Source organism: Ramlibacter sp. WS9, assembly GCF_003797765.1.
Taxonomy (GTDB): domain Bacteria; phylum Pseudomonadota; class Gammaproteobacteria; order Burkholderiales; family Burkholderiaceae_C; genus Ramlibacter.
In genome coordinates, this window is the sequence record NZ_RKMB01000001.1 from 565385 (window position 1) to 618941 (window position 53557).

General features: G+C 63.3%; 59 protein-coding genes and 3 pseudogenes (1 of these 62 only partly in view). 29 read left to right on the forward strand and 33 right to left on the reverse strand.

Annotated features, from left to right (window positions below; translation table 11 throughout):
* Positions 1 to 1074, forward strand: partial view of an acyl-CoA synthetase gene (locus EEB15_RS02590; RefSeq protein ID WP_141507949.1) — the 3' portion only. The gene continues 483 nt to the left of window position 1, outside the view; only the last 1074 of its 1557 coding nucleotides appear in the window; its start codon lies off the left edge, out of view; the stop codon is at positions 1072 to 1074.
* Positions 1075 to 1094: 20 nt separating this feature from the next.
* On the opposite strand, the gene EEB15_RS02595 is transcribed toward EEB15_RS02590, so the two are convergent.
* On the reverse strand, positions 1095 to 1841 hold the full coding sequence (locus EEB15_RS02595) for a DUF2182 domain-containing protein (protein ID WP_233259315.1): 747 nt from the start codon (positions 1839 to 1841) through the stop codon (positions 1095 to 1097).
* Positions 1842 to 1961: 120 nt separating this feature from the next.
* Here EEB15_RS02595 and EEB15_RS02600 point away from each other — a divergent pair, with 120 nt between their 5' ends.
* On the forward strand, positions 1962 to 2576 hold the full coding sequence (locus tag EEB15_RS02600) for a DUF1326 domain-containing protein (RefSeq protein WP_141507950.1): 615 nt from the start codon (positions 1962 to 1964) through the stop codon (positions 2574 to 2576).
* A 1-nt stretch (position 2577) separates the two neighbouring features.
* Here EEB15_RS02600 and EEB15_RS02605 read toward each other — a convergent pair whose 3' ends face one another.
* Positions 2578 to 2850 (reverse strand): hypothetical protein, encoded by a 273-nt coding sequence (locus EEB15_RS02605; RefSeq protein WP_141507951.1) that lies wholly within the window; start codon positions 2848 to 2850, stop codon positions 2578 to 2580.
* A gap of 101 nt (positions 2851 to 2951) precedes the next feature.
* Complete coding sequence (locus tag EEB15_RS02610; RefSeq protein WP_158289967.1) at positions 2952 to 3899, reverse strand: LysR family transcriptional regulator; 948 nt, start codon at positions 3897 to 3899, stop codon at positions 2952 to 2954.
* Between the two features lie 107 nt (positions 3900 to 4006).
* Here EEB15_RS02610 and EEB15_RS02615 point away from each other — a divergent pair, with 107 nt between their 5' ends.
* The 8 genes from EEB15_RS02615 (at position 4007) to EEB15_RS02650 (ending at position 11610) form a co-directional block, all read left to right on the forward strand.
* On the forward strand, positions 4007 to 5005 hold the full coding sequence (locus tag EEB15_RS02615) for a tripartite tricarboxylate transporter substrate binding protein (protein ID WP_158289968.1): 999 nt from the start codon (positions 4007 to 4009) through the stop codon (positions 5003 to 5005).
* 10 nt (positions 5006 to 5015) lie between these two features.
* Positions 5016 to 6059, forward strand: a complete 1044-nt coding sequence (locus EEB15_RS02620) for a 2Fe-2S iron-sulfur cluster-binding protein (RefSeq protein WP_141507954.1) — start codon at positions 5016 to 5018, stop codon at positions 6057 to 6059.
* Positions 6056 to 6574: a VOC family protein gene (locus EEB15_RS02625; RefSeq protein WP_141507955.1), complete on the forward strand. Its 519-nt coding sequence runs from the start codon at positions 6056 to 6058 to the stop codon at positions 6572 to 6574. Before EEB15_RS02620 ends, EEB15_RS02625 begins: the two co-directional genes overlap by 4 nt.
* Before the next feature lie 107 nt (positions 6575 to 6681).
* Positions 6682 to 7635, forward strand: coding sequence for a fumarylacetoacetate hydrolase family protein (locus EEB15_RS02630; RefSeq protein WP_141507956.1), 954 nt, complete (start codon positions 6682 to 6684; stop codon positions 7633 to 7635).
* 49 nt (positions 7636 to 7684) lie between these two features.
* Complete coding sequence (locus EEB15_RS02635) at positions 7685 to 8809, forward strand: porin (protein ID WP_233259316.1); 1125 nt, start codon at positions 7685 to 7687, stop codon at positions 8807 to 8809.
* 7 nt (positions 8810 to 8816) lie between these two features.
* A complete protein-coding gene (locus EEB15_RS02640; RefSeq protein WP_141507957.1) occupies positions 8817 to 9842 on the forward strand; it encodes an ABC transporter substrate-binding protein in 1026 nt (341 codons plus the stop codon).
* Positions 9839 to 10912, forward strand: a complete 1074-nt coding sequence (gene gtdA, locus EEB15_RS02645) for a gentisate 1,2-dioxygenase (protein WP_370283292.1) — start codon at positions 9839 to 9841, stop codon at positions 10910 to 10912. Before EEB15_RS02640 ends, gtdA begins: the two co-directional genes overlap by 4 nt.
* Positions 10909 to 11610, forward strand: coding sequence for a fumarylacetoacetate hydrolase family protein (locus tag EEB15_RS02650; protein ID WP_233259317.1), 702 nt, complete (start codon positions 10909 to 10911; stop codon positions 11608 to 11610). The genes gtdA and EEB15_RS02650 overlap by 4 nt, the downstream gene beginning before the upstream one ends.
* A gap of 79 nt (positions 11611 to 11689) precedes the next feature.
* Here the strand turns inward: EEB15_RS02650 and EEB15_RS02655 are convergent, their stop codons facing one another.
* Together EEB15_RS02655 and EEB15_RS33565 are read right to left on the reverse strand one after the other, a co-directional pair.
* Positions 11690 to 12070 (reverse strand): Rap1a/Tai family immunity protein, encoded by a 381-nt coding sequence (locus EEB15_RS02655; RefSeq protein ID WP_141507958.1) that lies wholly within the window; start codon positions 12068 to 12070, stop codon positions 11690 to 11692.
* 64 nt (positions 12071 to 12134) lie between these two features.
* The gene (locus EEB15_RS33565; protein WP_158289969.1) at positions 12135 to 12302 is read right to left on the reverse strand and encodes a hypothetical protein; all 168 of its coding nucleotides are present in this window, start codon (positions 12300 to 12302) and stop codon (positions 12135 to 12137) included.
* Between the two features lie 329 nt (positions 12303 to 12631).
* On the opposite strand from EEB15_RS33565, the gene EEB15_RS02660 reads away from it, so the two are divergent.
* The 4 genes from EEB15_RS02660 to EEB15_RS02675 all read left to right on the forward strand — a co-directional run bounded on the left by EEB15_RS02660 (position 12632) and on the right by EEB15_RS02675 (position 17190).
* Positions 12632 to 13558, forward strand: coding sequence for a LysR substrate-binding domain-containing protein (locus EEB15_RS02660; protein ID WP_141507959.1), 927 nt, complete (start codon positions 12632 to 12634; stop codon positions 13556 to 13558).
* A 75-nt stretch (positions 13559 to 13633) separates the two neighbouring features.
* A complete protein-coding gene (tcuA, locus tag EEB15_RS02665) occupies positions 13634 to 15046 on the forward strand; it encodes an FAD-dependent tricarballylate dehydrogenase TcuA (protein ID WP_141507960.1) in 1413 nt (470 codons plus the stop codon).
* The gene (gene tcuB / locus EEB15_RS02670) at positions 15033 to 16181 is read left to right on the forward strand and encodes a tricarballylate utilization 4Fe-4S protein TcuB (RefSeq protein WP_141507961.1); all 1149 of its coding nucleotides are present in this window, start codon (positions 15033 to 15035) and stop codon (positions 16179 to 16181) included. Before tcuA ends, tcuB begins: the two co-directional genes overlap by 14 nt.
* A gap of 31 nt (positions 16182 to 16212) precedes the next feature.
* Positions 16213 to 17190: a tripartite tricarboxylate transporter substrate binding protein gene (locus tag EEB15_RS02675; RefSeq protein ID WP_141507962.1), complete on the forward strand. Its 978-nt coding sequence runs from the start codon at positions 16213 to 16215 to the stop codon at positions 17188 to 17190.
* Positions 17191 to 17228: 38 nt separating this feature from the next.
* On the opposite strand, the gene EEB15_RS02680 is transcribed toward EEB15_RS02675, so the two are convergent.
* The gene (locus tag EEB15_RS02680; protein WP_233259318.1) at positions 17229 to 17873 is read right to left on the reverse strand and encodes a glutathione S-transferase N-terminal domain-containing protein; all 645 of its coding nucleotides are present in this window, start codon (positions 17871 to 17873) and stop codon (positions 17229 to 17231) included.
* Positions 17874 to 17961: 88 nt separating this feature from the next.
* On the opposite strand from EEB15_RS02680, the gene EEB15_RS02685 reads away from it, so the two are divergent.
* Positions 17962 to 18915 carry a LysR family transcriptional regulator gene (locus tag EEB15_RS02685; RefSeq protein ID WP_141507963.1) on the forward strand — a complete coding sequence of 318 codons (954 nt, stop codon included), beginning with the start codon at positions 17962 to 17964 and terminating at the stop codon, positions 18913 to 18915.
* A 16-nt stretch (positions 18916 to 18931) separates the two neighbouring features.
* Here the strand turns inward: EEB15_RS02685 and EEB15_RS02690 are convergent, their stop codons facing one another.
* On the reverse strand, positions 18932 to 19609 hold the full coding sequence (locus EEB15_RS02690; protein WP_141507964.1) for a nitroreductase: 678 nt from the start codon (positions 19607 to 19609) through the stop codon (positions 18932 to 18934).
* Positions 19610 to 19728: 119 nt separating this feature from the next.
* On the opposite strand from EEB15_RS02690, the gene EEB15_RS02695 reads away from it, so the two are divergent.
* The 4 genes from EEB15_RS02695 (at position 19729) to EEB15_RS34435 (ending at position 22610) form a co-directional block, all read left to right on the forward strand.
* A complete protein-coding gene (locus EEB15_RS02695) occupies positions 19729 to 20109 on the forward strand; it encodes a YbaN family protein (protein WP_141507965.1) in 381 nt (126 codons plus the stop codon).
* A 148-nt stretch (positions 20110 to 20257) separates the two neighbouring features.
* Complete coding sequence (locus EEB15_RS02700; protein WP_141507966.1) at positions 20258 to 21121, forward strand: fumarylacetoacetate hydrolase family protein; 864 nt, start codon at positions 20258 to 20260, stop codon at positions 21119 to 21121.
* A gap of 66 nt (positions 21122 to 21187) precedes the next feature.
* On the forward strand, positions 21188 to 22423 hold the full coding sequence (locus EEB15_RS02705; protein ID WP_233259319.1) for a Rieske 2Fe-2S domain-containing protein: 1236 nt from the start codon (positions 21188 to 21190) through the stop codon (positions 22421 to 22423).
* A gap of 64 nt (positions 22424 to 22487) precedes the next feature.
* Complete coding sequence (locus tag EEB15_RS34435) at positions 22488 to 22610, forward strand: hypothetical protein (protein WP_255466277.1); 123 nt, start codon at positions 22488 to 22490, stop codon at positions 22608 to 22610.
* Positions 22611 to 22664: 54 nt separating this feature from the next.
* Here EEB15_RS34435 and EEB15_RS02710 read toward each other — a convergent pair whose 3' ends face one another.
* The 7 genes from EEB15_RS02710 to EEB15_RS02740 all read right to left on the reverse strand — a co-directional run bounded on the left by EEB15_RS02710 (position 22665) and on the right by EEB15_RS02740 (position 29097).
* Positions 22665 to 23888 carry an NAD(P)/FAD-dependent oxidoreductase gene (locus EEB15_RS02710; protein WP_141507967.1) on the reverse strand — a complete coding sequence of 408 codons (1224 nt, stop codon included), beginning with the start codon at positions 23886 to 23888 and terminating at the stop codon, positions 22665 to 22667.
* Positions 23885 to 24208 (reverse strand): 2Fe-2S iron-sulfur cluster-binding protein, encoded by a 324-nt coding sequence (locus EEB15_RS02715; protein WP_141507968.1) that lies wholly within the window; start codon positions 24206 to 24208, stop codon positions 23885 to 23887. The genes EEB15_RS02710 and EEB15_RS02715 overlap by 4 nt, the downstream gene beginning before the upstream one ends.
* Positions 24209 to 24246: 38 nt before the next feature.
* Positions 24247 to 24471 carry a ferredoxin gene (locus EEB15_RS02720; RefSeq protein WP_141507969.1) on the reverse strand — a complete coding sequence of 75 codons (225 nt, stop codon included), beginning with the start codon at positions 24469 to 24471 and terminating at the stop codon, positions 24247 to 24249.
* A 19-nt stretch (positions 24472 to 24490) separates the two neighbouring features.
* Entirely contained in the window at positions 24491 to 25732 is a 1242-nt protein-coding gene (locus EEB15_RS02725) for a cytochrome P450 (protein WP_141507970.1), read from the reverse strand.
* Between the two features lie 44 nt (positions 25733 to 25776).
* On the reverse strand, positions 25777 to 27219 hold the full coding sequence (locus tag EEB15_RS02730; RefSeq protein WP_141507971.1) for an NAD-dependent succinate-semialdehyde dehydrogenase: 1443 nt from the start codon (positions 27217 to 27219) through the stop codon (positions 25777 to 25779).
* Between the two features lie 102 nt (positions 27220 to 27321).
* Positions 27322 to 28296: a tripartite tricarboxylate transporter substrate binding protein gene (locus EEB15_RS02735; protein ID WP_141507972.1), complete on the reverse strand. Its 975-nt coding sequence runs from the start codon at positions 28294 to 28296 to the stop codon at positions 27322 to 27324.
* Between the two features lie 42 nt (positions 28297 to 28338).
* Positions 28339 to 29097 carry an SDR family NAD(P)-dependent oxidoreductase gene (locus EEB15_RS02740; RefSeq protein ID WP_141507973.1) on the reverse strand — a complete coding sequence of 253 codons (759 nt, stop codon included), beginning with the start codon at positions 29095 to 29097 and terminating at the stop codon, positions 28339 to 28341.
* 143 nt (positions 29098 to 29240) lie between these two features.
* Between EEB15_RS02740 and EEB15_RS02745 the strand changes: the two genes are divergently transcribed.
* A complete protein-coding gene (locus tag EEB15_RS02745; RefSeq protein ID WP_141507974.1) occupies positions 29241 to 29924 on the forward strand; it encodes a Crp/Fnr family transcriptional regulator in 684 nt (227 codons plus the stop codon).
* A 15-nt stretch (positions 29925 to 29939) separates the two neighbouring features.
* Here EEB15_RS02745 and EEB15_RS02750 read toward each other — a convergent pair whose 3' ends face one another.
* Complete coding sequence (locus tag EEB15_RS02750) at positions 29940 to 30908, reverse strand: PDR/VanB family oxidoreductase (RefSeq protein ID WP_233259320.1); 969 nt, start codon at positions 30906 to 30908, stop codon at positions 29940 to 29942.
* 182 nt (positions 30909 to 31090) lie between these two features.
* On the opposite strand from EEB15_RS02750, the gene EEB15_RS02755 reads away from it, so the two are divergent.
* The 3 genes from EEB15_RS02755 to EEB15_RS02765 are packed head-to-tail and all read left to right on the forward strand — an operon-like array spanning position 31091 to position 33771.
* Complete coding sequence (locus EEB15_RS02755) at positions 31091 to 31543, forward strand: bacteriohemerythrin (protein ID WP_141507976.1); 453 nt, start codon at positions 31091 to 31093, stop codon at positions 31541 to 31543.
* Positions 31544 to 31546: 3 nt separating this feature from the next.
* Positions 31547 to 32563 (forward strand): YeiH family protein, encoded by a 1017-nt coding sequence (locus EEB15_RS02760; RefSeq protein ID WP_141507977.1) that lies wholly within the window; start codon positions 31547 to 31549, stop codon positions 32561 to 32563.
* A gap of 56 nt (positions 32564 to 32619) precedes the next feature.
* Positions 32620 to 33771: a porin gene (locus EEB15_RS02765; RefSeq protein ID WP_233259321.1), complete on the forward strand. Its 1152-nt coding sequence runs from the start codon at positions 32620 to 32622 to the stop codon at positions 33769 to 33771.
* 166 nt (positions 33772 to 33937) lie between these two features.
* Here the strand turns inward: EEB15_RS02765 and EEB15_RS33935 are convergent, their stop codons facing one another.
* The 5 genes from EEB15_RS33935 to EEB15_RS02785 all read right to left on the reverse strand — a co-directional run bounded on the left by EEB15_RS33935 (position 33938) and on the right by EEB15_RS02785 (position 36845).
* Positions 33938 to 34354 carry a hypothetical protein gene (locus EEB15_RS33935; protein WP_199236434.1) on the reverse strand — a complete coding sequence of 139 codons (417 nt, stop codon included), beginning with the start codon at positions 34352 to 34354 and terminating at the stop codon, positions 33938 to 33940.
* A 225-nt stretch (positions 34355 to 34579) separates the two neighbouring features.
* Positions 34580 to 34918, reverse strand: a complete 339-nt coding sequence (locus tag EEB15_RS02775) for a hypothetical protein (RefSeq protein WP_141507978.1) — start codon at positions 34916 to 34918, stop codon at positions 34580 to 34582.
* A gap of 97 nt (positions 34919 to 35015) precedes the next feature.
* Complete coding sequence (locus EEB15_RS02780) at positions 35016 to 35858, reverse strand: dienelactone hydrolase family protein (protein ID WP_141507979.1); 843 nt, start codon at positions 35856 to 35858, stop codon at positions 35016 to 35018.
* A gap of 44 nt (positions 35859 to 35902) precedes the next feature.
* Entirely contained in the window at positions 35903 to 36214 is a 312-nt protein-coding gene (locus EEB15_RS33570; protein WP_158289970.1) for a hypothetical protein, read from the reverse strand.
* Positions 36215 to 36251: 37 nt separating this feature from the next.
* Positions 36252 to 36845 (reverse strand): hypothetical protein, encoded by a 594-nt coding sequence (locus EEB15_RS02785; protein ID WP_233259322.1) that lies wholly within the window; start codon positions 36843 to 36845, stop codon positions 36252 to 36254.
* A gap of 142 nt (positions 36846 to 36987) precedes the next feature.
* Here EEB15_RS02785 and EEB15_RS34125 point away from each other — a divergent pair, with 142 nt between their 5' ends.
* The gene (locus EEB15_RS34125) at positions 36988 to 37914 is read left to right on the forward strand and encodes a peptidoglycan-binding protein (RefSeq protein ID WP_233259323.1); all 927 of its coding nucleotides are present in this window, start codon (positions 36988 to 36990) and stop codon (positions 37912 to 37914) included.
* A gap of 102 nt (positions 37915 to 38016) precedes the next feature.
* On the opposite strand, the pseudogene EEB15_RS34555 reads toward EEB15_RS34125, so the two are convergent.
* Positions 38017 to 38355: pseudogene (locus tag EEB15_RS34555) on the reverse strand (nitrilase-related carbon-nitrogen hydrolase); the annotation flags it as partial.
* On the opposite strand from EEB15_RS34555, the gene EEB15_RS33585 reads away from it, so the two are divergent.
* The 3 genes and pseudogenes from EEB15_RS33585 to EEB15_RS02800 form a co-directional block, all read left to right on the forward strand.
* Positions 38354 to 38815, forward strand: coding sequence for a hypothetical protein (locus EEB15_RS33585; RefSeq protein WP_158289973.1), 462 nt, complete (start codon positions 38354 to 38356; stop codon positions 38813 to 38815). The pseudogene EEB15_RS34555 and the gene EEB15_RS33585 overlap by 2 nt on opposite strands.
* A 6-nt stretch (positions 38816 to 38821) precedes the next feature.
* Positions 38822 to 38911, forward strand: a pseudogene (locus EEB15_RS34130) (transcription elongation factor GreAB); the annotation flags it as partial.
* Positions 38912 to 38950: 39 nt separating this feature from the next.
* A pseudogene (locus EEB15_RS02800) lies at positions 38951 to 39067 on the forward strand (dodecin family protein); the annotation flags it as partial.
* Positions 39068 to 39224: 157 nt separating this feature from the next.
* On the opposite strand, the gene EEB15_RS02805 reads toward EEB15_RS02800, so the two are convergent.
* Both EEB15_RS02805 and EEB15_RS02810 read right to left on the reverse strand, forming a co-directional pair.
* Entirely contained in the window at positions 39225 to 39713 is a 489-nt protein-coding gene (locus EEB15_RS02805; RefSeq protein WP_141507981.1) for a VOC family protein, read from the reverse strand.
* 27 nt (positions 39714 to 39740) lie between these two features.
* Positions 39741 to 40415 (reverse strand): glutathione S-transferase family protein, encoded by a 675-nt coding sequence (locus EEB15_RS02810; RefSeq protein ID WP_141507982.1) that lies wholly within the window; start codon positions 40413 to 40415, stop codon positions 39741 to 39743.
* A 101-nt stretch (positions 40416 to 40516) separates the two neighbouring features.
* Here EEB15_RS02810 and EEB15_RS02815 point away from each other — a divergent pair, with 101 nt between their 5' ends.
* Entirely contained in the window at positions 40517 to 41308 is a 792-nt protein-coding gene (locus EEB15_RS02815) for a hydroxyacylglutathione hydrolase (protein WP_141507983.1), read from the forward strand.
* A 132-nt stretch (positions 41309 to 41440) separates the two neighbouring features.
* Here EEB15_RS02815 and EEB15_RS02820 read toward each other — a convergent pair whose 3' ends face one another.
* Positions 41441 to 42376, reverse strand: coding sequence for a carbon-nitrogen hydrolase family protein (locus EEB15_RS02820; protein WP_141507984.1), 936 nt, complete (start codon positions 42374 to 42376; stop codon positions 41441 to 41443).
* 113 nt (positions 42377 to 42489) lie between these two features.
* Between EEB15_RS02820 and EEB15_RS02825 the strand changes: the two genes are divergently transcribed.
* Positions 42490 to 43725, forward strand: a complete 1236-nt coding sequence (locus tag EEB15_RS02825; protein ID WP_141507985.1) for a DnaJ domain-containing protein — start codon at positions 42490 to 42492, stop codon at positions 43723 to 43725.
* Between the two features lie 305 nt (positions 43726 to 44030).
* Here EEB15_RS02825 and EEB15_RS02830 read toward each other — a convergent pair whose 3' ends face one another.
* The 9 genes from EEB15_RS02830 to EEB15_RS02870 form a co-directional block, all read right to left on the reverse strand.
* Positions 44031 to 44594 carry a hypothetical protein gene (locus EEB15_RS02830; protein ID WP_141507986.1) on the reverse strand — a complete coding sequence of 188 codons (564 nt, stop codon included), beginning with the start codon at positions 44592 to 44594 and terminating at the stop codon, positions 44031 to 44033.
* A gap of 507 nt (positions 44595 to 45101) precedes the next feature.
* A complete protein-coding gene (locus EEB15_RS02835; protein ID WP_141507987.1) occupies positions 45102 to 45578 on the reverse strand; it encodes a Mov34/MPN/PAD-1 family protein in 477 nt (158 codons plus the stop codon).
* A complete protein-coding gene (locus tag EEB15_RS02840; protein WP_141507988.1) occupies positions 45554 to 47032 on the reverse strand; it encodes a ThiF family adenylyltransferase in 1479 nt (492 codons plus the stop codon). The genes EEB15_RS02835 and EEB15_RS02840 overlap by 25 nt, the downstream gene beginning before the upstream one ends.
* A 263-nt stretch (positions 47033 to 47295) precedes the next feature.
* Complete coding sequence (locus tag EEB15_RS02845) at positions 47296 to 48552, reverse strand: cyclic GMP-AMP synthase DncV-like nucleotidyltransferase (RefSeq protein ID WP_141507989.1); 1257 nt, start codon at positions 48550 to 48552, stop codon at positions 47296 to 47298.
* Positions 48553 to 48554: 2 nt separating this feature from the next.
* Entirely contained in the window at positions 48555 to 49646 is a 1092-nt protein-coding gene (locus EEB15_RS02850; RefSeq protein ID WP_141507990.1) for a CBASS cGAMP-activated phospholipase, read from the reverse strand.
* A 297-nt stretch (positions 49647 to 49943) separates the two neighbouring features.
* Entirely contained in the window at positions 49944 to 50912 is a 969-nt protein-coding gene (locus tag EEB15_RS02855; RefSeq protein ID WP_141507991.1) for a tripartite tricarboxylate transporter substrate binding protein, read from the reverse strand.
* Between the two features lie 10 nt (positions 50913 to 50922).
* The gene (locus tag EEB15_RS02860) at positions 50923 to 51951 is read right to left on the reverse strand and encodes a uroporphyrinogen decarboxylase family protein (RefSeq protein ID WP_141507992.1); all 1029 of its coding nucleotides are present in this window, start codon (positions 51949 to 51951) and stop codon (positions 50923 to 50925) included.
* 105 nt (positions 51952 to 52056) lie between these two features.
* Complete coding sequence (locus EEB15_RS02865; protein WP_141507993.1) at positions 52057 to 52761, reverse strand: ABC transporter ATP-binding protein; 705 nt, start codon at positions 52759 to 52761, stop codon at positions 52057 to 52059.
* Positions 52754 to 53557, reverse strand: an 804-nt coding sequence (locus EEB15_RS02870; protein WP_141507994.1) for an ABC transporter ATP-binding protein, incomplete at its 5' end; no start/stop codon positions are given. The genes EEB15_RS02865 and EEB15_RS02870, both read right to left, overlap by 8 nt.

Genomic DNA, 53557 nt, shown 5'->3' on the forward strand with positions numbered 1-53557 from the left:
GAAACGCCGAACCTCGCCAGCAACGACCTGGCCCAGATCGTCTACACCAGCGGCACCGAGTCCATGCCCAAAGGCGCGATGCTGACGCACGACGCCGTGATCTGGCAGTACGCCAGCTGCGCGGTGGATGCCAGCATCGCGCATGGCGACATGATGCTGCACGCGCTGCCGCTGTACCACTGCGCGCAGCTGGACGTCTTCCTGGGCCCGGCCATCTACGTGGGCGCGACCAGCATCGTCACCGCCAAGCCGACCCCCGACAACCTGCTGCCGCTGATCGCCCAACACAAGATCACCAGCTTCTTCGCGCCGCCCACGGTGTGGATCGCGCTGCTGCGCTCGCCGCTGTTCGACAGCACGGACATGAGCACGCTGCGCAAAGGCTACTACGGCGCGTCCATCATGCCGGTGGAAGTGCTCAAGGAGCTGGCGCGCCGGCTGCCCGATGTCGGCTTCTGGAACCTGTATGGCCAGACCGAGATCGCGCCGCTGGCCACCATGCTCGGCCCCGACGATCAGTTGAGAAAGCCCGGCTCCTGCGGCCGCGCCGTGCTGAACGTGGAAACACGCGTGGTCGACGACGACGGCCGCGACGTGCAGCCCGGCGGCGAAGTCGGCGAGATCGTGCACCGGTCGCCGCACCTGATGCTGGGCTACTTCAACGACGAAGAGAAAACGAAGGCCGTGTTCCGCGATGGCTGGTTTCATTCCGGCGACCTGGCCACCATCGACGAGGAGGGCTTCATCACGGTGGTGGACCGCAAGAAGGACATGATCAAGAGCGGCGGCGAGAACGTGGCGAGTCGCGAGGTGGAAGAGATGATCTACCGCATTCCCGCCGTGTCGGAAGTGGCCGTGATCGGCGTGCCGCACCCCAAGTGGGTGGAAGCCGTGGCGGCGGTAATCGTGGTGAAGGCGGGGATGACCTTGTCGGAACAGGAAGTCATGGACCACTGCAACCAGCACATGGCCGGGTTCAAGGCGCCGAAGAGCGTGGTGTTCGCGGAGAGCCTGCCGAAGAATCCGTCGGGGAAGTTGTTGAAGAGGGAGTTGAGGGAGCGGTATGGGCAATAGGCCCCCATCGGTCGGGCACCTTAGATCCCGATAAGGGCCCACCGGATCACGCCGGCCCCGATCAATCCCACGCCCAACACTCCGCCAATGCGGTCCCCGAAAGGCGCGAGCTTTTCGATGGCCACCGCGACAGCGAGTGCCGCCACCCAGGGCACGTTCATCGCGCCGCCAACGAAAAGCAGCGCCATCAGCGCCCAGCAGCAGCCAAGGCACAGCTGGCCATGCCGCACGCCCATGCGGAACGCGCCGCGCACGCCGGGGCGCCATTCGCCAAGCAGAAACGCCAACGGCGTGCGGCAGGACGCCAGGCACACGCGCTTGAGCGGCGAAAACTGATACAGGCCGGCGACGATGAGCAGCACGACGGTGGCGGCTGCCGAGCTCCTCAATGCCATCGCGTCGAGCGCCCCGTAACGCTGCAGTGTCCATTGACCGGCCGTGCAGGCCGCAGCGAATGCCAGCCAGACGAGCACGTAGGCCGCGACGAACGCATGCGCCCTGGCCGGTTGGCGGTTGCGCTGCGCGACCTGCACGAACGTGACGATCATCGGCAGCGCGGAGGGCAACATCATCGCGACCATCATCACGGACCACATGCTCCACACCGCGAGCACCGTGGACGCGCTCCACTCGGGCGACATCGGCATGACGAGCTGCGCGAGCGGCGTTTCCATGTCGGTTGCCAGCCAGGCGAGGAACAGCCACGCTGCAGCACTGACGCCGAGCAGGAGCAGCGCTCCGACGGGATGCTCGCGGATGACTCTCACCTTCTCAAGATGGTCGATACACGCAACGCTGTCAATGCGAAAGAAGCGACACGCTGAGCTTGCAGTGCCCACGTCCACGGCGTAACTTGAAGTTCGGTGTCATTTGCAAGGAGCACGGTCATGTCCAGCTGGAGCATCAAGGGGCAATACATGGAGACCTGCAACTGCACGCTGCTGTGCCCATGCATCTGGTCGAACATGACGGCGCGGCCCACGGAAGGCGATTGCAAGGCCGCTGTGGCCATGCGCATCGAGCAGGGCCAGAAAGACGGCGTCAAGCTCGACGGCTTGTCGTTCGTCGTCATGCTGCATTCACCCGGAGCGATGGGCGAAGGCAACATCACGGTCGGGCTGATCGTGGACGATGCCGCGGACGACAAGCAGGTGGACGCGATCCGGTCCATCGCGACGGGCGAAGCGGGCGGCCCGATGGCCGCGCTGGCGCCGCTCGTCGGCAAGGTGGCCGGCATCGAGAAGCGGCCGATCCAGTTCACGCAGCAGGGCCTGAACTACTCACTCAAGGCGGGCGAACTGGTGGACCAGGCCTGCGAGGGCCTGGAAAGCGCGGTCACGCCGGGAGAGGCGATCGGCGTCGACAACGTGGCGCATCCGGTGAACACACGCTTGTCGCTGGCGAAGGCGACACGCAGCAAGTTCCACGCGTTCGGCATCGACTGGGAGGACACCAGCGGCACGCGCAACGGACACTTCGCGCCGTTTGCCTGGGCTGCGTGACTCAGGTGTCGTGAAGCACTTCCTCGCGCTGGGGCGGTGTGAGCGTTTCGGGCGGCAGCTTGCGCAGCCAGGCCTGGGCAAAGTCGGCCTCATTCCCGACCGCCCCGTACTCGGTGATGAGGCCTTCTCCGTGGCAACGCCAGATGCGGCCGTGCTCGCTGTGTTCGCCGCGCACCTGCCCGACAGTGACGAGCTTGCCCACATTGGGTCCCTTCGGGCCCAAGGCGCCTGCGATCACTTCGCACCGGTCGCCGGTCTTGATTGGTTCGTTCATGCTGCAGTGTGCCTGTTCCTTGGCCGAGGGCTCACGGATCAGCTCCTTCATGAAGTGAAGGTGCTTATTCTGCGCCGGACGGGTCGGAAGCGGGCGTCTCTTCAAATACTTCCAAGCGCGTCGCGCAGATAGTCCAAGAACACGCGTGTCCTTGCAGGCAAAAACCGCGTGGCAGTAAGGGCGTGGATCGGAAGTGCCGTTGCACGCCAGCCCTTGAGAACAAGGGCGAGCCGGCCGGCGGCCACTTCCTCCCGACACAGGTCTTCCGGAAGAAGCGCGATGCCCGCCCCTGCGATCGCAAGCCGCTGAATGACGCCGATGCTGTTGAGAACAAGCCCGCTTTCGACTTTCACCAGGAGCCGCTCGCGACCGCGACGCAGGTCCCATGTGGCCAGCGCCTCGCCCGTGTGCGGACGCGCCACGATGCACGCGTGCTCAGACAGCTCGTGGGGCGTGGCTATTGCTCCCCGGCCGGCAAGGTAGGAAGGCGCTGCATAGAGCTGCGACACCACGTCCGTCAGCTTGTATGCCGTGAGCCCCGAATCCACAAGTTGGCCGATGTGGATGGCGATGTCGCAGTGCTCCGTGAGCGGATCGACGCTGCGAGCCGTGAAGTCGAACTCGAGCAGCATCTTCGGATGGCGCGCCCGAAATTCGGGCAGGGTCTTGACCAATCTCAACGCGAAGTCGGGAGTCATTGCTACGCGCAGATGACCGCTTGCCTCAACGCGGCTGCCCAGCAACCCCTCATGCGCGTTCTCCACGGCCTCCAGGATCTGCTGGCATTGCGCGAAGTACGCCTGGCCTTCGTCAGTCAGTTCGATCTTCTTGGTGGTCCGCTTCAGAAGCCGCAAACCCACTTCGGCTTCCAGCATGGAAACGCGGCGCGACACCGTCGACTTTGGCATTTCCAACGCGGCGGCCGCGCGAGAGACGCTCTTCAGGCGGGCCACCTCGGTGAATACAGCGATGCCGCGCAGCAAATCGGGCTTCATGACGTCTAGCTTGCCTCCAAAAATCGGGCTGCCATTGTTCAGCCCATGGAACACGGATTTCCATTTTGCCAGTCTTGTGCAACTGGATGCATAGCGGAAGAATCCATCCTGCTAACCGAGTAACGCGGCAGACGCTCACTGCCCTCGACAGGAGACACAAGATGATCAAGAACAGCACGTCGTTCATACGCCGGGATGCCCTGAGGCGCCTCGGAGGATTCGCACTGGCCCTGGGCGCGGCGGGCCGCTCCCTGGCGCAGGGCGCGACCGCAAAACCAATCCGCATCATCTCGCCTTACGGCGCCGGCCTCGGACCCGACGGCACCATGCGCCTGCTGGCCGAAAAGCTCTCGAGCCAAACGGGCCGGCAGGTGGTGGTGGATTCGCGGCCCGGCGGCAACGGGCTCGTTGCCGTGAACGCCCTGAAGCAGGCTCCGGCAGATGGCCACACGCTCCTCTTCGTGAGCAACGCGCACCTCACGATCAATCCCCACTTGTTCTCCTCTTCCGCCTACAAGCTGGGGGGGGTTCTGGAGCCCGTCTCCACCACGTACCGGGCGCCGTTCTACGTCGCCGTGGGCAGCGGGAGTCCGTACAAATCCCTTTCGCAGATGGTCGCGCAAGCCAAGGCGAATCCAGGACGCCTCTCGTACTCCGTCCCCTACATCGGCAGCCCGCCGCACTTGGGCGGCGCACTGCTCGAGCACCTGACGGGGACGCAGATGATCCCGATCCCCTACAAGGACGCCCAGCTCATGACTGCGGTGGCGACCGGTGAAGTGGACTTCACGATCGCCACGCTCGGCTCCCTTGCTCCCCTGGTGAAGGGCGGCAAGCTACGGCTGCTCGCGATCGCACAGCCGATTCGATCGCGCGCGGAACCAGACGTCCCGACGGCGGCGGAATCCGGCGGCCCCAAGGATCTCGTCGTGCAGTCTTGGGTCGGCTTGGTCGCGCTCAAGGGCACGCCCGCCGACGTGTTGCGGCGCGTCAGCGAGGAAGTGCGCCGCGCACTCGCGTCTCCCGAAATCATCGAGCGGTATGCGGCCGCAGGTTACGCGCCGGCCGGGAGCACACCTGCCGAATTTGCCCAGCTGATCAAACAGGACGACCAGTTCTATGCCGGCCTCATCAAGCGGATCGGCATGAAGACTGAATGACACACCAGCCATGAATTTCCAGATCACCTTGTTCCCCAGCGGGAAGACCTACGAGTGCGCCTCGGGCTCGAGAGTCCTCGACGCGGGCCTGGATGCCGGCCTGAACCTGCCGCACAGCTGCCGCGCAGGCAACTGCGGCAGTTGCGTGGCACGCGTCGTCCAGGGCAGTGTTGACCATGGCGCGGCGCATCCTGCTTACCTCACAGAGACGCAGAAAGCGGCCGGCTACACCTTTCTGTGCTGCGCAAAGCCGCTATCCGACGTTGTCGTGCAAGTTCAGGAACTGGTCCTGCATCTGACCAAGCCGCGCACGATGCCGTGCCGGATCAAGCGCATCCGCCGGCCTGCCCCGGATGTGGCCATCCTGGAGCTGCGGCTGCCCTTGAACGAGAACCTGATGTTCGCGGCCGGCCAGTACATCGAATTCATCCTGCCGCAAGGCGCGACCCGGAGCTACTCGGTGGCCAGCGTGCCTTCGCCTGAGGGCGTGATCAATGTGGAGCTGCACCTGCGGCACTTGCCCGGCGGTTCGTTCACGGATCGGGTCTTCGGCTCCATGAAGGAAGGCGAAATCATGAACATCCGAGGCCCGCTGGGCACCTTCTACCTGCGTGAAGAGACGCAGGCACCGGTGATCTTCCTCGCGACGGGCACGGGCATCGCCCCCGTCGCATCGATCCTGGGATACATGGCGCGCAATCGCATACGCCGCGATGTCTCCGTCTACTGGGGTGCGCGCCGCAAAGAGGATCTCTACTTCGACGAGGCCATCCAGCATTTGGCGGAGCAGACGGGCGCCAGCTATGTCCCGGTGCTATCACGCCCGCCGCAGGATGGACGCTGGACAGGGCGCACCGGCCATGTGCAGGACCTTGCGCTTCAGGACCATCCAGATCTGCGCGAGTTCGAAGTCTACGCATGCGGCGCGCCGGCGATGGTTGCGTCGGCGCGCGAACTTCTTGTCGGGGCTGGCGGTCTCCTGGAGACTGCCTTCCATTCCGACGCATTCATTACCGAGCGCGAGCGCCACATCGCCGAAGGAGCTATCGCATGAGGATCACGGACGCACTCGTCGAATATAGAAACCCCGCATCGGTGGTGAACCCCGAGTACCTGTCGCATGGCACGTTGCAGTGCTACAGCTTCGCGCGGTCACGGCCGTTCTACGAAGACTTTCTGGGCTTGCAATGCGTCCGCCATTCCAGTGCGTCGATGGCGCTGCGTTGCGGCCTTCGATTTCACGTCGTGTGCATCGAAGCCGGTGACGAGCTGCAGCCCGCGTCCATCGACAACCACTGGGGGTTCGATCTGTCTTCGGTGGAAGAGGTCGACCGTGTCTGGCGTGCCGCACAGGAGCTGAAGGACAAGTACGGCATCCGCCAGATCTTCGACGCCGTCAAGCGCCACGGCGTGTACGGGTTCTACCTGGAAGACTTCGACCATAACTGGTGGGAGTTCCAGTTCTACGACGGCGTGCAACACGACGACATGTTCGACTTCGGCGACCGCTACCAAGGCTCGGCTCTGGCGAACGAAGTCCGCTCGGCAGGCGACGACCCGGTCCCGTAGAGCCCGCGCCCCGCGCCCAACTACCTGCTCTCCTGACACAGCTCACCGGATTCCCGATGGGCCAGGGCAGCGCTTTGCCCAACTCCTGCTTATTCAGAACGCAACCCATGAAATACCAACTGTTCACATACGACACCGATGAGCGCACGCGCGCGGGCCTCACCCTCGGCTCCGACTGGTTCGACCTCGCCAGCCTGGCGGGCATCACCGGTCATGACGGACTCACAGACGTCGGCGTCGACGACATAGTGGCCCGCTGGCACATCACGGCACCGCAGCTGGATGCACTCGTGGCAGAGGTCGGCGCCAACCGTGACCGGTTTGCGGGCGAAGCGCTTGACTCGGCGAGTCTCGTGCTTTGCTCGCCCTTGGTGCGACCGGGCGCGATCTACGCCGCAGGGGCCAACTATCGGGACCACGTGGAAGCCATGGGACGCGCGCTGAACCAGAAGGTCGTCCTCGATCCGAAGAAAGAAGGGATTCCGCCCTGGCACTTTCTGAAGGCAGGTCCGGCGACATTGGCGGGACACCGCGGGGAAGTTATCGCGCCCGCGAATGCGGAGCGCCTCGACTGGGAGGCTGAGTTGGCCGTCGTGATCGGCCGGCGCGCCAGGGCCGTCAGCGTTGATCACGCATTGGAGTATGTCGCAGGCTACATGTGCGCCAACGACCTTTCCGCGCGCGACCTCGGTATACGCACGCGCGTCGACCCGACTTCGCCTTTCCGCTTCGACTGGGTCGGCCACAAGTGCTTCAACGGCTCGTGCCCGCTGGGGCCCGTCTTCACACCGGCGCAGTTCGTCGAGTCGCCCGAAAACCTGGACATCCGCCTGTGGTGCAACGGGGAGTTGAAGCAGAACTCCAACACGCGAAATCACTTGTACGGCGTGGCGGACCAGATCGCGTACCTCAGTTCGCGCATCGACCTGCTGCCCGGCGACGTGATCTTGACCGGCACGCCCGCGGGCACCGGCACGGAGTCGGGCGTGTTCCTCAAGCGCGGCGACGTGCTGAAGGTTTCCATCGAAGGGCTGGGCGAGCTCGAGACACGGATCGTGTAGCAGGCCCTCATTGACGACCCACGAATCACCAACAACACAGGAGACAAACGTGAACATTTTCAAGAACGCCCTCATGGTGGCCGGCACGGCCGTGGCGTGCGGCACAGCCAGCGCTCAGCCGGCAGTGACCATCAACGGCGTGGTTGACGCCGCCGTCTTCAGCGGCAAGGGCGAGAGCACCGGCGTGAAGGCCGCCGACGCCAACCGCAAGGGCGTGCTCAACGGAGGCATGACGACGAGCCGGTTGAGTTTTCAAGGTTCCGAAGACCTCGGAGATGGCCTGTCCGCCTTCTTCGAGTTGTCCGGCTTTATTCGATTGGACACGGGCGCTGTCGGCCGCAGCGACGCCATCGGACCGCCGGTCAACGTGGGTGCGGATCCGTTCTTCTCGCGCCTGTCGTTTGCGGGCCTGCGCAACCCGTCCTGGGGCAGCTTGCGCATGGGCCTCGTTTCGACGCCGATGTTCATCAATTCCATTACCACCAACGCGTTCGCTGATTCGATGGTGCTGTCGCCGATCCAGTTGGTGACATTCGCAGGCGGCCCGCTGTCCGGCGGCACCGGCTGGGCCAACAGCATCGCTTACGACAGCCCGAACTGGTCGGGGTTCACCTTCGCGCTCTTGGGCTCGGCCTCGGAGAACCAGGGCGGCAACAACGTCGGCGGGCGCGTGCGATACGGGCAGGGCGACTTCAGCACCTCGCTGGCGTGGCAGAAAGTCAAGAAGAACCCCCTCACGTTCGCGGACGGCACCTCGCCGAACGACACCACGGCCTGGCAACTAGCGGGCACTTACGACTTCAAAGTGGCCAAGCTGTTCGCACATGTGGGCGAGATCAAGAACAACGGGACGGACGCCGCCCGGCTGGACATCACCTACAGGATCTGGGATCTGAGCGCTGCAATTCCCGTCGGTGGCACCGGCAGTGTCTTGGTCGGCTACGCGAACCGGAAGACCCGTGACGCCGTGGCCCCGGTCCCTGCAACCGCGAGCGGCGGCAATCTGGAACGCAAGGTGTTCACTCTGGGGTACGACCACTACTTGTCCAAGCGAACCGATCTCTACGCTGCCTATACGCTCGACAGGACCTTGACCAACACGTTGCCCGCACCCGGCAGGGCCGTCTCCGCGCGAGGCAACATGCTCGCGCTCGGCATGCGTCATCGCTTCTGAGCGGCCTATGCTGATTCGCTCAATCCTCACCGTCTGCCTAGCGGCACTGCTGTCCGCTTGCACGACCACGCGACCGGCACTTGCACCCGAGGGAAAGCCGCTGCGTGTCGTGGCTTTCCCTGGCGGTTCGAACTGGCCGCTTTGGGTCGCGATGGACAAGGGCTTCTTTGCGGCAGAAAAGCTGAAGGTGTCAATCACTCCGACGCCGGACTCCACCTTCCAGATGAAGGGCCTGATCAACGGTGACTTCGATGTGGCGATCACCGCTATGGACAACGTGATCGCGTACCGCGAAGGGCAAGGCGCGGCAGGCGTGATCGGCCCGGATCTCGTGGCCGTCATGGGCCTGGACCCGGGATGGCTTCGCGTGGTCGCGGACCCGCAAATTCGCAGCTACGCCGCGCTGCGCGGAAAGGTCGTTGCCGTGGATGCACTGACCACTGGCTATGCCTTTGCGCTGCTGGAAATGCTGGAACGCAACGGCTTGGTGCTGGGACGCGACTACGAGGTCGCGCCGGCAGGCGGAGCGATGCAGCGCTACGAGTCATTGCTGCAGCGCAAGTATGCGGCGTCCTTGCTGCTGGCGCCGTTCGATCTCCTGGCGCAACAGCAAGGCTTCAATGTGCTGGGCAAGGCGGACGAAGTGCTCGGTCCTTACCAGGGCGCTGTTGCGGCCGTACGCCAGGGCTGGGGGCGCTCGAACGCTTCGCAGTTGACGGGTTTTATCCGGTCCGGCGTACGTGCCATCGACTGGTTGCAAGACCCGGCCAACAAGGAAGAAGCCCAGCGAATCTACTTGTCGCGAATGCCGCCAGGTACGCCGCCGCAGGCGGCTGCAACCGCATACCGCGCCATTCTGGTCGATGCGAAGGGCTATCAGCGCGGCGCGCAGATTGACTTGCGGGGCGTCGAAACCGTCATCCGGCTGCGCGCCAAGCACGGCCGCTCAGGCGCCGCCCTGCGCGAGGCAACCCATTACTACGACCCCAGCTTTCGAAACGCGGCCATGCCGGACCGCCAGGGAAACCCATGAACATGACTATTGAACAGGACGACGGTTTGGTCGCCACCGTCGATCGAGAAGCTGAAGCCGGGCGAATGGACTTCTACCGCCGCGCTCGGGGCAAGAACCTGGCGCCGCTGTGGCGTGTGCTGCACGGCCTCGTCACCGAGCAGCCTGTACCGCGATGCGCGCCCGTCCTCTGGCGTTACAGCGAACTGCGTCCCTATCTCATGGAGTCCTGTGACCTGATCTCCACGCAGGAAGCGGAGAGACGCGTGATGGTTCTTGAAAACCCAGGACTGCCCGGCCAATCGCGCGTGACGCAAAGCCTCTACGGCGGGCTGCAGGTCCTCTTGCCAGGCGAAACGGCACCGCCGCACAGGCACGCCGCCTCGGCCCTGCGCTTCATCATCGAGGGAACTGACGCATACACCGCCGTTGCCGGGGAGAAGACGATGATGGAACCCGGGGATTTCATCATCACACCCTCCATGGCCTGGCACGACCACGGCAACGATGGCGCCGCGCCCGTGGTGTGGCTGGATGGTCTGGACATGCACATCGTCAACACCTTGGCAGCCAGCTTTCGTGAGAACTATCCCGCCCCGACGCACCCCATCGAACGGCCCGAGGGTGCCGCGATGGCGGAAGTGGGCAGCAACCTGGCGCCGCTCGGCCAAACCTACGCAAGCCAGACCTCGCCGATCTTCAACTATCCGTATCGGCGCACGCGCGAGGCGATCAGTGCGATGGCGTCGTTCCGCAAGCCGGACCCGTGCCATGGGTTCAAGATGCGCTACCTCAATCCGCTCACCGGTGGCTGGGCCATCCCGACGATCTCCACGACGATGCAACTGCTGCCCCACGGTTTCGAGACGCGCGGCTACCGCTCGACGGACAGCACCGTGTTCGTGGTGGTTGAGGGCGAGGGCGTTTCGAAGATCGGCGAACTGGAGTTCCACTGGGGCCCGAAGGACATCTTCGTCGTTCCGAGCTGGATGCCGGTACAGCACCTGGCGTCGCAAGATGCATTCCTATTCGGTTACTCCGACCGCGTCGTCCAGGAGAAGCTCGATCTGTTCCGGGAGGAGGCGCTGTGAGCGAATCAATGATGTTTAACCTGGCGCCGTCCTTCATTCCCCTCACGGGCGAGGACAGGCGCTTCCCCGTCCGCCGAATCTATTGTGTCGGGCGTAACTACCTGGACCATATCCGCGAGATGGGCGGCGACGAGCGGGAGCCACCATTCTTCTTCCAGAAGCCGGCCGACGCACTCGTGCTGGACGGTGCTTGCGTTCCCTATCCTTCGGCCACTGAGGACTTCCAGCATGAAGTCGAGCTGGTGCTGGCGATCGGGACGCGGGGGCGCAACATCGAAACGGGCGATGCCGCGCGCTTCGTGTGCGCGGTGGGTGTCGGCATCGACCTGACCCGCAGGGATTTGCAGTTGAAAGCGCGGGACCGGGGGCGGCCGTGGGAGCCCGGCAAGTCGTTCGACCACTCGGCGGTTTGCAGCGAGCTGTTGCCCTGGGCCGCGCCGCATCTCCCTGAGCATGGCCTGATTGAGCTGTCCGTGAATGATGAAGTGCGTCAAACCGCCGATCTGGGACAACTGATCTGGAGCTGCGCCGAGATCGTGAGCCAGCTTTCGCGCCAATACCTCCTGATGCCCGGGGACCTCATCTACACGGGCACGCCCGCCGGCGTCGGCGCATTGCGGCCTGGGGACCAGGTGGTCGCGGAGGCGCAGCAGATCGGAAGCGTTCGAATATCCATTGGGGAGCCCGCCGCGGGCTGAACGCCCACATCGGGCTGCTACAAGGCTCGCTAACCCGAGGCGGTAGCGTGCTTCGGAGTCAAAACTTCAGCCGCACGACTCAGCATGGAAACGCTTTCACCATCGAGCCGAATATGACCGCGGTGGCACCTCGCTGACGTTCAGCCGGGTTGGCGGTCAGATACTGCTTCACGGCGTCTGAAAGTTGTCCGTTGGTCACTCCGCGCGGCAGGCAGTAACCCATCATGCGTCCGGCAGCGCCCATGGTCATCTTCTTCCCCGTCGCGGTTTGATGGCCGAAGGCAAAGCCTTCCTGGATGCCGTCGACCGTCCCTGCAATGAACATCATTGCGCCGTTTTGCCGGAGTGCGGTTCCCTTCGACATCGCCTCAAAAAGTTCGGTTCCGTTCTCGAAGGCGTGGGCGTTCGCCGACAGGGCGGCCAGCAAGGCCAGGCAGGTAAGTGAAGTCGCTCGATTCATCGCGTGCTTTTCTCCTCGGACGAGAACGCCATGATCCGCATGGGCACGGTACAACAATGAAACATCAATGTGAAACGCCGGCAGGGGTCTCCAGGATGCCCGGATAGTACTTGGCAGATCCCTTGAACTCCGTCATGCCCATGTCGCGATTGCGCACGCTGAACGAGCAATGCACCCAGCCGGAGTACGCCTGTCCCGGAACAAAGTTTTCAAGGATCAACTGAGCCGGCATGCGGAGGCACTTCGCGCCCAGCTACCGAGCACTTGTGCGTATGGCTGCGTCTGCGCCGCTGTGTCCGCAGCGCCGGATGCAGCGCGTGCGCCGAGCAGCAACCAAAAAACGAGGGAATGCCTGGACATGTCCGCCGATTCTGACGTGGGACGCATGAACAGGCAAGGAACGGACAGGCAGCCTGCGTGGTGCCCGAACTGCAGTCGCGCGGTGCGTACAAGACAAGTTATGCGCAGGGGACGTTGCGCGAGAAGCTGTTCGCCATCCGCCGCCCTTAGGACGAGTTTTTTCCTGATGGCTGAGAATGCGGGCTAAGGCGGGCCGACCAGATGGAATTGAGACAGCTCCGGTATTTCGTCAAGACTTGCGAGCTAGGCAGCATGGGCCGCGCTGCGGCGGAGCTCGGCATCAACACTTCGGCGCTTAGCCAGCAGATCAGCCGGCTTGAAGGCGAACTGAGCACCCGGCTCCTGCAACGCCTCTCCACGGGCGTCGCACCGACCGCCGCCGGGCTGGCCTTCTTTCATCAGGCACAACTCACGTTGCGAAGCGCCGACGCTGCGGTTGTCGCGGCCAAGCGCGGGCGGCTCTCCGGTCATGTCAGCGTAGGCCTCGCCCCGACAACCGCATCGGTGCTGGGTGTCCCGCTCTTGAAGGCCATGCGCGAGTCGTACCCGGATATTCGCCTGCACATGGTGGAGTCGCTCTCGGGCCATCTGGCGACCATGCTGCAGCTGCGGCAACTTGACCTCGCAGTCTTGTTCCAAACCAACGCTTCTCGCAGCTGGAGTGTTGCCCCTTTGCTGGAAGAAAAACTTTACGTGATCGCATCACCTGCGATTCCACAACGACCCGTTGGCGCCAAGGTGCGGCTCTCCCAACTCGGTGGCCTGCCTCTGATCCTTCCGAGCGCCAATCACGGGTTGCGGGCAACGCTGGTGGCCGCGTTTGCGCGGGCTCGTATCGAGCCCGACATCGTGGCCGAGATCGACGGACTGGCGTTGCTGATGGATGCCGTGCGCGCCGGGCTGGGAGCCACCATCCAACCGGGGGCAGCCATTGTGGGCTACGCAGGGGACGACTTTCGGCACTGCCAGATCGCCGACGCGCACGTGGGGCGCCGCAACCTGCTGGTCAGCCTCTCTGACGATGAACTTTCTCCGGCCGCGCTGGCCACCCGGGTCGTCATCACCGATACCGTCCGCAAGCTGGTCGAGGGCGGGCTATGGACGGGCGCAAGTCTTCTCGATTGCTGAACACCCGTTGATCGAACGGGGCTGTCGCCTGGAGAGCCGACTCACTACAGTCGGTCCATACCCAAGGAGACATGTGTGATCGATGTGCTGGTGGTCGGTGGCGGAAACGCCGCGCTGTGCGCCGCGCTCATGGCGCGAGAGGCCGGCGCCAGCGTGTTGCTGCTGGAGAGCGCGCCGCGTGAATGGCGCGGCGGCAATTCCAGCCATACCCGCAACCTGCGCTGCATGCACGATGCACCGCAAGACGTGCTGGTCGACGCCTATCCGGAAGAAGAGTATTGGCAGGATCTGTTGAAGGTGACCGGAGGCCGCACCGACGAACGTCTTGCACGCCTGGTGATTCGCGCGTCGTCGAGCTGCCGGGACTGGATGCGCAGTCACGGTGTGCACTTCCAGCCGCCGCTCTCGGGCGCATTGCATGTCGCGCGCACCAACGCGTTCTTCATGGGCGGTGGCAAGGCACTCGTCAATGCGTATTTCCGCAGCGCCGAACGGCTCGGTGTGCAGATCCGTTACGAGACGCCTGTGGCGTCGGTGGAAATGGACGGAGACCGATTCGTCGCTGTGCACACCGGGCGCGGTGAGCGCGTCGAGGCGGCGAGTTGCGTGCTGGCCGCCGGCGGATTCGAATCGAATCGCGAGTGGCTGCGCGAAGCGTGGGGCCAGAACGAGCGCGGCGAGTGGCCGGCCGACAACTTCCTCATCCGTGGAACACGCTTCAACCAGGGCGTGCTGCTCAAACACATGATCGATGCCGGCGCCGACTCGATCGGTGACCCGTCGCAAGGCCACATGGTCGCCATTGACGCCCGTGCGCCGCTCTACGATGGCGGCATCTGCACACGTATCGATTGTGTGTCACTGGGCGTCGTCGTGAACCGCGACGCGCAACGCTTTTATGACGAGGGTGAGGACTTCTGGCCCAAACGCTACGCCATCTGGGGCCGGCTGGTCGCGCAGCAGCCAGGGCAGGTGGCCTGGTCGATCATCGACCAGAAAGCCGTCGGGCGCTTCATGCCGCCGGTGTTCCCTGGAACCACAGCGGCATCGCTTCCGGAGCTCGCGGGCAAGCTCGGCCTGGATGCGGACACCTTTACCCGAACGATTGCCGACTACAACAGGGCTTGCCGCATGGGCAGCTTCGATCACACGGCACTGGATGATTGCCACACCGAGAATTTGGTGCCGGCCAAGACCCATTGGGCCCGGCCAATCGATACGGCTCCCTTCTACGGCTATCCCGTCAAGCCGGGCATCACCTTCACGTACCTCGGGCTGAAGGTGGACGAGACGGCGGCGGTACGTTTCGGGGGCCGTCCCAGCCCCAACCTCTTCGTCGCGGGTGAAATGATGGCCGGCAACGTGCTGGGCCAGGGATACACCGCGGGCGTGGGCATGAGCATCGGCACAGCCTTCGGCCGCATTGCAGGAACAAGCGCCGCACGGGCCGCCGCCGCGGCCAGAACGGAGCAGCATGCAACAGCTTGAAGCGCGTCGCGTCATCCCGATCCTCACGGCCAAGGAATCCGAAGTCGGCCGCCAGATGCAGATCTGCAATTCGTGCCGCTACTGCGAAGGCTTTTGCGCGGTGTTCCCCGCGATGACGCGCCGGCTGGAGTTCGGCAAGGCCGACATTCACTTCCTGGCGAACCTGTGCCACAACTGCGGCGCCTGCCTGCACGCCTGCCAGTACGCGCCGCCTCACGAGTTCGGCGTCAACGTTCCGAAGGCCATGGCCGAAGTGCGGGGGCAGACCTATGTCGACTACGCCTGGCCGCCCGCGCTGGGCCGGCTTTACGAACGCAACGGCCTGACCGTCTCGGTGGCGCTGGCTGCGGGGCTCGCGCTGTTTCTCATCCTGGCGGTCGCCCTGAACGGAACACTGTGGGACGCGCGTCTCGGCGGCAACTTCTACCGCTTGTTCCCGCACAACCTGCTGGTCAGCTTGTTCGCCCCGGTGTTCCTGTTCGCCGCGCTGGCGTTGACGATGGGCGTGCGGCGTTTCTTGAGCGACATCGCGCCGGCCACCAGCGGGGCGCCGGTGTCCGCGCCCGCGGCGGCCGAGGCCGCCGGTGCCGTGTTGCGCCTCAAGTACCTGGGCGGTGGACACGGCAAGGGCTGCAACAACGAGGACGATGCCTACGCGCTGTCGCGGCGCCACTTCCACCACCTGACTTTCTATGGCTTCATGCTCTGTTTCGCGGCCACCAGCGTGGCCACGATCTACCACTACGTCTTCGGTTGGGTCGCCCCTTATGAGTGGCCCAGCCTGCCCAAGCTGCTGGGGGTGGCCGGTGGCGTGTGCCTTGCCGCCGGCACGGTCGGCCTCTGGCACCTGAACCGCAGGCGCCATCCGCTGCACGGCGACCTTGCGCAAAAGCCGATGGACCTGGGCTTCATCGCATTGCTATTCCTCACCAGTGTGAGCGGTTTGGCGCTGTGGCTGGGGCGCGCCACCCCGGCGCTGGCCGTGCTGCTGTGCCTGCACCTGGGCGCCGTGATGGCGCTCTTTGCGACGCTGCCTTACGGCAAGTTCGCTCATGGCGTCTTTCGCACGGCCTCGCTGTTGCGTCATGCCACCGAAAAGCGCAAGCCCAATCCGGTCGGCCTGGCTGCCGACTGACGATTTCATTCAACGATCGAGGATTAACCCAATGAACAGATTCCGTCTGCGCCGCGCCATCGCGCTGGCTGCACTTCCCCTTGTGCTTGCCGGGCAAGCCGACGCACAAGACTTTCCGCCGAAAAAGCCCGTGATGATGGTGGTCGGGTTTGCTCCGGGCGGGGCGGCTGACGCGGCCGCGCGCCTTGTCGCCAGGAAGCTTGGCGAGAACATCGGCCAGAACGTCATCGTCGACAACCGCGCGGGCGCCGGCGGCAACATAGCCCACCAACAGGTGGCCAACGGACCGGCGGATGGGTCAATGCTGCTGTTCGGCTCAATCGGCCCTCTCACCATCGCCCCGCATGTGATGAAGGTGCCCTACGACCCGTTCAAGGATCTGGCCGCAGTGTCCGGCGGTGTGAACTTCCCGAACGTGCTCGTCGTGCACCAGGGTCTGGGCGTGAAGACTCTGGCGGACTTCGTGGCGCTCTCGAAGAAGAAGCCGGGCAGCATCGATTTTGCTTCGACGGGCGCCGGATCTGCGTCGCACCTCGCAGGAGAACTTTTCAATCAGCGTGCCGGCATCGACATGGTCCACGTGCCGTACAAGGGAGGCGCTCCCGCCTTGCAGGACTTGCTCGGCGGGCGGATCGCTTCCTACTTCTCGGCGCCGCCGACGGCATTGCCTCACATCGAAGCCGGCAAACTCATTCCACTGGCGACGACGGGTCCGACCCGGCCGGCCTACATGCCGAACATCCCGACCGTGGCCGAATCGGGTTACCCCGGATTCGAAGCGCTCAATTGGTACGCGTTCGTTGCACCGGGCAAGACACCCGCGTCCTTGCTCGATCGCTGGAATACTGAGATCGTGAAAGTGCTGAATGACCCCGGCGTGAAGGACGCGCTCAACAAGCACGGACTGACGCCGCAGCCCACTTCACGCGCGGAGCTGACCAGCTTCATGCAGAAAGAAGACACCAAGTGGAGCGCCATCGTCCGCGCGCGCAAGATCACCGCCGAGTGAGTGGCTCTGCCGATCAGCCGCTTGCGTGCGCGCTACCCCTAAGCAATTGACGCGTGCCGTGCGAGTTCGCGCGCGTACAGCTTCTTCTCATCCATGATCGCGCGCGCGACCGCCGGCCGCGCGTACATGCGCTTGAGGTAATCGCCTATCGCCGCGTACGGCTTCAGGTCCACCGGCGCGGCGGAAGACCAGTTCAGGATCGTCACCAGGTAAGCGTCAGCCACGCTGAAGCGGTCCAGCAAATAGTCGCTGGCTTCGAGGCGCTTGGCGAGCCACGCCAGCCGCGACGGCGCCTTGGCCAGCGCGTACGCGTGCACCGCCTCTGGCAGCTTCCGATCCAGCACCGGAACGTACAGCGCCTTGTGCAACTCGGTGCCGATGAAGCAGAGCCACTGTTGGAGTTCCGCCCGCCCACGCGCATCGCGCGGCGCGAGCTGTGCCTGCGGGTAGAGCTCCGCGACGTACTGCAGGATCGCCGCATTCTCAGTCAGCAGCGCGCCGTCTTCCAGCGCCAACGCGGGCACCAGGCCCAGGTCGTAGACCTCGCGGTAGTCGCGGCCGTCGGCCAGTACCCGCTTGGTCTTGGGATCGACTTCCACGAATTCGGCGTCGGCGCCGGCTTCATAAAGCGAGATGCGGGTGGCGAGCGAGCACGCCAGGGGCGAGAAGTAGAGCTTCAGCATTTTGGGTCTCCAAAGGTGTGTGTGAGCGCTGCGACTTTGACAACTGCCCGGCATTGCGTCCAGCGCAAACTTGGACTAGAGTGAATGCGTGCCACGCATACAAGCTCCAATCTCGCCGCCACGCCCCCGCCTGGATATCCGCGACTTGCAAGTCGTGCTGGCGGTCGCCGCGGCGCGCAGCACCTCGCGCGCGGCACCGGTGTTGCATCTGTCGCAATCGGCAGTGAGTCGCGCGTTGATGGCCGCCGAGGACAAGCTCGGTGCGCGCTTGTTCGAGCGGAGTGTCAGCGGCTTCACGGCCACGCCGGTGGGCGAAAGGCTGATCGCGACCGCCGGCCCCTTCCTCGCCCAGCTCGCGGAACTCGAGAAGGCCGCAATGCGGCCAGCGCCTGAGCCGGTCAAGGTGCGGCTCGTTTGCGAGTGCTACACCGCCTACCGATGGCTGCCATCGGCGCTGGTGGCGATGCGCAAGAGCCTGCCCGATCTCGAGGTGTCGCTCGCCGTTGAACACACCGGCGATCCCGTGGCCGCCTTACTGGCGGGCGAGGTCGACGTGGCGCTCATCACCACAAGCAAGGTGGGCAAGGGGCTGCGAGAGGCGCGCCTGTTCCACGACGAAATCGTGTTCGTGTTGGCCGACACGCACCCGCTTGCCCGGAAAGCTTCGATCACCCCCGCCGACCTGGCGGCACAGCCACTGATCTCTTCGACGCACACGCCCCCCGCGGAGCAGCAATGGTTCATCACCCAGTTGTTCCCGCGCAAAGCGCCGCCGCTTCAGATGCTGCACTTCCCGCTGACGGAGGCCGTCGTGGATGCCGCGCGTGCCGGCATGGGTGTTGCCGCGATGTCGGAATGGATGGCTGAACCCTATCTTGAGGCGCGAGGCCTCGTCTTGCGCAGGCTAAGCACTGGCCCGCTGCTGCGGCCGTGGCGCATCGCGTGGCGGCCGGAAGCGGGGGAATCGGCGCAGCGCCTGGCCGGCGCGCTCACCTCGCTGGCGCCGCGCAGCGTGGGCGAACGCCAGGTGTTCAAGGCATGAGGAGCCCCTCAGTGCTCTAACCGCCGAACCCGACGAACACAGTCGCTTCTGCAACGCTCTTGCGTTCGGAAACCACCGCATTGGCGGGAAAGGTCTCGTCAGGCCATCCGAGTGCGATGCTCTTCATGATGACCTGGTCATCAGCGATGCCGGCGTGTTCGCGCACCACGGGGGACTGCATGATGCCCTGGCTGTTGATCACACAGCCCAGGCCTCGCGACCAGGCCGCGTTGACGAGCGCCGTGCTCACCGCGCCGCAGTCGAAAGGCGTGTCGTCGCTGCCATCGAGTCCACGGTCGTAGGTGATGATGATGCAGACGGGCGCATCGAACTGGCGGAAGCCGCGCATGACCCAATCCTGGCGCATCGCCTGGTCGTCCCGCGCGATGCCCATCGCCGCGAACAGTTGTTTGGCGACACCGATCTGCCGTTCGCGATGTTGGCTCGCGAAGGGCTGGCCGGTGCGGAATTCGCGTGACTGAGGCACTCCGGCAGCCATTCGCTCCGTGTTGCCCTTGCGAATGCGTGCTAGCGGCTCGCCCGTGACGATGTAGAAGTTCCAAGGCTGTGTGTTCATGGACGACGGCGCCCGCATGGCGAGCCCGATGATTTCCTCGATCAGCACGCGCGGAACCGGATCCGGCTTGTAGCCGCGAATGCTGCGGCGGCCGAGGATGACGTCGTCGAACTTCATGTCGTTTTCCTGGTGACTGTTGTACGGATCAGGATCATAGGCACCGGTCCACGGCGTTGCTGTCACGTGCGCGCTGCAGCCGGTTGCGTGCATCTGAACGCGCAGGCAGAATTTAAAGGATGCTCAAGGCCTCGATCCGCTGGTTCTACTTCGCCCTGGCGATTGCGTCTTTGCTGCTTGGCATCGTCGGTGCCTTCCTGCCCATCCTCCCGACGGTCCCGTTCATTTTGCTCGCCGCGTGGGCGGCGGCACGCAGCTCACCACGGCTGGCGGCGTGGCTGGAAAGCCATGCCACGTACGGCCCCCACATCCGCGACTGGCGGGTAGGGGGCATCGTGAAGCGCAAGGCGAAATGGGCCGCAACCATAGCGATGGCTGCCAGTGCGGTGATCATCCTGGTCTTGGCCATCAAGCCATGGGCACAGGTTATGTCCATTGGAACCATGGTCATCGTCGGCGCGTGGCTGTGGCGCCGGCCGGAAGGGTCACCAGGCTCATAGGCTTCACCGCCCGGCCAGCAGACGACGGGCAACGGCGACGCAAGCAGGTTGCCCATAGCAACAATCACAACAATCGCCGCGCTTTTGGCGTTGCCTGGCGCAGTGACGCGGATGACACTTGCCTCTAGTCAATCACCAGAGGATCCACGTGACGAATGCGAATTTCAACCTTGGCCGCTACCTGTTCGACGGCAAAGTCGTTATCGGACGGCCGGATAGCGCCTCCATCGACATCGTCAGCGAAAGCGACGATCTTCCGCGCGTTCTCGCCTCGCCGGAATCCAGCAGCCAAACAATCCGGCGGATCCCGGCCGGCAGTGCCAGGATGCTGCCGCCGCTGGATCCGCGCGCCCGCGTTTTCGCCATCGCCATCAACTACCACGCCCACGGCGCCGAAGCCAAGGCGCTACCGCCCTCGCGGCCCCTCATGTTCTACAAAGCGCCTTCGAACTTTGTGGGCCATGGCGAGACCCTCAACCCGAACAAGCAGCTCACCGCCAAGTTCGACTACGAGGGCGAGATTGCCGTGGTCATCGGCCGCACCTGCAAGAACGCGACGCTGGAAAACGCCCTGAGCTTCGTGGCCGGTGTCTGCGCCCTGGACGATGGCAGTGCGCGTGACCTCAGCAAAGTGGCACTCGGAAATCCCGATACCGCGACGGTCTTGTGGCCCGACTGGACCGCCAACAAGGGCCTCGATGGCGGCTCGGCGCTGGGCCCCACCATCACTTGCGGACCGGACATCCTTACGGCGCTGCGCGAGCGCAGCCTGACGATCACCACGCGGCTCAACGGTGAGCAGGTGCAGAGCGAGAGCATGAAAGAGATGATCTTTTCGACCGAGCAGATCATTGCCACGCTGTCTTCTTACATGGTGCTGCTGCCCGGCGATGTCATCGCCACGGGCACGCCAGCGGGCGTGGGCGTCGCCCGCAACCGTTTCCTTGGCACCGGTGACCAGTTGGAGATCGAGGTCAGCGGTCTTGACGCGCTGCGCGTCAAAGTGGGCTGAGACATCCACTGAAGCAAAAAGCCATGCCCTGCAGCGGCACAACATCACAACGACACGAGTACCACCATGACAAACGCACTATCGAATCGCCCGGACCAGGATGGCGGCCAGACGCTATCCAAGGAACAAGATCGCTACCAGCAATTGACCGCCCGAATGGCTCAACTGGCCCAGACTTCGGCCGGCACGCCCATGGGCCAGCTGCTGCGCAAGTTCTGGCATCCCATCGCTCTTTCCAAGAGCGTTGCCCCCGGGCAGGCGCGAGAAGTCCGCCTGCTGGGCGAGGACCTGGCGCTTTACCGCGGCGAAAGCGGTAGCGCCCACCTGCTGGCCAATCGCTGCGCTCACCGGCTGACCAAGCTGCATACCGGCTGGGTCCAGGGGGACCAGCTGCGATGCATGTACCACGGCTGGAAGTACGATGCCCGTGGCCAGTGCGTCGAGCGGCCCGCCGAACGGCCCGGAAGCCACGGCAGCATCCGCGTGACGGCCTATTCCGTCCACGAGTATTGCGGCCTCATCTTTGCTTACCTGGGAGAGGGCGAGCCGCCGGTGTTCGACCTGCCGCGCAAGCCCCGGTTTGAGCAGGCAGGTGTCATGCTGTTCCCGCGTACGGAAACCTGGCCTTGCAACTGGCTGCAACACGCGGAAAATTCACTGGATGCGGTGCACGTGAGCTTTGCCCATCAGATGGGCAAGGTCGGGGTCTTCGGCGATGCCATCACCAGCGATATCCCGACGTTGAAATACGAAGAAACTTCCGCCGGCATTCAGCAGACCGCCGTGCGTGTTTCCAACGGCAAGTCCCAGGTCCGTGTCAGCGATTGGACCTTCCCCTACGGCAACCACGTTGCCATGCCGGCGGTCTACGAAGGCGGGCCCTGGATGGAAAGCGCGAACTGGATGGTGCCCATCGATGACACGCACACACTGCGCGTCTCTCTGCGCGCAGCGCCGTCGACCAATCCCGAGGCCGATACCAAGCTCCAGGACTACTTCGATGGCTGTGAGGACTACTGCGCCACGGACCACCATGACGAGCTGTTCGCCGGAATCTATCCGGACGATCCGCTGGTGCGCCTGACCAGTGCCCAGGACTACGTGGCCCTCATCGGCCAGGGCGCGATCGCCGACCGCGTGCACGAGCGGCTTGGCACCTCCGACCAGGGCATCGCGATGCTGCGCCGGATCATCGCGCGCGAGCTGGAGGCCATCCGCACAGGCGCGCCGACCAAGGAATGGTCCCGCATCGCCCAGCCGTCCACGCTCATTCAGCACACCGCGGAAAAAGTGACTGGCTGAGGAAGCGGGCCTGCCCGCAGCACGGGCAGGCCCGCTTGTCGAGCTGCGCCGTGCGCGCAATCACATGCAAGTTTTTTTAAGGAACGCCAGCGCCCTGGACGAGTTGAAAGTCAAGGCGACGCTGGCTTTCGCATTTGCGATGCGAGATCGCAAAGCCGACCTCGCCGCGCAGCACCGCATCGGTTGAAGCAGCGCTGCGCTTGCCCGGTGTGACACCAGGCAGGCCGTGCAGATTCCGAAATCAGGCCAAGGACTTGATAGCTGCCTTCAAGCCCATTTCAGCGATCGGTCGCAGTACGGCCAGCGTCGGGGCCGCATTCTCGGCAAGAAGCTTCTTGATGGCGACGTGATCGCTTGGACTGTTGATGGATTCGCCATAAACCAGTTTGCCGCTTCGCCAGCCAAGCACGCTGAAAGAGTTCGATTCAACGGAACCCGTCGGCAACCATTCCTCCACACGGTCGACGCGGCCGGCCATCTGAAGCCGAACGCCGGCTTGCAGGGTCCAGAACCATGGAACATCTGGCAAGGGAACCGTAGTGCCCGCAATCGTTGCTGCGACTCTCCGCGCATGGTCGGCAGCATTGCCGATGGATTCCAGCCTCGTGGCACCCCCTTCATCATCCATGAAGCGCGCGCAATCCCCGATCGCGAAGATGTCCGGATCCTTGGTGCGCAAGGTGCTGTCCACGACGATTCCGTTGTCGAAATCCAGGCCGAAATCCCTCACCCATCCGCCATTCGCAACAGCGCCAATACCCATCACCACCAGGTCCGCGTCGACGTACGCCCCATCCGACAGGTTGACCCGCGAAACCCGGCCTGATTGGCCGACGATTTCCTGAACAGAAGCGTTGAAACGGAACTCGGTGCCGGCATCTTCGTGCCGGGCGCGCATGTAAGCCGACGTGAACTCGCTGGCGGTTCGGGGCATCGGGCGTCCCGCGGTCTCCACGACCGTCACGGGAATGCCGCGTTTTGCCACGGATGACGCGATTTCCAGCCCGATGAAACCTGCACCGATGATGCCCACACTGGTGGCGCTGGCCAGATCGTCCCGCAGCGCGCTGGCCTGCTCTAGCGTATGCAGGTGATGCATGCCGCCCAATGAGGCACCTGAGAGCTGGAGTTTTCGCGGGCTGGACCCAAGAGCCAGCACAAGCGCCGAATACTCGAGGCTTCCGTTGCTGGTCTCCACGACCTTTCGGTCCCTGTCGATGCCGGACACCTCGCAGCCAAGCATCAGCTCGATGTTGGCGTCCACGAACGCGTCATGGCCACGTAGCGCAAGCTCGGTCGGACCGCCCGCCCCGTTGATCCACGATTTGGACATGGGGGGACGCTCGTAGGGAACAAAGCCACTCTTGTCCAGCACAGTGACGGGCCCCGAGTAACCGCGCTCGCGCAGGGCGAAGGCAACGTCGACGCCGCCATGCCCACCGCCGACGATAAGGACGCCGCTCATCGCTGAAACTTGGGAAGATGGATGACCATGTTCTCATGCTCCGGCTTGACGATGATCGCGCACGACAGCCGGCTGTTGGGCAGCCGATCGGATGCCGTGGCTTCGAGCATTTCGTCTTCGTCGACAGAAATCTCCGGCAGGGTGTGGAGAAAATCTTCGGCAACGTAAATATGGCATGTCGCGCACATCTGCTGGCCGCCGCATTCGGCATAGATGCCCGAGACGCCGTTGAGCTGCGCGGACTTCATCAGGCTGGTGCCGACCGTGCAATCGATGGTTTTCGACTTGCCGCTGGCATCTATGAAAAGGACGTTAGGCATAGCATTTCACTTCCATCAAAGTCAATTTACTCGGCAATTTACTTAGCGCTTTCGCGCGGCACCAGCTTCAGCGCGAGCTTGGGGCAGCGCCGAACGGCCATCCGGACACGCTCGAGCACTTCCGGTGTTTCGGGCTGAGCGACGATCCTCACCACGTCATCGTCTTCAGAGGGCTGAAAGATCGATTTCTCCATGCGCTGGCACACCCCATACCCGTCGCAGATCTCGGGGTCGACGCTCACGGTCCATTTTTGCTCGGTCATATTTGTCTCCTGATCGGATTCAGCGCGAAAGACGCACCTTCATCTGCTTGAAGCCATTCGATTGCAGCGACCGTTCGCGAATGGGGTCGGCAATGACCTCCGCATTGGGAAAGCGGGCAAACAGTTCCTGGAACAACACCCAGATTTCGCGGCGTGCAATATGCGCACCCATGCAAAAGTGGGGGCCCCCTGCACCGAAGCTCTGGTGCTGATTGATCTCTCGCGTGATGTCGAACTTGAACGGATCCGTGAAGAGGCGCGGGTCACGGTTGGCCGCGACAAACCACATACTGATCTTCTGCCCCTTCTTCATCTGGGTGCCTTTGAAGTCGATGTCCCGGGTCAGCACGCGACCCTGATGCTTGAGCGGAGTCGCCCAGCGAATGACTTCTTCCGCCATCGTCCGCTCCAGTGCCACAGGATCGCTCTGGAACAGACGGCGCTGGTCCGGGAACTGCGAGAACGCCAGCATCCCGTGCGAAAGCGCTGAACGCGTTGTGCCACTGCCGGCAGAGATCATCAGACCGAAATATCCGCCCAACTCTTCCTTGCCGATCGGTTCACCGTCGACCTGAACCTGAGCCAGCTCTGAAATCAGATCTTCCTTGGGGTCGAGCAAACGCTTTGCCGCGAGATTGACGCCGTACTCGCGAAGTTCATTGACGGCTTGCTGCGGGAGCTCAGGTTTTCCGACGTATTCAGGCTCATGCTCGGATCGGCCGATCGTCGACAACTTGAGCAGATGCGACCGGTCTGCGGGGTCGACACCGACCAGGTCGCAGATGATCTCGAAAGGAAGGACCGCTGCCAGATCGTCGACAAAATCGATCTCCTGTCCTTCGGACAGTTGAGATACCAGCCGGCGAGCGTGTTCTCGCACGGAGCCCTCCATGCTGCCCACCTGGCGCGGGGTGAACGCCTTGCTCACGCGCTTGCGGTTGACCGTATGGTTGGGCGGATCGAGTTCGATCAGCGCGCCCGTGCCGGGCCGGACCTTGGTGCCGGCATCGTGGTACACACGCACACCATATTTGCTGCTGAACGCCTCCCAGTCCCTGTCGACTTCGGCGATGTCTTCATGGTCGAGGAGCGCCCAAAAACCCTTGCCGGCCTCAGGATGCTCATGCCACGAAATCGGCCGCTTCTCGCGCAACAGCGCGAGTGCGCCATGGAAGTCGTCTCTCAGCCAGAAGTCGGGATCCCCGAGATTGATTTCGTCGAGGCCCAAAGTCGTTTCTGATCCGGAAGCTTGCGATAGCATTTTCTATTCCTTTGTTGACACCGTCGGTTGTTGCGCACTTGCGCTCAAACGCGCGCGGTGCGTTGCAGCACTGTTTTCGTGGTGGTGTAAGCCTCCAGGCTTTGCGGTCCACCTTCGCGCCCGATGCCGCTTTCCTTGACTCCACCAAAAGGCGTGTCGGTGCCCGGCATACCGAAGTGGTTGATCGACAGGGTGCCGCACTCCAGCTCACGCGACAGGCGTTCCGCCTCTTCCAGCGAGTTGGTGAAGGCGTAGGCGGAAAGGCCTACGGACAGGCTGTTGGCGAGGGTGATGGCTTCGTCCAGGTCGTTCACCTGCACGCACAGCGCCAGGGGGCCGAAGGGTTCGGTCGACATTGCCTTGGCCTGCGCCGGCACGTCGGCGAGCACCGTGGGCGCATAGAAGAAGCCCCGCTCGCCCACGCGCTTGCCGCCGGCAGCCACGCGTGCGCCACAGGCCACGGCGTCCTGCACCAACGCGTCGATGGCCTTGAGGCGCCGGTCATTCATCAGCGGCCCCATTTGAACGCCCGACTCGAAACCATCGCCCACGCGCAGTTCGCTCGCGACCCGTGCAAAGGCATCGACGAAAGCGGCGTAGGACTTGCTGTGAATGATGAAGCGCGTCGGCGAAGCGCAGACCTGTCCGGCCAAGCGCATTTTTGCGTTCCCGGCGAGGCGGCCCAGCGCCGCCGCATCCACGTCGGCGCCGATCAGCACCGGTGCATGGCCGCCCAGCTCCATCAGCACGGGCTTCATCACGGCAGCGGCCAGCTGGGTGAGATGCTTGCCGACGGCCACCGATCCGGTGAAAGTCACCATGCGGATGACAGGCGAGGCGATCAACGTCGAGGAAATCAAAGCGGGATCGCCGAAAACGAGATTCAGCACACCTGGCGGCAGGCCCGCATCGATGAAGCATTGCACGAAGGCGCAGGCAGCGCCCGGGGTCTCCTCGGCGGCCTTGATGACCACGGAGCAGCCCGCGGCGAGCGCGCCGCTGATCTTGCGGGCCGGAGAGCCGAGCGGCACGTTCCAGGGAGTGAATGCAGCCACGGGCCCGATGGGGAACTTCAGAATCATCTGCTGCATTTGCGGCCCGGCCGGAACCATGCTGCCGTACAGGCGCTGCGCCTCCGCCGCATCCCACTCGACGAAGGCTGCGGCACGCGCCACTTCATTGCGTGCGTCGGCGATGGGCTTGCCATTCTCCAACGTGATGATGTGTGCGATGGACTCGGCACGCTCGCGCACCAGTGCGCATGCCCGCAGCATCACCTGGGCCCGCTGAAGCGGCGGTGTGTCGCGCCAGATGGGGAAGCCTCGCTGCGCAGCGGAGAGAGCGAGCGCGAGATCCTCGGGCAGGGCGCCCGGGACGGTGCCGAGGCGGCTCTCGTTGCTCGGATTGACAATCTCTGTACAGGCGGGGCGGTCGTAGATCCACTGGCCGTCGATATGGAGCCCGATACGCGGATAGGTCAATTCCATGATGCTTTCTTTCGCAGGTGTAGAGACTAGTATTGCGACCGCCCGCGAGCATGGCAAGGATCCACTTTGAGCGATTGTCTGGTTTGTTTCGGTTTGATCGCCCTAGATCATTCCTTGCTCCTTCAGCACGGCCCCCCAGCGCTTGTATTCGCCCGCGACGAACGCCTGAAACTCGGCAGGCCCCTTCATCGACGACACGATGTTGGCGGATTGGGTGAACTGTGTCTTCACGTCTTCGCGCGCCAGGATCTTCAGCAGCGCGGCATTGACCTTGTTGACGACGTCCGGGGGCGTCTTCGCGGGCGCGAACAGGCCGAGCCAGTTGTAGGTGACCAAGGCCGGATAGGTCTCGCTGGCCGCGGCAACATTCGGCAAAGAAGCAATGCGCTTCTCCGAAGTGACCGCCACGATCTTGAGCTTGCCACTCTGATGGAATGAAAGACACGGGCCCAGGTCCGACACCACGCCATCGAGTTGGCCGCCAATCGCGTCGGTGATCGCCGGCCCCACGCCCTTGTAGGGAATGCTGTCGAAATTGCCGCCCGTGACTTTGGCCAGTTGTTTGATCAGCAGATCGAACGACCCGCCGGAACCGGACTGGCCGAGCGTCACCGGGCGCGTGCGGGACAGCGCCACCAGATCCTTCAAGTTGTCGATCTTCAAGGCCGGGCTGATCGCGATGGCCAACGGGTTCTTTGCGACCATGTTGATGCCCACCATGTCCCTGGGGGTATTGAATGCATCCCCCGGCATCGTCTGAGGCGCGAGGACCACGCTGGTTGGCGTGGCAAGCAGCAGGGTATAGCCATCCGCTGCAGCCTTGGCGACGAGCTTCGCGCCGATGACGCCGGTGGCACCCGGCTTGTTGTCGACGACGACAGGCACGCCGAGCACCTCCGAAAGCGGCCGCATGAGGACCCGGGCACCGAAGTCGACGGATCCGCCGGGTGGGGCACCAACGACCAGGCTGATCGAGCGGTTGGGGTAGGTGTCGGCTTGGGCGGCGAAGGGCGCGAGGCCCAGGAGCGATCCCCACGCAAGCAGGTCGCGGCGGGAAATTTCCGCAAAACGGGTCATAGTGTCTCCGAAGTTCAAAGTGTCTGGTTGCTGTACGGCGCGTCAGTTCATCGTGATGCCGCCGTCGACGGTCAGGTTCTGACCGGTGAGCATGCCGGCATCCGGTCCGGCGAGGTACAGCACCGCACCGGCGATATCGTCCGGCGAAATGTCGCGCTGCACCAGGCGCTGCAGGCGAATGTCGGCGCTCTGCTTTTCACGCGCCGCGCCACCCGCCAGGACGCCATCGCTCTGCGTCAGGCCCGGCGACACGGTGTTGACGCGCACGCCGAACGGTCCGAGCTCGCGTGCCAATGTGCGCGTCATGGCAATCACAGCGGCCTTGCTGGCCACGTAGTGCAGAAAACCGGCCGTGCCCCTGGCTACGACAGCGGAGGCGATATTGACGACGTTGCCGTGGCCGGCCGGCTTCATGTAGCGCGCGGCGGCGCGGCAGCAGTACCACACGCCTTCGACGTTGACGTTGAAAACCTGCTTCCATTCTTCGGGATCGATGTCCTCGAACGGCATCTTCGTGAGCGACGTGTAGATGCCCGCGTTGTTGACCAGAACCGACACGTCGCCGCAGCTTTCGGCGGCGAAAGCCATCATGGCATCGACCTGCGCGGCGTTGCCCACATTCACATCGAAACCCAGCGCGCCGCGGCCGAGCTTCTGCGCTGCGGCTTCGGAGCCACGCAGGTCGGCAATCACCACTCGCTGGCCCAGGGCCGCGAAACGCTCGGCAATCGCGTAGCCGATGCCTTGCGCTGCACCGGTTATCACGACCGCGCCCTTGTTGTCTGTCTTTACGTCGCTCATCGGTTCATTCCTTTTGTAGTCGCGTGGCTGCCCGCGCCCCAATGGCGCGGGCTGAAAAAATGACTGTAGTCCTCGGGTAAATCGAAGTAAATTGCAAAGATTGCCGTATTGTTGGCATCGCGCCGGGAAGGAGTCCGGTCCCAATGAATGACACCCTCGTACGGCTGGCGATCAAACAATCCGAACTCTTTGCCGGCTGGCCCGACGAAGCGATCGCTCGTCTCATCGCCAACGCCGTCGTGCTTGTCGTCGAGCCCGGCACCTGCGTCCATCGCACCGGAGACCCGGCCCAGTACCTGACCATCCTCGTTACGGGGTCGATGCATCTCGCTCGCGACATGCCGTCCGGGCGCAGCTTTACGGCAGGGATGCACCTTGCGGGCGAATACCACGGGCTGGGGCCGGTTCTCTCCCGTGTGCCGCACTTTTTCAATGCGACCTGCAAGGAAAAAACAGTGCTTGTCCGAATCCCCGCGGAGCTGCTGCGCGAAATGATCGCGAGCAACGGGCGCTTGTCGTTCTCCCTCTTCGCCGCGCAGGAGCGACGCCATTTCAGGGCCCTGAAGCTCCACGCCAGCGCCGCCGTCGACTCGATCCAGGCGAGGGTGGCCGGCCTGTTGAAATCCATCAACGCCCGCAGCCTGAGCAGCGCTTCCGGGGTCAATGTGTCGCAAGCCGAAATCGCGACGATGCTGGGCACGCGAAGGCAAGTCGTGAACCGGGCGCTGAAGGACATGGCGGCGGAAGGCGTGATCCGGGTCGAGTACGGCCGGGTCTTGATCCTCGACAACGACAAGCTGGCGCAGATGGCGCCGGACTCGTTTTAGCTTCGTCCACATCGTTTACAGATCCAGCGTCAGTTCCGGCGATCTCGCGCGGGAGCAGCAGATCAGCATCGTCTCCCCCGAGTCTTTCTCGGCATCGGAGAGGACCAGATCGCGGTGATCCGGAACGCCGCCCAGGACACTGGTCACGCAGGCGCCGCAGATGCCGCTCATGCATGAGTAAGAAACATCCACGCCGGCTTTCAGAACCGCGTCGAGGATGGATGTGTTGGCACCGACGGGAATCGTCTTGCCTGTCCTCGCCAGCTTCACGGTGAATTCCTGGTCGGTGGCCCCCGCCGGCTGCGGCACCGCCGGCGCCGCAAAGTACTCGCGATGCACCAGTGCAGGGTCTCGATCGGCGCACGCGGTTTCGAACGCCTCCAGCATGCGGACAGGACCGCAGCAGTACAGATGCGCGTAGGAGGGCGTTGACGCGACGATCGCCGCAAGGTCCATCCGCTTGCTGCTCATCCCGCCGTCATAGTTCATGTGCACCAACCCGCGCGCCCGTAGCGCGAGCTCGGCTATTGGTTCGGCGAACGCGGCGGCTTCAGGCGTTCGCGCGGAGTAGTGCAAGGACCAGGGAGCGCCGATCTGCGACAGGCGCTGGACCATGTTCCACAGGGGCGTGATTCCGATGCCGCCGGCGATGAACACCGAATGCGAAGCCGCTTCGGTCAGTGGAAAACTGTCACGCGGCTCGGAGATTTGCAGCACCTGCCCCACCCGCAGCTGGTCGTGCATGTAGCGCGAACCTCCTCTGCCGGACTCGTCGCGGTTCACCGCAATCGCATAGCGATGGCGTTCGCCCGGCGCGTTGACGAGTGAGTAGCTGCGCACCAGTCCGTTGGGAAGGTGCACGTCGATGTGGGATCCCGCTGGCGCGGTGGGCCATGCATGTTCACCCACCGGCCTGAAATCGAACCCGAGAACTCCGGAGGCAAGCCATTCGACCGAATGCAGCCTTGCTTGAAGTGTTTTCATAAGGCCCATTCTTGGCCACGCCAACGCCTGGGTCCAATCCTCACAAGGCGCAATCGTTGCCAAAGTTGCTATTGGCCGATCAAGCCCGCCAAAGGCAACAAACAGAACAGTCTCCCGGATCCGCTGCTTGCTTGAAGCACGTTCGCGATCAACACTGCCTTAACGCTGAATCACTTGAAACCATGGACACGCACAGCTTTGACCTCTTGGGCGACCCGATGCTCGATGACGACCATGCCAGGCTACTTGACCGGGTGCGGGCGTTGCTCGCATCGAGCGGCCGCGACGCGATGCCAGCGCTGAACGCCCTGCGTGTCGAGGCTCGCGAACATTTCGACCGCGAGGACGCCGAGCTGCGCAGCCTGGGTGGCAACAACGCTGCATGCCACCTGGACGAACATGCAGCGGTGCTCAAGTCGCTCGATGAAGTGCATGACATCCTCGGCGACGCCGCAACGCCGGCAGAAGCGGCCCAGCGCCTGGTTGCGAGCCTCACGCTCGAGCTCCTGCGCTGGCTGCCCGAACACGTTCGCGAAATGGATGCCGGGCTGGCTGCCGTACGCACCAAGGCGCGCTTCGGTGGGGCTCCGCTCAGAATCTCTCGCGGTCTTCGCTCACAAACGCCGGCGACCTGACCCATGGAAATCGCAGCGCAGTTGCAACGACCGTGGGCGGCGCGCGCTCGTGCCGTCACGCCGGGCTTGATAGCCTGCGCCGTCGTGGGCAGTGCCGCGACCTTCCTGTCGGAGCATTACGGCGCACCCGTGATGCTGTTCGCGCTGCTCCTCGGCATGGCGATGAACTTCCTGTCGACCGACGGGCCTTGCCGCCCGGGCATCGAATTGACGAGCCGCACCGTCTTGCGCATCGGCATCGCGCTGCTGGGCCTTCGCATCACGATGTCCCAGGTTGCCGGCCTCGGATGGGAGCCTGTCGCCCTGGTGATGTTCTCGGTCGTCGTGACCATCTCGGTCTCGATCGCCGCAGCCCGGCTCCTGGGTTTCAGCACGCACTTTGGTGTGTTGACAGGGGGCGCTACGGCCATTTGCGGCGCCTCAGCGGCGCTGGCACTGTCGGCCGCCCTGCCAAGTCATCCTTCGAAAGACCGGTCCACGCTTTTCACCGTGATCGGCGTCTCGGCATTGTCGACACTTGCAATGGTGGCCTATCCGTTGTTGGCCCGCGCACTCGGCTTCGATGCGAAGCATGCGGGTGTGTTTCTGGGCGCCACGATCCATGACGTGGCGCAGGTGGTGGGCGCCGGATACAGCCTGTCGCCGGAGGCCGGCGACATTGCCACGCTGGTCAAGCTGCTGCGCGTCGCCATGCTGCTGCCCGTGATCGTTATCACTGTGTTGCTCACTCGCTCCAAGGCGAATGCGGAGGCCGGCGAACGCCCGCCGCTTCTGCCCTGGTTCGTCATCGCCTTCGCCGCGCTGGTCGCGTTCAACAGCCTGGGCTGGGCGCCACCTGCATTGCAGCGCTTGGGCAACGACGCATCGCGCTGGTGCCTGGTCTTGTCCATCGCGGGCATCGGCATGAAGACCCACCTGAAGGACCTGGCAGCCGTGGGCTTCAAGCCCGTCGTCCTGATGCTGGGTGAAACCGTGTTTCTCGCGGGGCTTGCCCTCGTGCTCTTGCGTTGGCTGCCCTGACTCCCGCCATCTGCTCACCATCAAATTCAACTACTACCGACCCGAGGACAACCCTGATGACCATGACTTTTTCCGCTGACGCTCGCAACTCGCTCGGCACCATCGGCCTGGCTGCCGCACTGCTTGTTCCCGCGGCCAACGTTCACGCGCAGTCCAGTGTGACCATTTACGGTGTGGTCGACGCGGCGATCTCGAACTACCGTGCCACCGGCGCGGGCAGCCGCACGCAACTCATGCCAGGCGGAAACCAGAACAGCCGGCTGGGCTTCCGAGGCCGCGAAGACCTGGGCGACGGCATGTACGCCGGGTTCGAGCTCGAGGCGGGGCTTTTCAATGATTCAGGCGTCGGCCAGGCCTCCAACACCAACAACCAGGCTTCTGGTGCAGCTTCTACTCCGGCCGCCGCCGGAGGCCAGGGCCTGGTCTTCAGCCGCAGGTCATTTGTGACTCTGGGCAACAAGAGCTGGGGCGAGATCCGGCTCGGCCGGGACTACACCCCAGGCTTCTGGAACCTGTTCGCCTACGACGCGTTCCGAACCGGTGTTGGCCTTGGCGGCATCACGACGCAGGGCGGTGCCACAACAGTGTTCCGCGCGTCCAACAGCATCGGCTACTTCACGCCAGGTTGTTCGGCTTTCGTTTGCCAGGGCTTCTTCGGCCAAGCCATGTACGCCATGGGTGAGAACGCAAGCGGCGCCGCCAACTCCGACGACGGCACCTACACGGGTGTGCGAGTGGGCTACGGCGCGCCGAAATGGGATGTGGCCGCCTCCCACGGCGTGACGAAGAACGTGACTGCCGGCGACTTCACGCAGACCAACGTGGGCGGTTCCTACGATTTCGGCGTGGCCAAGCTGATGGGTATGTGGGGCGTGCACAAGACAGGCCTGCCGGTCGCCGCATTGGGCAATGGAACCAAGGCGCCTTTCTGGCAACTCAGCGCGACGATCCCGGTGGGGGCGGGGTACGTCCCAGTGGCCTATACCCGCGTGAATCGCAACGATGCACTCGACAGCAGCGCGAACAAGATTGCCGTCGGGTACGTGCACAGTCTCTCGAAGCGTACGGTGCTCTACACCACCTACGCAAGGATCAAGAACAGCGGCAGCTTCCAGATGCCGGTGAACTCAGGCGCCGAGGCGGGGCCCATCCCGGTTCGCGGCGGCACTTCATCCGGCTTCGACTTCGGAATTCGCCACGCGTTCTGAAGAGGATCCGCGATTCCCGGCGCATCGGCCCGACGACGACGACAGTGTTTTAGAGCGTGCCGCTGCGATTGCGGCGATCGCACTCGTTCAGCCCGCACACCACCGTCACCGCATGGGCGCGCGCGGCCTGGCACAGCGGATCCAGATCGTCACTGCCCAGATGGGGCTATAAAGGCGCAACGTTGTTTAACCAGACCGTAGACACGGTGCGCAACTCTTCTTCGACCTCGTAGCCGGTGTCTCGCGCGTCGAACAAGACCTTCTTCCTGGTCTGCGCCCGAACGAGCGCAAAAGCCTTGTCGACCCCACGGCTGTTGTCGAACATGATTGTCATGTCAGCAAGAGGGGCAGCGTGGGCGATAGCAGCCTGCGTCCTCGGGAATCTGTCGTAAAGCTTGTCCAGCGGCACGCCGTGGCCTTGCATGACATCGCGCCTGTAACGCACCCGGGCCACCGAAATCTCCTCAGAGACGAGCCCAACGAACAACAGAACGACGTAATAGCCGGACGCCTGCATGGCGCGGATGTCTGAGGCCTTGGACTCGAACGAGCCATCTGCGAGTTCGCGCCAGTGCGAGAACACTGTCTCGCAACTTCTGCGCCCATTTTGGCAAGGGCCGCTCTGGAAGGATGGACATGGTGAGCCTGTCTGCGTTCACCAGCGGCATCTTGGTGGCTTCAGCGAGCCGCTCGTACCATAGGGTGGATTTGCCAGAGCCGTTGTGCCCTGCCAAAACAAACGAGAGAGGCTTTTCGGTGGCAGCCGATGCTTTGGTGAGCAGCGTGCTGAGTGCCGGGATCCGCCGGCTCATCCGACGTTCTTGGCGGGAGTGAAGCGACCGCGGGTGAGTCGGCCTACGCGAGTGGTCCCATCGGAAGCCTTCTGGATCACCTTCGTCAGGTCAGCGGGATAGACGGCGTACGTATAGACACCTGGCTTGGTGGTGCGCTCCGCAATCCCCGGTTTGTCCAGCGCGGCACCGATTCGGCGCAGCAACTTTCCGGTCTTCTCGTCACGCTTGAGGATCGCCGGCTGGGCCCTATTCTTCCCATTCACGCTCATCAACACGAAACCAGACACTTCCACCACCGGCTTTGCCCGGCGGTGTGCAGGAGTTTGGCGTGGCTTCTCGGTTGCGCTGCTCATTGATGTCATTTTGCCACCAAAGACGCCGCCGGCGCCCGATTCACCCGAAGCTCAAACACATCCGGCCGCGCATAGTGCCCCGTCACATCGCGCGCGATCAGGCCAGCGCCGTCTTGAACGTCGCCAACAGCCGCGCCCACGCGCGCTCTGACTGGGCGGCGTCGTAGACCTGCGAGTCGGGCGGGCACCAGCCATGGGCGGCCGGGTACACCTCTACCTCACCGGGCAGCTTTGCGGCCTCGAGCGCGGTGCGCAGGGCGACCTTGGCTTGGGGATCTCTCTGGTCGTCGTTTTCGGCCACGGCGATGAGGTAGTGAGCCTTTGTCTGGGCGACCAGGCGATGCGGGCTGTCGGACGCAGGGGTCACCATGGCGGCGCCATGGAAGCTTCCGACGGCACCCACACGGCCGGGCGCCGCGGTCGCGGTGCGCACGGCAATCGGCCCGCCCATGCAGTAGCCGGTGGTGCCGATCTTCCGCGCCTTGTCCACCTCTGCCTGCGCATCGAGCCAGGCGACGAAGGCCTTGCCATCGCTCAGGTGCATGGCCGGCGTCAGGGCCTGCATCTGCGGCAGCACTTCGGAGATGGGCGTCTTGGCGCCTTGCGCAGCAGTGGGCGCCTTCTTCTGCCGATAGAAGGGGTTCACCACCAGCACGCTATAACCCGACTCGGCCAGGTGACGCCCCATCTGCCTGAAGGCGGGGCGAAGGCCGAAGATGTCGGGCCACACCAGCACGCCGGGCGCGGGGCCGGACGTGGGAGCGACGAAGTACGCGTCGCATGTGCCATCTGGCGTGGTGATGGTCACTTCACGCTCGGCCACGGTCACGGCATTGGCCACGCTGGGCAGAGCTGTCAGCACGCCGGCGGATGCGGCCCACGTAGCGAAGTCGCGGCGGGTGTATTTCTTGAATTCTTCCTGGTCGTTCAGATCACACATGTGGGTTACCTCTTGAAGATCGGGTGCATAGTATGGACGACCGGTTAACGCTGCGGTGCGGTCAGTACAGCACCCGCATTTGCACGCCGCTCTTCAGCGCGTAGTTCGGATCGGCCTGGTTGGAGTAGCCCCACCAGTCGAAACACGCATTCGGGTTCGTCGGGTCGGGCGCGGAGGTTGCGATGGTCGGGAAAGCTGTTGTCGTGTCGGCCTGAGGTGTGATGCCACTGCGCCACGACGATGAAGGTCACCATCCAGAACAGGCTGAGCCACAACGCGGCCCACCAACCGTGGCCTGCTTGTTCCAGTCCCTCGCGCAGCGCTGACCGCAGCACGATCACGCCGAAGAGTGGCACTCGATGAAGGCACTTGAGTGAATCTCAGGCACGGGCGTCAGGCCACCAGCGCGAGATACTCCTGTCGCGTCTGCGGCAACACGGCCCCTACGAGTTGCTCGTGAGACGTGCGATGGGTGGCCAGCATGCGGGCCGATGCCACGGACTTCGACCGGCAATACCAGTGGCAGGTGTGCTGCATCAGGAGCATCTCGGCCAGGATGGCGAAGGCGCGGTCCTTCGGCGAGGCGCCCTGTTCTTCGACGGAACGGCAGATGCCGCGGGAGTGCACGCGCAGCGCCTCGCGCATGTCGAAGGACCTGTCCAACGCGGGCGAGCGGGGAAGCCAGATGGGGAACTTGCTCACGCGCGTGGCGGTAGGCTCGACGCCCGCGAAGTCCTCCGCGAGCTTGAGGACCTCCCGGCACAAGACATCCTCGGTCCCGCGCAGCACGCGCCAGACCTGCTCGCTGCGGGCGGGGTCCGATTCGCCCAGGGCACGCGAGTAGCCCTGCGAGAGCGTCTCGATGTTCTTTTCGATGTCGTGGCCGGACAGGTAGCGGGCCAGGATGGCGATGCGCCGTTGCTGCTGCCGGGTCCTGGCGACCCACAAGGCGACCATCGCAATGGGCAGGAGAAGAAGGAGTTCCACCCGGCCGATAGTACACAGGCTGTCCGCAAAGGGCCGCGGCCGGCTGAGGTTTGGAGGCGCGGCCCCAACCGCTTAAGATGCATGTTCCCTTGGTCTGACCAAGACAGAGCTTACGGCACAGTGACTACAACCAGGAGCCGCCTTGAAGGAAACAATCACACTTATCAAGTCCGTCGGCTCGAAGGGTACGAACCGCTTCGCCGATGTACAGGCCATTCAGGCCAGGCTTAACAAGTGGATCGCTTTCGGCAGGCTGCCCGGCTTGGCGCCGCTGGGTGTCGATGGTCAATGCGGCGCCAAGAGCAAACTGGCAATCGGTGCCTTCCAGCTGCGTTATGTACCTGGCGTCAGCCAGCCTGACTGCCGTGTCGATCCGGGCGGCGAGACCTTGCGCTTTCTTTGTATGGACTTCAGCCAGGGCAATGCGCCCGCAGGCGATCCGGTGCAATACAACGATTACCTGAATCAAAAGGTACAGGACGAATCAACACCGTACTGGGAAAAGCGCGGCATGTTCTGGTGTGGCGTTGGTGTCAAGGCGAGCGTGGGCGTGCCCGGCGTCTCGTTAGATGAAAGCGGCGGGGCTGGCCACGACCTGTCGCTGGCGGTGATGTACAACCTGAAGGACCCAAGCAACCGCTTCATGATGAATGCCCACACGCGGCGTGTCGTCAACGTGGGGGCGGGTGCCTCGGGTGGCCCCGTGCTTTGTTTTGCAACGGGCATGTACCACCCAAACGATTTTGACAAGATCCAGAGTGGCGGCCTCGACTTCAACCTTGCGCTGGTCGGCAAATGGACCTCCTTTGCGCGCTGGGCATCGCGCCTCAAGAATCTCGACAAAATCGTGTCGGCGGCCAAGGTCAACAAGTACGCGAACGGGGGCACGGTGTCGGGCGTGGTGAGCGCGATCAAGGGCACGATGGCGGGCTTCGATGTCAAAGAAGACGACCCGATGCCGTCCTTCATCACCATTGACCTGCCGGTGCCGGTCATCAGCGGGGGCCTCGAAGCCTCGCTCTACTACGGCATCACCAGTTACAAGACCTTTGCTCTCCATCTGACGTGATGCCTTCCCGGCCGTGATGCTGACCCCTCCGCCAGCAGCCCGGCGAGCCCCGTAGCAGGCCATCCCGGCGCATCGGCCCCGCGACGATCTTTCCCTGTGGATCGACCACCAGCGAATCCCCGTCGTTGATCCACTCGTTCGGGTCTGAAAAGATCGCATGCTGCTGATCCAGCCATCGCCGGCGTCATAGGTGGGCGCGATGTAGATCTCCACGCCCAGGGCGTAGAGCGCATACCTCGCCAGCGGCATGTAGTTCTCCCAGCAGATCAGCGCACCGACCCGCCCGGCCGGCGTATCCACGGTGCGCAGCCCCGAGGCGTCACCGAAGCCGTGCACCATGCGCTCGGGGTTGGTGGGCATCGCGCACGCTACAAACCAGCCAAGTCCTACAAGCTCGACCCGGCCGTCGCGTTCTGATGGCTCCTTTAGGAGCGTCCACATGCACCGTACCCTCGTCGCCCTCGGCTGCGGCCTCACCTTCGTGGTCGGCAGCGCCTTTGCGCAGCAGCAAGGCCAGAACCCCAAGCCCGCCAACGAAAGTTCGGGGCCCACCGTTACCGAACGTGCCAAGGAGGCGGCCCAGACCATTGGCGAAAAGACCAAGGAGGCCGTGGGCAAGGTGAAAAGCATGGCCCAGGACGCCAACAGGAAGTCGGATGGTGACTCGCGGCAGGGCGCCGACGACAACGGCAAGACTGCAGGGATGCAGAAAAAGGCGGACGCGGACTTCAAGGCGGCCAAGGCCAAGTGCGACTCGATCCAGACCTCTGCGCAAAGGACAGTCTGCGAAAAGCAGGCCGCGGTCACGCACGCGAATGCGGAGCTGCGCATCGCCAAGGCCAATGCTTCGGGCCAGCCATCGAGCAAGACATCGGCCATGGGCGCCGGGAAATCCCAGTAGCGGGAGCGGGCCATGCTGGGCAAATGCGAGGGTGATGAGGTGTCGATACAGGTCGCTCGAATCCGACAGCAATTTGAGGTGCTGCGGGTTCATTAGTCCGTGAACGACTCCTGTGGGTCGGAAGCAGCCATACTGCTCTCAACGGTTCGCAACATGCAATGGTTCGAGATCGTCGAGACACGCGGCCACATACAAGACGGCAAGGTCGCCCACTGGCAAGTGACGATGAAAGTTGGATTCACCCTTGAGTGAGAGCTGAATTTTTGGCTGATCGTTAGTAACGACCGCCGCCGTAGCCGCCATTGCCATAGCCAACGTCCGCTCGGTTGGAGGCCTTGAAATCGTCTGCACCGGAGCGGCCCGTTTCACGCCTCATCACGCCCCACATCCCGACCCCGGCCCACTGAACCTAGACGAGCGTCCGCTTCGCAGCGGTCCAGCGATCGAGTTTTTCCCTCGCGCCGTTGCTGGCGGGGTCCATTGCTTCGTCATGACCCGGCAACTTCGCAGCGAGTTCGATCACATAGCCGTTTGGATCGCGGAAATAGATGGAATGAATGAACTCGTGGTCTGAGATGCCGCGGGTTTCGATGCCCGCCGACTTACCTTTTGCCAGCATGTCGTGCAGCGTTGGCATGTCGACTTCCAGGGCGATGTGCAGATCGAAGTCATGCTGCTGCTTGAATTCAAAAGGCATGTCGGGCGCCTCGAAGAAAGCCAGGTATGAGCCGTCGCCCAGGCGATAGAAGGTGTGCAGCGTGTCGGTCTTGCGGCCGCTCTTTGTTTCGCCGATTTCCAGAGTTCCGGCCAGTGGCAGCTCAAGAAAGTCTTCGTAGAAGCGCCGCGTTTCCTCGGAATCGCGGCAGCGATAGGCATTGTGGTGCAGCCCGTGGATCACGATGCTTCTCCTGGGTTTGCGCGCTTTTTAAAGCGCAACGAAGGACTTGTCCTTGAGCGAGGCGGCGAACCCATCGACGCCTTCATGCACCTTGGGCCAGTGCTCGAGGGCCATCATGTTGCCCATCCAGCGCTGGACGTTCGGGTAGGCCTCGTAGCTGCAGCCGATGAGCGCACCCATGCCGATCATCTCGGCGCCCATGTAGTCGGCCAGCGTGATCTGGTTGCCGCACAAAAACTCTTTGTCGGGGCCGATGAGGCTGTCATTGAGGACTCGCAGCCAAGCCTGGGTCTTTTGCTTGCCCCACTCGAGTGTGCCCGCCTGCACGGCGTCGCTCGGCCGCTTGTGATGCGGAAAGGTCTGCGGATAGACCATGCCGTAGCCGAAATCCTTGTAGATGTTGGAGTTGAACCAGTCCATCATTTCATGGACGCGCGCTCGCTCCTTCAGGTCTTTGGGGTAGGCGGGCGAGCCGACCTTGTCGCCCAGGTACTTGAGGATGGCGGAACATTCGGTCAGCCGGAAATCGCCGTCTTCGAGCACAGGAACAAGGCAGTTGGGATTGATGCTGGCGAATGCCGGCTGGAGATGCTCGCCGGTGAACAGGTCGACCACCTGGTAGTCGAGATCGACGCCCTGATCCATCGCAAACATCTGCACGATGCGGCTGGTGGTCGAGGCGGGGTGATAGTAGAGCTTCATGGATGCTTCTCCTTGAGGCAATAGCCCCAAGGGCGAGCATAGCTCTGTACCGCCGCCCCTACAATGGCCCGCTCCCAGCAGTGAATTTCAAAGGAGCCCCAATGATCGTCGAGCGAATCTGGACAGCCAACTCGTTTCGAAATTTCAACTATCTGGTGGCCTGCCCTGACACCGGGGAGGCCTTGGCCATTGACCCGCTGGACCATGAAAAGACGCTTGCCACCGCCCGGGTGAAGGGCTGGCAGATCACGCAAATCTTGAACACGCATGAGCACCACGACCATATCGGCGGCAACGCGGCCGTGGTCGCCGCCACAGGGGCCAAAGTGATCGCGCATCACAAGGCCGCGAAGCTCATCCCTGGCGTCGACCGCGGCGTGCAGGCCGGTGACATCATCAAGGTGGGCAAGCACGTCGAGCTGGAGTGCATGGACACGCCGGGTCACACCATGTGCCATATCTGCCTGCGCTCCCACACCGACGAGCCGGCCCTGTTCTCGGGCGATACGCTGTTCAACGCGGGTGCCGGCAACGTGCACAACGGTGGCAACGTGGACGAGCTGTTCGCCACGTTCGTCAACCAGTTAAGCAAGTTGCCCGACAACACGCGGATCTATCCCGGGCACGACTACATCGAGAACAACCTGCGCTTCACGCTCGCGCGCGAGTCGGATAACGCAGCGGCGCAGGCGCTGCTGCCGCAGGTGACGGGCCAGGACCCAGCGAAGGCCTTGGTCACCACCCTGGCCGACGAAAAGCGCATCAATACCTTCATGCGCCTCACCAGTCCCGGCGTGCTGGCTCGTTTACGGGACGACTTTCCCGAATTGCCGGAACAGCCCGACGCGAAAACCGTGTTCACCAAACTGCGCGAGCTGCGCAACAAGTGGTGAGGGCTGAGCGCCCGCGGCGGCGCACCCTGAAGTGCCAGAGCGGTGGCGAGTGCAGCGGCCGACCCAACCACACGCGGGTCACCACTCCAAACTAGGGGCCTTTCCTGTCCATCCTCCCGACGATCCGAGCCTTCAGTGGTCACGAAACGCCGCCGCCGCCGCCCGATTCACCCGAAGCTCAAAAACATCCGGCCGCGCGTAGTGCCCCGTCACATCGAGGGCTCGCCGCGCCGGAGCCACGCGCGCGATGTCGATCTCCGCATACAGGATGCCCTGCTCCCGGCGCATCGGCCCGGCGACGATCTTGCCCTGCGGATCGACCACCAGCGAATCCCCGTCGTTGATCCATTCGTTCGGGTCTGAAAAGATCTTGTCGCGGCCCGGCAGCTCGTCGGGCAAGTCGCTTGCGCGCAGGGCCGTGCCGCTGCCGACAACCCAGCATCGACCCTCCAGCGCGATGTGGCGCATGCTGCTGATCCAGCCATCGCCGGCGTCATAGGTGGGCGCGATGTAGATCTCCACGCCCTGGGCGTAGAGCGCATATCTCGCCAGCGGCATGTAGTTCTCCCAGCAGATCAGCGCACCGACACGCCCGGCCGGCGTATCCACGGTGCGCAGCCCCGAGGCGTCACCGAAGCCGTGGACCATGCGCTCGGGGTTGGTGGGCATCAACTTGCGATGCCGGTTGAGCACCTGCCCATCGGGCCCGACGACGACGACGGTGTTGTAGAGCGTGCCGCTGCGATTGCGGCGATCGCACTCGTTCAGCCCGCACACCACCGTCACCGCATGGGCGCGCGCGGACTGGCACAGCGGATCCAGATCGTCACTGCCCAGATCGATGGCGTTGTCGAGAAGCAGGGCGTGCAACTGGCCCACCAGCTTCCCGTCCGTCCCGGGCGCGAGCCGCCAGATCCATGACGGATAGCCCGGCAAATAGGTTTCTGGGAGGACGATGAGTGTGGCGCCCGCTGCGGCTGCTTCCGCGATGGATTGCACGGCTCGTTCGATGCTCGCGCTTCGGTTGAGCAGGACCGGGGGGCGTTGGATGACGGCGACTTTGGGCATGGCTTGCTCCTTGGGATGCGTGGTGGTGGCTAAGCATCCGGGAGCGGGGAGTGGTTGGCTAGTCCAGAATCTGAAGCGCACGCGATCGCGGCGTCGGGTACGGTGACGTAGGCATGTCCGAGTTGGAAGAGGTGATCTGCCGCATTCCCCCAAAAGTGCGCGCGTTTGCGAAGAGCCTGCGGAACAATCCAAAAGAGACATTTAACGCAAACCATGTTGGAGCTGTCGCATATTTTGGTCCGGTGCGAATGGCTAGAGGCGAATGTGCCGCTCTCGAGTCCAAGGGTTTGTGTACAGTGCATGGCTTGGTCCCGAGGAGGATGAGAACAATGGATGAATCAAGGGCAAGAGAGATTTTGGGTGTGCGCTCGGATGCTGCTGTGGAAGAAATCGAGGCAGCTTTTCGGAAGCTTGCTAGCGTTAAGCATCCAGACAAAGGAGGAAGCGCCGAGGAGATGGCCGAGGTAATCGCCGCCCGGGACCGCCTTGGTGAGTTGCAGCGTCAGTTGGTGCCGGTGGAGATGGTGCGTGAACTCGTACGAGTGCTGGCTGACCAGAACGCTAGCGCGAGTACGAAGCAGCACTTGAAGAGTCTTCGCGAAGATTTTCAGCAACGCTCAACGAACCGCCTCAAGGAACGGCGCAAGATGGTGGCCATAGTTGCCGCAGCTGCGGCGGCCGTGACGCTTTTCGGTAAGGACTTGCCGATTGACGATTTTGTGGAGCTGTCGACTGGCGCACAGAAGCAAGAGTTGCAGCAGGCAAAGAAAGCGCTCGACGACGTAAAGTACCCCACACCGATCCCAGCACCTGCACCCCTACCAACAGGCACTGCCAGGCAAGAATCGCCCGAGGAAAAAGCATTTGAAACTGCGAAGAAGTTGGCGGATTCAAAGCGAGACTTGCTTGCACATCGCGTCGAAGTGCTGGAACAAGGCATAGGTAGCGCAACCCGGATGAAGTCCGCATTGCGAGTTGCCGCGGCTGGTCTAGCAATGGGGTTGGGTATGCTTGCTTGGATGTTGTCACAGCGAATTGGCCGCACGGAGAGTGAACTCGAGGACTTTGATGAGCGTACCGAGACACGGGCCGGGTTTGTAGAATTCTTGGGTCGAGTGTTCGCGGACGGCCGCTTCTCTACGGACTGGAGTGAATGGCAATTGGTCCGATCGTTAGATGAAACAAAGGACTTCAGGGTTCGTCAACTCTGCTCCCAGGTCGGATCACACTCTTTCGCACGCTACATTATTCGGCGCGGGGTGAGTCTAGATTTCTTGTCCGCGCAAGAGTCAGTTGATGGCGGTTTTCTAGAAGAGCGCTACACGCTGAAACGAGGTCGCGCAGCGTGAGACGTAGAGCGTAACGCTGGCCCTTGCTCGTTGATCTGCGTCCTCGTGGAGATGAAGGCGGCTTCACGATGGCAGACGAACTTTCGCGTACTCCCTGGGTCTCGCTGACGCATTGGGATCCTCTTCGGCAAGGAAGTCGTTCAGCGCGCTCCGCATCAAATGACCGTTGCCGGCCCTGTCCACTGAACCGGGCATGCCAACTCCAGAGTCCGCTTCGCAAAATTCTATCGATATGTCTATGTTCGTCTCAGGGTTGAGATACCACCTCGACAAAATAGACACAAGTCCGCCTGCACACCACGCCGTCATCCCACCCGAGAGAACTGGAAGCGGCCCGCGGTACTGCGACTGGTGAAGTAGTTCCCGCTTAACTGGCGATCAGAATGAGCGTCAAACGCTAGAGATGCAGCACCCCTGTAGACGTTATCACCGCCTGGATGAGTGTGCTTCTCACGGACCTCATAAATGTAGTGAAGGAGCGGTTTGCCCGTTTCGCCGTCCTTCTTGAGGACAAGGGCAATGGTATTGGACTCTGAGTTCGGCGCATCGACATCAATGCCGAAGCGAAAAAAATCTTGCGTGATTTGGGCGGTGGCTAAGGCCACGCCTGAACTGCTTCCCCGCACCCAGTGAATCTCAGCAACCCAAAGGCCGTTGAGATCCGGATAGATCCAACGGTTGAGTGCAGGCAACTTGAGCCATAGCCACCGCCATCCGACGCTGAGTAACACGAACAACAGAATTTCAACGACGGAGGCACCGCGAAACGCATCGGATGGTGAAAGGAAAGCACTGAACGAGAGCAACAAGAATCCATAACTCGCCGCAACTAGCCCAATTATCTTCGTTGTTGGAAGTAGATTGAACATCAGAGTTGACGCCCTTGCTCGAACACAATAGGTCCGTAATGCTGCGAGAGAACTCCGGTACAAATAATTCCTGCTACGCAAGAGCCGAACGCCGCAGCTAAATATCGTCCACCAAAAGCGAAGTCTTCAGGAAGACTCGTTGAAGTGCGCACAGGAGGTGAGAAGTAGACAGAGGCCGTCACGAGTTCTAGGCGTTCGTTGAGGACGTGGAAGCCGTCATGGAATGGCCCCCCCTCTCGTGCCAGTTCATGCAGTCGTTCGTGAGGTGCTGCGCGAGCGCTTTGACCGGGCTGCGCTTTACGCATCTGTAAGACAGGGATTGGGGTTGACCCATCCCAAACAAGTACTCCCACGCCGGTGAAGTCCCGCCCCGTTTCATTCGCGAGCAGCATGAGTTCTGCGTGTAGACGTTGTGCTACGGATCTTGATTTTGATTTGCTCACAAGCCAAATGATATTCCGTTGAAGCAAAAGCGGCGACATCGGCAGCCTTCGAGTCCGCGGTGGTTCAGGGCAAGACGCGGAATGGTGTGCTCGCCGAAAGATTTCCAAAGGAGTCGAACATTAGCATGGTGCATTCTGGGTCACCGACGACGATGGAGAGGATGGACGATGCATTCGTCCTTGCGATCTTTGCCGCAGACTCAATATCCTTTCGGGACGGGCGGGCCCTGGATTCGGGATGGGTGTGCCATTCGCCGAGATAGCCAATCAACCCCTGAGATTCCTCCCAGCGTCGCATTGCCATATCTATGTGACCCTTGCGCTCGCGCAAGAAGTATAGGAAGGATCGTTGGTCGGTCAATTGGGGCGGCGTGGCTTCGGTGATCTCCCAACGATCCGCCCACTGCAGTCCCAGCAGGATCCCGCAGGCCTCGGGACGATTGCCTGTCTGGCGAAAGTGACGGAACGTCGTCAACACAGACAGATCTAACCGGACTTGCTGACCGCCGATTGCAACTACGAGCGATGGCAACCCGGGCATTTCGAGATCCGATCAGGTGACTTGTTGACACCGGCATGAACCCCTGCCGCGTCGACCGCGCGCGAGACGAAGGAGGGCGAACGGAGATCCGTTCTCGTGCGAAGCAGGTCGATGCCCAGTGCAGCGGCAGCCATCGGGGAGGAGATGGCAAAAGGAGTCATTGTCGCGTAACCATCGCCGGAATGCTGCGTCCACGCGGGATCGCTGTATGCCGGAAAACGCGGCCGGGGCTCGGTGGTGGTCGCGTAGTTCCACAGACAGTCGTAGCACGCGTCGGCCGGCCTGCGTTGAATCAGTCCGCGAACGACGGCGCCCCGCCCCTCGATCCAGAGATGGAGTACGGCTTTGCCTGCATTCAACCATCCGCTGCTACGGCATAGTTTCGATAGGAAGCGCGAGTAGGTCTCGTAGCCTGTGGCATCAACGACAACGTCGTAGCCGTGAAGCAGTTCGGCAGACGGTACAAACTCCTCGGCGATTGGATGAACATCGCACCCAGGCCAGAGTTCACTCAAGTGCCGGCAGACCTCCCGCGCCTTGCTTTTGCCCACGGACGTCAATCCGAGGACGTGACGCCCGATGTTCGCGGTCGTGAGGATCTCACGATCACAGATCGTCAAAGGGCCGGGCGTTCCCGAAGGCGAGGGCAGCCCTGCGCCGAGCTTGAGCAGGCTGCACGCGAGAAATCCGCCGACGGCCCCTGCGCCAATAAGTAGGACGCGCAGGCCACGCAGATCGGGATCGCCATGAGAAAGGTTGCGCTCGACGAGGTATTGATCGTCAATGCGGGACGCGTGAAGCCGAACGATTGAAAGTGGATGATCGTAAACGCTTTCGACGTAAGCCTCGCGCGTCTGCTTGGCAGAGCGAGCGCGCCTGTGCTTGGGCGGGTGATCGGCAAAGTATCCAATCACCTGCCCCTGCGTGACGAAAAAGCAGTACTGGACGGCGCGCTCATAGTGGGTGCGCCGCTGGACAGCGCGATGCCACAAATTGTGGGTGCGCGGGGCCACCGCTCCGAGCCAGTGTTTCACTTCGTGAAGGTTGTTGGGTGGGCCGAGCGCCGTCATCGACAGCCCCAGACCCTCCTGGGGAAACACCATAGCAGCCCAGTTCGGTCGGATCTCTGTCACCGGTATCCCCAGGCGCCGCGCTATGTCTGAGGGATCCCGTCCCACCAGTAGTGTTTGATCGCCCGCCGCATTTTTCCATAGGGCCGTTCGACATTCGAGGACGTTTGCGTCGGCCGGCAGCGTGTCGATATAGGTCGCGGAAAAATCGGAGGGCCACAGGCGCGCAAAGTCGCGTTGACTGTCCTGGACGATGCTCGCCGGATTGGAAATGCGGTTCAGTGTTTCCGTGGCGTCATCGAGAACTCGGAGTGCCGCGGCGCCGAGGTCGTGCGCCAGCAACTGGTACTGCTCAAAGTCGTTGTAGCAAAGGCTTTCGACCACGTACCGGTCGGTCCCCAGCAGATGGGGTCGCCAGCCTTGAAGCCAGGAGGGTCGTTCTGCCAGGTAAATGCTAGGAGCACTGACTAGCGTCAAGTCATTCAGGTGCAAGTAGACGCTGGCGGTGCCTCGGCTAGCATGTAGCTGGCCGTGGTACCAGATGTCGACATCGTTCGCCGCAGGTGGCTTGAACCCCCGAGGCCGCTCGACGGCAACGAAGCCGCGCGACGCGAGAACGGCGTCGAGACCCGGCGGCGCGACTACCACTACGCGCCCGAGGTGCGCTGGACTCGCTTCTGCGGCGAAGGCTGGATAAAGGGGCCGGCCATTGCGCCCGTAGCGAAACCCGCAAGCGGGCTGCGACTCAACTTGATGAGGCGAACATCCTCGGGAATGCGCTGTCCGAACACGGTGCGGACAAGCGAGATCACTTGCGCAAAATTCAAAGTCTCCTCACACGCGGCGCGTTCCAGTGCCGATGCGGCACGGCGCGCTTCGCCCGCAATGGCTGCGCGCTCCTCTGCAGGCCTCGTGTTCAGGTCTTCGGGACAACGGTCCCAATGAACCCAAACTGGTTCCTGAAGACAGCTGCCTAGCCGTGCAAACACCTGTCGCAGGATTCGATCATCGCGCCCGCAGCTGAGAAGGTCGTCCCCTTCCTGTCGAAGGTGGGAGACGATTCGGCTAACCGTTTCCATCAACAGGACGGACGAGGGGCCACCACCGGCCCGCCAGACGTGGTCTCGCCAAGCCTTCACGAAGCGCCAGATGCGCTGAAGAATGCGCGGATGGCCGGAATTCCCCATCGCGTCACGAAAATGCTGGATCGCCTTCTGAACATCGCTCTCATCCCATCTGCCGTCGCGGCTTGCCATGACGATCACTTCGAGCTCGTCCCAAAAGCGCTCACGGTCCAGCTCCATCGAGAGGGCGGCGCTGGCGAAACTTTTCGAGAGCGCTTCGAATGCGAGCTTGCGCGATTCGACCAAGCGCACAAACTGGTCGTCCGGCGCGGCGTACAGGGGCACATCAATATGGGCGGCGACGCCGGTGCGGCGCAGGTCAATGCGGCAGCACTTGTTGTTCTGCTTCTGGCCTTCAGCGTAGTCCCAGCCCTCTTCCCGGCACAGCTTGCGCAGTTCTCGGTCGACGATCTCGAAGTAAAGCTTCGCAAGATCGGATGCCTTGGGCTTGCGCACCGGCGCTTGCTCCGTGGCGGCCATGAATGAGGCGGAGATGTAGACGCCCAAATCTGCATCAACCTGCTGCTCGGGCGGGTGGGCCGGATAATTTTGCGTTCCGTAGACGGCCGAGCCCTGCAGGCGGAAGCGCGGGGTGGAGTACTGTCGATCGACGCCATGTTTCTCGGCAAGGATCTTGAGAAACGGGCGCAGGCGATCCTTGACCTTCTTGGTAGCGTCATCGAGCGTGTCCCGGGTTTGGGCGTCCAAATCCAACCGCCCGATGAAGGCCGATGCTGTGGGGTTCATGAACAGCTCGTGGTAATTAAACGCTTCGGTCACTTTCAGTCCTTTTTGAACGAGGCGCGTACCTGCGCGAGGGTTTGGCCCGAATGGTTGAACAATTCCTGGAAGTCATCGCGGCCGAATGCGGACTGCGCAACGCGGTCGGCCGATTCGCGCAGGATTTCGGAGGATACGGACGAGGCGTCCGCCAGCCCCGGGGCGCTTTCTGGGCGCCCTTCAAGCGACGGTAGGCGGATGACCTTGCCCGGGAGCATGTGCTTGTCGACCATCGTGGCGGACATGGCTTCCTGTGCAGACATCGCCAGCTCAAAGGCTCCGGCGCCCCAGTCGAACAGCCCCCGATTCAGCGGACCGGCAACGTCGGCGAATCGTCGTGCCGAAAGTGTTCCGATGGACAGCACCCGCAAGTCATCAGCGTCAGGCCGTACGTCCCCGTAAAGGGCCGGTCTCAGCCCGAAAAACATCATGGCTTCATGCACCGCAACCTGTGTCGGGTCGTTGGCGACCAAGCCCCCATCCACGATGCGCGAGTCTTCGATCTTGTGTGCTGGAAAGTAAACCGGCGCAGCCGAGGTGCCCATCGCGACGTCCAAAACGGCGTGTCGTCGGTCAAATGTGAGGGTCGGGTGATGATCGGTCTTGAAGAACTTGGGTTCGCCGTAACTGAAATTCACCGCAGGAACAATGACGGGGTGCTCCAGATCCGCCAGTGTGCGCGTGCCGAAATAGTCCGGCTGCGCCAGCATCTGCTTGAGGGGAGTTGGGTCGTACCAAGCCGAGCGCGACGATTGAACATCCGATTGGATCTCTGACCACCTTGCGGCGAGCTCAGAAAATTTTTTGCGCCAGCCCGGCGCCGTCGCCACCGCCTTCAGCGCAGCGAAGGTTGGTGGAGTCTGCGGAAACAGCTTCGGCCCTGCTTCCTCCAGTGCTTGGCGAATGGTCGTTGCGGGAATCCGCAAACCAATGGCGAGCGCGATGATTCCGCCGATCGAGGTCCCTGCCAGAAGGTCGAAGTGGTCCGCGATGTGGACACGAGTCTCCCGTTCAATGATCTCCAAAATCCGAGCGACGTGAAGACCTCTATAGCCACCGCCGCTGAGCGCAAGAATCTGGAATCGTCGCGGCATAAGGATTGAAGTCGTGATTCCCGCTAGATGGAGGCTTCCCGCTGAGTTTCAATAGCGCTTCAAGCCCAATTTCTGAGAGACGATGAGGCAGGTTGTCTCGCGATAGTCACCACTATACTGTATTTTCATCCAGCCAATGCGACTGGAGGGCGGCGTTTGCTGCAGCTATCTGGGCGGCAATAACGGCATCGCCGCCCTCCAGCGCAATTCTTGATACGGCATCCGCGAAAGAATGCAATGTTCCTGCTCACTGGCGCGTGTCATGCAACCCGGGGCACTACGCGTTGCTCGACCGTATCAATCCACCTGCGCCCCCGAACTCTTCACCAGCACCGCCCACTTCTCCACCTCGGTACGGTTGAACCCCGCCAGCTCCTCCGCGCGCAGGGGCCGTTGCTCGATGCCTTGCTCGCGCAACTTTGCGGTGACTTCTGGCGACGCGAGCGCCGCGCTTGCCGCGCGGCGCAGGTTGGCCAACGCGGGCGCGGGCGTGGCCGCAGGCGCGTAAAGCATGAACCACGCAACAAGATCGAAGTCCGCCAGCCCTTGCTCCATCAACGTCGGCACATCCGGCGCGGCGGCGCTGCGCTGCGCGCTGCTCGCACCCAGCGCCCGCAGCTTGCCCGCGCGCACCTGCGGCATCGTGGCGGCCGGGTGATAGAACATCAGCTTGACTTGCTGGCCCATCACGGCCGTCAGCGCCATCGCACCTTCCTTGTAGGGCACGTGCATCATCTTCACGCCCAGCCGCTGCGCGAGCATCTCGCCGGCCAGGTGGCCCGAGGTGCCGTTGCCGGCCGATGCGAAGCTCACGCCTTCGGGCCGCGCGGCCCGCGCCTTCAGGTCGGCGATGGTCTTGACGGGTGAATCCGCGGCGACCACAAGCAGCGTCGGCGTGAAGCCCACCAGCGCGATGGGCGCGAAGTCGCGGATCGGGTCGTAGGGGAGCTTGCGGAACAGCGTCGCATTGATGGCGTGCGTGCCGACGGTGCCCATCACGATGGTGCGACCGTCGGGCGCGGCCTTGGCCACCTGGTCGGAGCCGGTGGAGCCGCCGGCGCCGGCGCGGTTTTCTACGACGACTGTTTGTTGCAGGGCCTTGCTCAATCCTTCGCCGACGACGCGGCTCACGATGTCGGTGGTGGTGCCGGGGCCGAAGGGGACGACCAGGCGGGTGATGCCTTCTTGGGGTTGGGCGAAGGCCGTGGGGGTTAGGGCGGCGAGGGAGGCGGTGGTGAGGAAGAGACGACGGGAGAGGTGGGTCATTGATCGTCCTTCATTGGACGCCGTGCTCGGCGCGCAGCATCCGCGCGGCTTGCACCATGCTCTCCAGCTTGCCTTGCGCCACTTCGCGCGGCAGGTACTTCATGCCGCAATCCGGCGCCAAGATCACCTGCTCGGGCTGCACGTGCTGCAGCGCCTTGCGGATGCGTGCGGCCACCACTTCGGGCGTCTCCACGTTCATGTCCGCCAGGTCCAGGCAGCCGACGAGGATCTGCTTGCCTTCCAGTTGCGTGAGCACGCTGGTGTCCAGGTTCGACTGCGCGGTTTCGATCGACACCTGCCGGCAGCTGCAGCCCGCCAGCTCGGGCAGGAACGAATAGCCGCTCGGCCGCGTGTGGATGACGGCCGCGTAGCCGAAGCAGATGTGCACGCAGGTCGTGCCCTGCACGCCGTCAAGCGCGCGGTTGAGTGCGGCGAGCCCGTACTGCCGCGCCTTCTCGGGCCGCGCCTGCATGTAGGGCTCGTCGATCTGCACCACGTCGGCGCCGGCCGCGAACAGGTCCTTGATCTCCGCGTTCACCGCATCAGCGTAGTCGCCGGCGGCTTCTTCCTCGCTCTTGTAATGGTCGTTCTGCGCCTGCTGCAGCATGGTGAAGGGGCCGGGCACGGTGATCTTCACCATGCGGTCGGTGTGGCGCTTGAGGAAAAGCAGGTCTTCCACCTCCACTGCGTGCTTGCGGCGGATCTTGCCGGTGATGCGCGGCACCGGGTTCGGGTGGCCCGAGCGATCGAGCGCCGTGCCGGGGTTGTCCAGGTCCACGCCTTCCAGCGCGGTGGCGAAGCGGTTCGAATAGCTCTCGCGGCGGATCTCGCCGTCGCTCACGATGTCCAGGCCCGCTTCTTCCTGGAAGCGGATGGCGAGCAGCGTCGCGTCGTCCTGCGCCTGCGCAAGATGCGGCTCCTGCAGGCGCCAGAGTTCGCGCGCGCGCACCCGCGGCGGAAAGCGCCCGGCCAGCTTGGCGCGATCGATCAGCCATTCGGGCTGCGGGTAGCTGCCGACGATGGTGGTGGGGAAGAGCATGTGGGGGACTCCTTCTTGGTGTTGCCGTCATCCCCGCGGAGGCGGGGATCCAAAGCATCCGGATGCTGGGCGCTTTGGATTCCCGCCTTCGCGGGAATGACGAAGTTAGGTGCCGAGGTAGGCCTTCCGGATCTCCGGCTGCTTCATCAATTCATCCGGCGCGCCTTCGGCGACGATGCGTCCCAGCTCCAGCACGCAGGCGCGGTGCGAGATGCGCATCGCCATCGACACGTTCTGTTCGACCAGCACGATGGTGATGCCGCTCGCGCTGATCTTCTTGATCGCATTGAACATGTCGGCCACCACCAGCGGTGAGAGGCCGAGCGACGGTTCGTCCAGCAGCAACAGGCGCGGCCGCGCCATCAGCGCGCGCCCGATCGCCACCATCTGCTGCTGGCCGCCGGAGAGTTCGCCGGCCGGTGAGGGCAGCTTGGCCTTCAGCGCCGGGAACAGCGCCAGAACTTCATCCAGCGTCTCGCGCCGCCGCGCTTTGGCCGCGGGCAGGTAGCTGCCGATGTCGAGGTTCTCCGCCACCGTCATGCCGGTGAACAGGCGCCGGCCTTCCGGCACCAGCGCGATGCCCGCTTCGCAGAACTTGTGCGGCGCCAGGCTCGTGATGTCTTTGCCCTCCATCACGATGCGGCCGGCCATCGGCTTCAGGATGCCGGCCACGGTGTTCACCAGCGTGGTCTTGCCCGCGCCGTTCGGCCCCACCACGCAGAGCAGTTCGCCGGCGCCGACTTTCAGCGAGATGTCCCACACGGCGCGCGCCTGGCCGTAGGCGATGGTGAGCTGCTGCAGGTCAAGCATGCGAAACCCCCAGGTAAGCACTCATCACCGCCGGGCTTTGCATCACTTCGCGCGGCGCGCCTTCGGCCAGCATGGCGCCCTGGTCGAACACGACGATGCGGTCCGTGAGCGCCATCACCGCGTCCATCACATGCTCGACGAAAACGATGGTGGTGCCCTGGTCGCGGATGCGCTTGATCTGCTCCACGGCCGACTGGATCTCTGTGGGCGTGAGGCCGCACAGCACTTCGTCGAGCAGCACGAGCTGCGGCCGCGAGGCCAGTGCGCGCGCAAGCTCCAGGAACTTGCGCTGATGCAGGTTCAGCTCGCTCGGCAGGCTGTGCGCCTTGTCGGCGAGGTGGGTGAACTCCAACCACTGCATCGCCTCGCGCCGGCCGGCTTCCATGGTCGGCATTCCCTGGCCGCCATACATGGCGGCGACGGCGACGTTGTCCAGCACGTTCATCTGCGTGAAGGGGCGAGGGATCTGGTAGGTGCGTGCAATGCCTGCGCGGGCGATCTCGTGGGCTGGGCGGCCGGCGATGTTGCGCCCGCCCAGCCACACCTCGCCGCCATCGGGCAGGTAGTGGCCGCTGACGACGTTGATGAAGGTGGACTTGCCGGAACCGTTGGGGCCGAGCAGGCCGAGGATCTCGCCCTTGCGGACTTCAAGGGTGACGTTCGACAGCGCCTTGAGGCCGCGGAAGGATTTGCTGAGGTTGGTGACGCGGAGGAGGACTTCGGGCTTGCCCCCACCCCAACCCTCCCCCAGAGGGGGAGGGAGTGAATGCCCTTGCTCCTCCCCCCTTTGGGGGGA

Excerpts from the sequence above, each read along its gene's own strand:
- EEB15_RS02600 (WP_141507950.1), top strand. The coding sequence starts at position 1,962 with ATGTCCAGCTGGAGCATCAAGGGGCAATACATGGAGACCTGCAACTGC.
- EEB15_RS02605 (WP_141507951.1), bottom strand. The coding sequence starts at position 2,850 with ATGAACGAACCAATCAAGACCGGCGACCGGTGCGAAGTGATCGCAGGC.
- EEB15_RS02615 (WP_158289968.1), top strand. The coding sequence starts at position 4,007 with ATGATCAAGAACAGCACGTCGTTCATACGCCGGGATGCCCTGAGGCGC.
- EEB15_RS02620 (WP_141507954.1), top strand. The coding sequence starts at position 5,016 with ATGAATTTCCAGATCACCTTGTTCCCCAGCGGGAAGACCTACGAGTGC.
- EEB15_RS02625 (WP_141507955.1), top strand. The coding sequence starts at position 6,056 with ATGAGGATCACGGACGCACTCGTCGAATATAGAAACCCCGCATCGGTG.
- EEB15_RS02630 (WP_141507956.1), top strand. The coding sequence starts at position 6,682 with ATGAAATACCAACTGTTCACATACGACACCGATGAGCGCACGCGCGCG.
- EEB15_RS02640 (WP_141507957.1), top strand. The coding sequence starts at position 8,817 with ATGCTGATTCGCTCAATCCTCACCGTCTGCCTAGCGGCACTGCTGTCC.
- gtdA (WP_370283292.1), top strand. The coding sequence starts at position 9,839 with ATGAACATGACTATTGAACAGGACGACGGTTTGGTCGCCACCGTCGAT.
- EEB15_RS02655 (WP_141507958.1), bottom strand. The coding sequence starts at position 12,070 with ATGAATCGAGCGACTTCACTTACCTGCCTGGCCTTGCTGGCCGCCCTG.
- EEB15_RS33565 (WP_158289969.1), bottom strand. The coding sequence starts at position 12,302 with ATGCCGGCTCAGTTGATCCTTGAAAACTTTGTTCCGGGACAGGCGTAC.
- EEB15_RS02660 (WP_141507959.1), top strand. The coding sequence starts at position 12,632 with ATGGAATTGAGACAGCTCCGGTATTTCGTCAAGACTTGCGAGCTAGGC.
- tcuB (WP_141507961.1), top strand. The coding sequence starts at position 15,033 with ATGCAACAGCTTGAAGCGCGTCGCGTCATCCCGATCCTCACGGCCAAG.
- EEB15_RS02675 (WP_141507962.1), top strand. The coding sequence starts at position 16,213 with ATGAACAGATTCCGTCTGCGCCGCGCCATCGCGCTGGCTGCACTTCCC.
- EEB15_RS02680 (WP_233259318.1), bottom strand. The coding sequence starts at position 17,873 with ATGCTGAAGCTCTACTTCTCGCCCCTGGCGTGCTCGCTCGCCACCCGC.
- EEB15_RS02690 (WP_141507964.1), bottom strand. The coding sequence starts at position 19,609 with ATGAAGTTCGACGACGTCATCCTCGGCCGCCGCAGCATTCGCGGCTAC.
- EEB15_RS02695 (WP_141507965.1), top strand. The coding sequence starts at position 19,729 with ATGCTCAAGGCCTCGATCCGCTGGTTCTACTTCGCCCTGGCGATTGCG.
- EEB15_RS02705 (WP_233259319.1), top strand. The coding sequence starts at position 21,188 with ATGACAAACGCACTATCGAATCGCCCGGACCAGGATGGCGGCCAGACG.
- EEB15_RS34435 (WP_255466277.1), top strand. The coding sequence starts at position 22,488 with ATGCAAGTTTTTTTAAGGAACGCCAGCGCCCTGGACGAGTTGAAAGTC.
- EEB15_RS02710 (WP_141507967.1), bottom strand. The coding sequence starts at position 23,888 with ATGAGCGGCGTCCTTATCGTCGGCGGTGGGCATGGCGGCGTCGACGTT.
- EEB15_RS02715 (WP_141507968.1), bottom strand. The coding sequence starts at position 24,208 with ATGCCTAACGTCCTTTTCATAGATGCCAGCGGCAAGTCGAAAACCATC.
- EEB15_RS02720 (WP_141507969.1), bottom strand. The coding sequence starts at position 24,471 with ATGACCGAGCAAAAATGGACCGTGAGCGTCGACCCCGAGATCTGCGAC.
- EEB15_RS02725 (WP_141507970.1), bottom strand. The coding sequence starts at position 25,732 with ATGCTATCGCAAGCTTCCGGATCAGAAACGACTTTGGGCCTCGACGAA.
- EEB15_RS02730 (WP_141507971.1), bottom strand. The coding sequence starts at position 27,219 with ATGGAATTGACCTATCCGCGTATCGGGCTCCATATCGACGGCCAGTGG.
- EEB15_RS02735 (WP_141507972.1), bottom strand. The coding sequence starts at position 28,296 with ATGACCCGTTTTGCGGAAATTTCCCGCCGCGACCTGCTTGCGTGGGGA.
- EEB15_RS02740 (WP_141507973.1), bottom strand. The coding sequence starts at position 29,097 with ATGAGCGACGTAAAGACAGACAACAAGGGCGCGGTCGTGATAACCGGT.
- EEB15_RS02745 (WP_141507974.1), top strand. The coding sequence starts at position 29,241 with ATGAATGACACCCTCGTACGGCTGGCGATCAAACAATCCGAACTCTTT.
- EEB15_RS02750 (WP_233259320.1), bottom strand. The coding sequence starts at position 30,908 with ATGAAAACACTTCAAGCAAGGCTGCATTCGGTCGAATGGCTTGCCTCC.
- EEB15_RS02755 (WP_141507976.1), top strand. The coding sequence starts at position 31,091 with ATGGACACGCACAGCTTTGACCTCTTGGGCGACCCGATGCTCGATGAC.
- EEB15_RS02760 (WP_141507977.1), top strand. The coding sequence starts at position 31,547 with ATGGAAATCGCAGCGCAGTTGCAACGACCGTGGGCGGCGCGCGCTCGT.
- EEB15_RS02765 (WP_233259321.1), top strand. The coding sequence starts at position 32,620 with ATGACCATGACTTTTTCCGCTGACGCTCGCAACTCGCTCGGCACCATC.
- EEB15_RS02775 (WP_141507978.1), bottom strand. The coding sequence starts at position 34,918 with ATGAGCAGCGCAACCGAGAAGCCACGCCAAACTCCTGCACACCGCCGG.
- EEB15_RS02780 (WP_141507979.1), bottom strand. The coding sequence starts at position 35,858 with ATGTGTGATCTGAACGACCAGGAAGAATTCAAGAAATACACCCGCCGC.
- EEB15_RS33585 (WP_158289973.1), top strand. The coding sequence starts at position 38,354 with ATGCACCGTACCCTCGTCGCCCTCGGCTGCGGCCTCACCTTCGTGGTC.
- EEB15_RS02810 (WP_141507982.1), bottom strand. The coding sequence starts at position 40,415 with ATGAAGCTCTACTATCACCCCGCCTCGACCACCAGCCGCATCGTGCAG.
- EEB15_RS02815 (WP_141507983.1), top strand. The coding sequence starts at position 40,517 with ATGATCGTCGAGCGAATCTGGACAGCCAACTCGTTTCGAAATTTCAAC.
- EEB15_RS02820 (WP_141507984.1), bottom strand. The coding sequence starts at position 42,376 with ATGCCCAAAGTCGCCGTCATCCAACGCCCCCCGGTCCTGCTCAACCGA.
- EEB15_RS02825 (WP_141507985.1), top strand. The coding sequence starts at position 42,490 with ATGTCCGAGTTGGAAGAGGTGATCTGCCGCATTCCCCCAAAAGTGCGC.
- EEB15_RS02830 (WP_141507986.1), bottom strand. The coding sequence starts at position 44,594 with ATGTTCAATCTACTTCCAACAACGAAGATAATTGGGCTAGTTGCGGCG.
- EEB15_RS02835 (WP_141507987.1), bottom strand. The coding sequence starts at position 45,578 with ATGCCCGGGTTGCCATCGCTCGTAGTTGCAATCGGCGGTCAGCAAGTC.
- EEB15_RS02850 (WP_141507990.1), bottom strand. The coding sequence starts at position 49,646 with ATGCCGCGACGATTCCAGATTCTTGCGCTCAGCGGCGGTGGCTATAGA.
- EEB15_RS02855 (WP_141507991.1), bottom strand. The coding sequence starts at position 50,912 with ATGACCCACCTCTCCCGTCGTCTCTTCCTCACCACCGCCTCCCTCGCC.
- EEB15_RS02860 (WP_141507992.1), bottom strand. The coding sequence starts at position 51,951 with ATGCTCTTCCCCACCACCATCGTCGGCAGCTACCCGCAGCCCGAATGG.
- EEB15_RS02865 (WP_141507993.1), bottom strand. The coding sequence starts at position 52,761 with ATGCTTGACCTGCAGCAGCTCACCATCGCCTACGGCCAGGCGCGCGCC.